Source organism: Arthrobacter sp. SPT-J7 (genome assembly GCF_059089965.1).
Window position 1 is genome coordinate 1 of the sequence record NZ_JBNHFF010000006.1, and the last position, 57,149, is coordinate 57,149.

Below are 57,149 nucleotides of genomic sequence, written 5' to 3' on the forward strand. Positions count from 1 at the left end.
AATACTTCCTCTGCCTCCGGGACGGATTCTCGCTTGAAGACGACACGGTCGTTGCAACTCCCAAAGTCGGGTGTTGCAACGACCGCTAGAACCCAAGAAGGTGCCCGGCCGCCGTCGTGCTGTCGCCACTCAGTCCGCTACCGGAACGGCCCGGTCGTTGGCGTAGCTCACGCCCAGTTGGGCGCGCACGCCGTCGAAGAGCCGCATGGTGTCCACGGTATCGGCCCAGGGCATGGTGGGGCTCTGCTGCAGGCCGGCCTGGATGCAGCGGGTGACCTCCCGCAGTTCAAAAACGTAGCCGTGGCCGACCGTTGGGAAGGTCTCCACCCGCGCCTCGCCCAAGTGCGGCTCGATGGTCAGCTCGGTGGGGTGGTGCAGCGGCGCATTGCTCTTCAGCCAGCCGCCGGTGCAGGCCACCGTGGCCGTGCGCGGCGAGGCGGCCTGCAGCGAACAGGCCAGCTGCGCCTGCGCGCCCGAGCCGTAGCTAAGCGTCATGGCGTTCTGCGCGTCCACGCCGTCGTCGTTCACGTAGCCGGTGGCGGACACTGTCTGCGGGAAGCCCAGCGTTCCCAGCGCCCAGGTCAGCGGGTAGACGCCCAAATCCAGCAGCGCGCCGCCGCCGGCGGCGGGGTTCCAGAGCCTGGCCGCCGGGTCGTAGACGGCAGGGAAGCCAAGGTCCGCCTGCACCCAGCGGACCTCGCCGAGCTCGCCGGAAGCCAGGATCTCCCACACCCGGTTGATGACGGGCAGGAAACGCGTCCAGACCGCTTCCATCAGGAACAGTCCGCGGCTGGCGGCCAGTTGCGTCAGCTCCAATGCTTCCCGCGCATTGATGGTCAGCGACTTCTCACACAGCACGTGCTTGCCGGCTTCCAGGGCACGCCGGGCGATCCCGTAATGCTGTCCATGCGGCGTGGCCACGTAGACCACGTCCACGTCCGGGTCCGCGAAGAGCTGGTCGTAGCCGGCACCGGCATCGCCGTCGAAATAAGCAGTGGCGAAGCCGAAGCGCCGCTGGAAGGCCACGGCGTTGGCCTGGTTCCGCGAGCTGACCGCCTGCAGCACGGCATCGGCCAGCCGGGCGAGGTCTTCGCTGACCAGGGTGGCGATGGCCCCGGTGGACACCACGCCCCAGCGCAGCGGCTGCCCGGTGGCTTCGAGCGGCCCGGGCGAGCCGGGCGCGAGACAGGGCGGCGTGGCGATGCGGGGCGGTTGTGTCATGGCTCCATCTTGGCCGCCCACCGGATCGGGGTCCATGGGGACGATCAGCCTTTGTCCCATTGCTCGCGCGGAAGCTGCGCCCTACCGGTGCAGACCTATCGATGATACAAAGTAAGCAGGCTCAGTAATTCACCAACAAGAAGGAGCCCTCACCATGGATACAGGCATGATTATCGGAATCGTGATCGCTGTTGTTGTCATCCTCATCATCGTCGGACTCATCGTCTTCTTCGCTCGGAAGAAGAGCACGCAGCGGAAGCTCCAAGAGCAGGAAGAGCACCGCCGGCAGGCGGCGGAGATACGGCAAAGCGCGAAGGCGTCGTCGGTGGAGGCGCGGGAGCGCGAGGCAGACGCGATGCAAGCTCAGGCCGACGCCCAGCGTGCGGACGCCGAGGCGGAGCGCGCCAAAATCGAAGCCGAGCGCCTGCGCCTGGACGCCGAGCAGCGGCAGCAGGACGCGCACGGGATCCGCCGCGAGAGCGAGGACCAGCTGCGTAAGGCCGATGACTTGGACCCGGACATCAACACCAAGGACCGCGATTCCAGGTCAGACCGCCACTACGACGGTGATGCCCCGCGGGGCGGCGCCGACACCGACCGTCGGGTCGACACTGATACGACTCGTGGCATCGACCCGAGCGGGGACAAAGTCCGCGAGGGTGATACCACCGCAGCACAAGGCGATCAGGCCGGCCGGCACATCGACGACGCCCGGTATAACGATGATCCCCGCCGTGGCGAAGCTGGCAGCCACAGCATCTAAGCGGACGCTGGCTGTTCCGCCGCCGTCGGCCGGTTCGTTTTGCTGAGCATCGGCAGGATACTCAGCAGACAGCCGGCGGCGGCTGCCAGGATCAGCAGCCGGTAATCCACAAACCCGATCAGTGCGGCCGCGCCGAGGGCCGCCATCACCTGCGGCAGGTTCAACAACAAGTTGGCTGCTGCACCGGTCCGGCCCTGCAAATGGGCCGGACTTTCGGTTTGCCGCAGGGTCACGTAGGCGATGATCGCCCACATCACTCCGCAGCCCACGAGGACCACTGCCGCCAGGAACAGTGCCACGGAATTGCTGGCGAGCAGCGGGATCGCCGCGCCCAGCAGGACCAGTCCGAGGACCAGGGTGCGCTGCAGACCCAGCACACGGATCACACTCGCGGCGGTCAGCCCGCCGAGCACCGAGAACATGCCTTGCGCGCTGGAAAAGACCGCCAGCGACTCCGGCGGCAGGCCAACTCCATGCTCGATCGACGCGAAGAGCGTGACGTTGAGCATGCCGGTGGCCGCTACCGCAATCATCAGGGTTATCGTCGCTGGCCGCAGCTGCCGGTGCCGCCACAGGAAACGGAACCCGGCCAGCGAGCTGGACCAGAAGGTTTCCCCCTCCGCCGCTTCAGGCTCGGCTTCGTGCACCCGCACGGTCAGCATTACGGCGGCCGCAGCCAGGAAGCACACACAGGTGGCGGCAATGACGGGTGCCATGCCCCACAGCGCGAATACACCGGCGCCCGCCAGCGGGGCAACGATGCGCAGGCCTTGGTCGACGGTGCTGAGCAGACCATTGGCCGGAGCCAGCAGGCGGTCCGGCATCAGGTCGCGCAGCAGGCCGCCCTGCGCCGCGGCGGTCAGGTAGGAGGAGGCGGCATAGGCCGCCATGACCGCGTAGACCAACCAGAGCTGGTCGCCGTCCTGCACCAGCAGCAATGCCAGCACCACAACGGCGGCCACGACGTTGTTCAGCACCATCAACCGCCTGCGGCTGAACCGGTCGGCGAGCTGTCCGATCAGGGGAGCGAACAGGCCGGGCGCACCGAAGGCGGCGAAGACCAGCCCCGCCGCCGCATCGGAACCGGTGAGTGTTTTAGTCCAAATGGCAGCGGTCAGGAACAAGGCCGAATCGCCGACGTTGGTCAAGAGCCAGGCCAGCGCCAGTCGGCGGAAGGGCGCGACCGCGAGGGCCTGCCGGTTGCTGCCGACGTCCGCCGTGCGCCGACTGCCGGCGCTGCTCACGGCAGCCCGGGGTCGATGTTGAGCACGCTGAACAGATGGGTCTTTTGGGCACCGTTCGGCCGCAGTGATGGATTCTCGACCCGCCCCTCAAAGCGCCGACTGAGCTCGAGCAGGTCGTCGCGGAATTGCCTGATCTCCTCGGGCGTGGCATAGAACTGCGTGGAGCTGATGATCGACAGATCGAGCTCGTCCGCCGGCAGGTCCGGTGCCCGGCCGGTCCAGTCCCTGAGCCGTTGGAACTGGCGCTCCAGCTCCAGGCCCGCCAGCGCTACCACCGCATGCCGGGAGCCGGGCAGGCTGTGGTCGATGGTCTGGGCGCGGCTGTGCGAGATGGGTTTCCACGGCTTGTCCCGCCCGACCTGTTCGCCCGGCTCGATGTAGCCGTGTTTGGCCAGGATGCGCAGATGATAGGAACAGCTGGCCACGGATTCTCCGGTGGCTGCGGCGCACTCGGTGGCGGTGGCTTGGCCGGCAGCATCGAGGACATCGAGCAGTTCCAGCCGCAGGGGATGGGTCAGGGCGCGGATGCGGACCGGGTCGCTGACCACCTGCTCTCCGGGCGCCCCCCGGTGACCGTGCGTCGGCGCCACCTGCCGGGCACCGCCGTCGTGATTGTTACCGGTTTCCATGATGCTAAAGATATCTTTAGCAAGAATCCTTTAGCAAGCACTTGACCCTACGACGACGACGGCGCCCGCTCCCGAAGGGGAGCAGGCGCCGCGGTGGGGCGTGCGGTCAGCCTTTGACCGAGCCGCTCATCAGGCCGCCGACGAAGTACTTGCCCAGAATGATGTAGACCAGCAGTGTGGGCAGCGAGGCGATCAGCGCCCCGGCCATCGAGGCGGCATAGTCGGTCAGCTGTCCGCCGGCCAGGAAGCTCAGCGCGATGGTGACCGGGCCGTTGGAACCGGAGGAGAAGAACGCCGCGAACAGGTAGTCGTTCCACGCCGAGGTGAACTGCCAGATCAGCACCACCACGAAGCCCGGAGCGGAGATCGGCAGGATCACCGAGGCGTAGGTGCGCAGCAGTCCCGCACCGTCCATCCGCGCGGCTTCGATCAGCTCGCTCGGAACGGACTCGTAGTAGTTGCGGAAGATCAACGTGCAGATGGGCAGGCCGTAGACGATGTGCAGCACCAGCAGCGATGGGATGCCGTTGGGCACCCCGAGGCCTTGCATCAACTGGGTCAGCGGGATCATCACGGCCTGGTACGGAATGAACATGCCGAACAGGATCAGCGTGAAGACGACGTTGGCGTACGGGAAGCGCCAGCGTGACAGCACAAAGCCGTTCATCGAGCCGAGGAAAGCGGAGATGATCGACGCCGGAATCACCATGGCGAAGGTGCGGCCAAGCGCCGGGGCCAGGGTGTCCCAGGCCTTGGCCCAGCCGGCGGTTTCCCACGTGGTGGGCAAGAGCCAGGCGGTGGAGGGATCGGCGTCGGACGGGCCCTTGAAGCTGGTGATGAACAGGACGTAGGCCGGAATCAGCACCACGAACACAAACAACAGCAGGATGGCGTATTTGAGCGTGCGGTTCATTCGCTGCCGGCCGGTGCGCGGCGCCGGCGGACGGGGCTTGGCTACTTCGACGGGCGGCGGGACGGTTGCGGTGGTCATCAGCGTTTCTCCTGCCGCGAGGTGTACACGAGGTACGGGATAACCACCAGCGCCACAAGTACCAACATGATGGTGCCGATGGCTGCCGAGTCGGCGTAGTCGCTGCCGATGTACTTGACCCACATCATGGTGGCCGGCACCTGGATGTCATACGTGTTGGCATCGGGCACGATGGCCCGGATCAGGTCGAACAACTTCAACGACATGTGGCCGATGATGATCACGGCCGAGAGCATCACCGGGCTCAGCTGCGGGAAGATCACGTGCCGGTAGAGCTTCCATTCGCTGCAGCCGTCGATCCGCGCCGCTTCGCGCAGTTCTTCCGGGATGCCGCGGAAGCCGGCCAGGAACAGGGCCATCACGTAGCCGGAGAGCTGCCAGATGGCCGGCACGGCGATGGCGGCAATACCCCAGTTGGGATCCGACCACCAGCTGTTCTGCAGGAAACCCAGCCCCACGCCGTCCAGCAGCCGGTTCAGGCCGGTGGTGCGCTCACCGCCGGACTGGTCGGTCTGCAGGCTGGAGAGCAGCCAGCGCCACACCACGCCGGAGGCGATGAAGGAGACGGCCATCGGGAAGAGGTAGACCGAACGGAAAACCCCCTCGCCGAAGGAGGGCCGTTCCAAAATCCAGGCCCAGAGGAAACCGAAGATCAGCGTGCCGGCCAGGAACACCACGGTGAGCAGCAGCAGGTTGCGCAGCGCGTGCTGGAAATCCGGGTCCCCGAACAGCCTGAAGTAGTTCTCCATGCCGACGAAGTCCGAAGACGGCCGGGCGGTGTGCTGGTTGGTCATTGAGATGCGGACGTTTTCCGCGATCAGTGCATAGACAAAGACGGCCAGCAGGACGAGGGTGGGGGAGATCAGGGCCAGTGCCGGGCCCCAGGTCTTGACTTTCTTGAACATGGAATTCTCCTTGTGCCGCCGGCACCGGGTGGGACGTGGAAGGGCGGGCGCGGTGGTTCTGCCGCGCCCGCCCGTCCGGGGGTGTCCTGGTTACTGCTGGAACTTCTCGGCGATGGACGCCGCGGAAGCCTGCAGCGCGGCCACATCCTGCGGGCCGCCGAACTTGCTCACCGCGGTGCTCAATTCGTTCAGCCAGGCAACAGGGACAGCGGCACCGTGGGCCAGCGAGGACACGATCGTGTCGTTTGAGAAGTCCTCGATAGCGCTCTTCTGGTACTCGCCGAACTTGTCCGCCGGCACGTCCGTGCGGGCGGGGATGGAGCCCTTCGCCGCGTTGAACGCCTGCTGGCCGTCCACGCTGGAGATGGTGGTCAGCCACGCCTTGGAACCGTCGGGGTTCTGGGCGCCCTTGGGCAGCGTGAACGAATCGGCCAGGAAGTCGAAGACACCGTCGGTCCCGGGGGTCGGGAAGTAGACGTAGTCCTCGCCGGGCTTCTTGCCGTCCTGGGAGAACTTGGCTTCGGCCCAGTCGCCCATCACGTTGTAGGCGGCTGCGCCGTCCTCCACCAGCTGCGTTGCCGGACCCCAGTCGCTGAGGGTGTCGCGGTCGGAGTTGGTGTAGCTGAGCGCCTTCTTGTAGTTCTCGATGGCTTTGGTGACGTCGGCGCCGGCCCAATCGGTGGTGCCGTCCCAGAGTCCGTTGTAGCCTTCGGCGCCGAGGGTGGCGAGCAGGATGTTCTCGAACAGCTGTACCTGCGTCCAGGTCCCGGCCACGGCCAGCGGGGTGGCCCCGGATTCCTTGATTTTGTCCATGTCCTTGAACCAGGCGTCCAGGTCGGCCGCCGGCTTGTCCGGATCCAATCCGGCCTTCTTCAGCACGTCGACGTTGGCCCACACCACGTTGGCGCGGTGGATGTTGGACGGGACGGAGTAGATCTTGCCGTCAACGGTGAGGCGGTCCAGCAAGTCCTTCGGGAAGGCCTCGTTCAGCTTCGCTTCCTCATAGAAAGAGCTCAGGTCTTCGAGCTGGTCGGCGGCGATGTAGTCCTGCAGCTCGGCGCCGGCGTGGGCCTGGAACGAGTCCGGCGGATTGCCCGACTTCAGGTTGGCGGCCAGGACGCTCTTGGCCTGGCTGCCGGCGCCGCCGGCGACGGCAAGGTTGTCGAACTTCAGGTTCGGGTACTGCTCGGAGAAGATGTCCACCAGCGCATCCAGCCCGACCTTCTCGGAACCGTCCGCCCACCAGGTGAAAACTCCCACCGAACCCGACGCTTCTGAGGGGTTGGCATCCTCAACCGCGCTTCCACCGCCGCAGGCCGACAGGAGCAAACCTGCAGCCGCAACGCTGGCGAGCATAGACATGCGTCGCATAACGCCTCCATCAATCAACAGTCTGTGGCCACGGGGTCTGCGCGACCCGCACACGGATGTGTGGCTTGAAGGAAGTTAACTAGGTCACACGGCTTGTCGTCAAGAGTTGAACGCAAAGCGTTGCCCAACCGTCAGGTGCGGGTGGCTCTAGACGAAGGGCAGCTCGGCCTGTTGGAGCACCAGCGTCGCGGCTCCCAAGGCCTCTGCGCGGCTGCCCAGAGTGGACATCGTCAGATCCGTTGATTCGCCGACGACCGGTACCACATGGCGCAGCAACCCGCGTCGCACCGGTTCCAACAGGATGCTGCCAAGGCCCGTGAGTGGCCCGCCGACCACGATGAATTCCGGGTTCAGCAGGTTGCAGACGTTGGCCAGTGCCCGCCCCACTGCAAGTCCTGCGTCGTCGATGACCCGGAGCGCGGCCGGGTCGCCCTCCAGGGCGATTCGGACAATATCTTCGGTGCCGATCGGGGCCCCGCGGCCGTGGCTGAGCAAATCGATCATGGTGGACGTGGATGCGACGGTCTCCAGACAGCCGCGGTTGCCGCAGCGGCAGATGACTCCGTGCTCGGCGACGGTGGCGTGGCCGATTTCGCCGGTGACTCCGATATGGCCGTAATACAGGTCGCCGTTGAGCACCAGGCCTGCGCCGATGCCCGATCCGATCTTCAGAAACACCAGGTTCTGGGCGTGCTGGTAGGGGCCCCAGCTGACTTGCGCGAGTGCGCCGAGATTCGCGTCGTTGTCCACGAACACGTCGGCACCGAACCGTTCCTGCAGCCGGGCCAGCAGGTTGATGCCCACCCATTCGGGCAGGATGGCACCGTGGATCACGGTGCCGGTCCGGCGGTCGATGGGCCCGGGAATTCCGGCGCCGACGCCGAGCACCGCCCCGGGGGATACCGATTGTTCGTCCAGGAGCCGCTGTACCAGCCGGGCGGCGGCGTCGATGCCTTGCTCGGCGTCGTGGCCGAGGGGCAATTCCACGGCGTCGGCGGCGAGCACCCGGTGGTCCAGGCTCACCAGCACCACCTGCACGTGCCGCCGGCCGAAATCCACTCCGACGGCGACGGCGCCGCGGCCGTCGATCCGGACCGAGAGTGCGCGGCGGCCTGAACTGGTGGTCGGTGCGGTACTGACCAGTCCGTCTTCGGCCATCGCCTTGACGATGTTGGACACGGTGGCGGTGGATAGTCCGGTCTGCCGGGACAGCTCGGCCTGCGTCAACGGGCCGCGGGCCATCAGCGCCTGCAGGATCCGTTGGCTGTTCCGCCGGCGCAAGGCGCCCTGGGAGCCGGGCCGGTGCTGCAAGGCGGACGGAACGGAGCGCGACGAGGCCTCGAGAGCGGTCGGCGGATCGGCTGGCATAGACAAAAGCGTGCGCTAGCGGCGAGTTGTAGTCAAGAAGTTAACGCAAGATCGTTCGGAATGCGACGCCGGGCGGGCAGCAGCATCAGCAGCAGCGCTCTATGGACGGGTCTGCACACACCGACGAGCCATTGGACTCGCAGCATGTGCAGCAGCCCACGCCCGAGCCGGCGAACCCACGGCGACGGCCCGCGCGAAGCGGCTACTGCTCGGTGGCGTCGTCGATCGCGTCGCGGTGCAGGGCAGCGAGCTCCACATAATGGGCGGCGTTGTCGAGGACGGATTGGTACTCTTCCTCGGTCAGCTCGCGGCGGACCTTGGCAGGGACGCCGGCGACGAGGGAGCGCGGCGGAATCTGCGTACCCTCCAGCACGACGGCGCCGGCTGCCACCAGCGAACCTTCGCCCACCACAGCACCGTTCATGATGGTGGCGCTCATGCCGATCAGGCAGTTGTCCTCCACGGTGCAGCCGTGGACTACGGCCGCGTGGCCGACGCTGACGCCGGCGCCGATCGTGCAGGGGAAGCCGGGGTCGGCGTGCAGGACCACGTTGTCCTGCAGGTTGGTGCGTTCGCCGACCCGGATTGGTGCCGTGTCGCCGCGGACGCTCACGCCGTAGAACGCGCTGGAGTCGGCGGCCAGGGCCACGTCCCCGCTGAGCGTGGCCGTGGGGGCAACAAAGGCGGACAGGTCGACGGCCGGCAGCATGCCGGCGATAGTGATGATGTGGGCCATTGCACCAGCCTAGCCAGTCAGCGGCCCTCCAGCGGGTTCGTGACGGAGGTGGCGTCCGGCATCTCGTGCGGTTAGGGCTTGGTCACGATAAAGAACTGGTAGTGCCTGCCGGTCCCCGGCCGGTCCCAGGTGGTGAAGCCGGAGATCAGTCCGTGCTCACCGAAGAGCTGGCGCACGGTTTCGTCGCGGCGGCGGCTGTAGAAGCGGTTCGGCTCGAGGTCGTCGTTGGCAACGATGACCTCCTCGTCGTCGCCGGACCAGAGCCCGACCGCCAGCGGGGCGCCCTCGGCCAGGACGCGCATCGTCTCGGCCAGCACATCCGGGAGGTCCTGATTGGGAATGTGCAGCAGCGTGCTCATGGTCCAGCCGGCCGAAAACGTGCCGCTGGCGAATGGCAACTCGCGCGCCGAGCAGACCACTGCGTCCAGACTCTTGGCCCGGGCAATCCGGACGTTTTCCTCGGACAGGTCGATGCCGGTGTAGTGGATGCCCGCGGCCTTGAACGCCAGCCCGTCCGCGCCCGTGCCGCAGCCGATCTCCAGCACGCTGTGCCGGTGCGCCGCGACCAGTGACGCGATGAACGCCTGCCTGGCCTCATCCCTCTGCGGATCCCGGGCGCGCCGGTCGCGGGCAGGGGCTTGGCGGTCATAGAACGCCTTCAGCTCCGGTTCATGGTTGCCCATCCGTCGAGAGTACGCCTCGGGCGAGCTGCGGCACAGAGCCAGGCGCCGCCGTCGTGATCAGCGGTTGTCGCCACACCGGCCGGCGGCCACATCGACCGGTCGCCCTGACGACCGCGGCGGCCTTGCCACCCAGCCGCCGCTGCCAACCGGCGGCAGGGCCCGACCGCCCGGGGAACGGCTAGTTGAAGATGACCGTGCGGTTTCCGTCCAGCAGCACGCGGTGTTCGGCATGCCACTGCACCGCGCGGGCCAGCGCCCGGGCTTCGACGTCGCGGCCCAGCGCCACGAACTGCTCGGCGGTATGGGAGTGGCGGACCGGGATGACTTCCTGGTCGATGATCGGCCCTTCGTCCAGGTCCGCGGTGACATAGTGCGCAGTGGCGCCGATGAGCTTCACGCCGCGGGCATGGGCCTGGTGGTACGGCCTGGCGCCCTTGAAACTGGGCAGGAAGGAGTGGTGGATGTTGATCGCCTTGCCGGCCAGCTCGGTGCAGAGTTCGTTGCTGAGCACCTGCATGTAGCGGGCCAGGACCACCAGTTCCACATCGTGCTCGGCGGCCAGGTCCATCAGCGCCTGCTCGGCCTGCGGCTTGGTGTCCGGCGTGACCGGGATGTGGTGGAAGGGGATGCCATAGAACGCGGCGAGGTCGGCCAGATCCGTGTGGTTGGAGACGATGGCGGGGATCTCGATCGGCAGGGTGCCGGAGCGCTGCAGGAAGAGCAGGTGATTCAGGCAGTGACCTGACTTCGACGCCATCAGCAGCGTACGCATCTTGACGCCCTCGCGGCGCAGCTTCCAGGTCATGCCGAACTCCTGCGCCACCGGCTGCAACTGGTCGTGGAGCTCTGTGTAGGACTGGTCGGTGGCCACCGCCACCCGCATGAAGAAGCGTCCCGACTGCGGGCTCTCATACTGCTGTGATTCGGTGATGTTTCCTCCGGCCTGCACCAGGGCGCCGGCAACGGCATGCACGATGCCGGGGCGGTCCGGGCAGGAAAGCGTGAGGGTGTAGGCGGTGGGAGCGGCGGCGTCAGTCACGAGTCCTAGGGTACCGGCTGGCGTTCGGCTTCCGCCGCAAGGTGCTTGGTGGCGGCGACGGCGGCGGCGCGGCCGGCCCGGGTGGCACCCACCGTGGACGCGGACGCTCCGTATCCGACCAGGAAAAGGCGCGGCTCCTTCACCACGGAAACGCCGTCCTCGGCCATCATGATCCCGCCGCCGGGTTCGCGCAGCCGCAGCGGCACCAGATGGTCCAGCGACGGGCGGAAACCGGTGGCCCAGAGGATCACGTCGACGTCTTCGGTGGAGCCGTCGGCGAACTCGATGCCGTGTTCGCCGATGCGGGCCAGCTTGCCCCGCGAGACGAGGACGCCGGCGTCAATGCCCCGTTGGTACGTCTCGGTCAGTGGCAGGCCGGTGGCGGCAACCACGCTGAGCGTGGGCAGTCCGGCGCGGGTGCGCTCGCTGACCCGGCGTTCCACGTCAACGCCCCACTCTTTGTCGAACGGGGTGGCCGTGAAGTCCGGTGCGCGGCGGGTGGACCAGAGGGTGTCGGCCCCGGCGGCATCCAGCTGCAGCAGGAACTGCAGCGCGGAGGTGCCGCCGCCGACCACCAGCACCCGCTGCCCGCGGAACTCGTCGGCCGACCAGAAATTTCGGGTGTGCAATTGGCGGCCGCGGAAGGTTTCCTGCCCGGGGTAGTGCGGCCAGTACGGCTTGTCCCAGGTTCCGGTGCCGCTGATCACCGTGCGTGCCAGCCACTCGCCGCCGGTGTCGCTGCGCACCCGCAGCACGGCACTGTCGTCGTCAATTGAGGTGACGCGGACGGGGCGGTGCACGGGCAGCTTAAACTGCTGCTCATAGGCACCGTAGTAACGGCGGACGACGGCGGAGGACGGCTCCTGCGGGTCCGGAACCCCCAGCGGCAGGCCGGGGAGATCGTGCAACCCGTGCGCGGCGTCGAAGGTCAACGAGGGCCACCGGTGGCGCCAGGCGCCGCCCGGGCCGTCATTGGCATCGAGCACCACAAAGTCGCGTTCCGGAACCAGCCCGCGGCGGGCCAATTGGTAGGCCGCGCTCAGCCCGGCCTGGCCTGCGCCGATCACCACGGTCTGCAGCTGATGAGTGCTGCCTGCTGCCAGGTCCGCCACGATGCTCCCTCTGATTGTTGACGCTTCAACTTCTATGGGCTGTAACGGCGGCGGGTGCCGGGGTATTCCGGGCCGGGGTGGCCGGGGTGGCCGGGGTGGGCCGCGCGGTGCGGGTAGGCCGGGCGGGTGGCGGCAAACCAGGCAGGACGGGCCGTGGCTTAGGCCCTAGCGGGATATCTCCGGCGCCGGCCGGATAGCGCTGAGCCGTTTCCTGCGAGCCTCGATGGCGCTAGGGTGGCAGCAGCGATGATGGAAGGCCTTGCCATGACGCGTCTGGAACGTCACAACCCACTGCGCCGCAGCCCCGGCCGGGTCCTGCTGGCCGCCGCACTGATCATTGGCTTGGCCGGCTGCACCGGCAGCGCCGGTTCCAGCCCCACCGCAACCGGCGGGACCACGCAAACGCAGGGCGGCGCGGGCGGCCAAACCGGGGGAGCGCAGCCGGCCGGTGGTATTCCGAACATCGTGGAGAGCGTGCAGCCGTCGGTGGTCACAATTTTCACCAAGGGTGGCTTGGGCAGCGGAGTGGTCTATTCCAAAGACGGCTTGATCCTGACCAACGAGCATGTGGTCGGCGACAGCACCAAGGTGGAGGTGGCTTTCGCCGACGGACAGCGCACCGCCGGGAAGGTGTTGGCGACGGACGCGGTGTCCGATCTGGCCCTGGTGCGGACCGGACGCGACGGGCTTCCCGCCGTCGCGTTTGCCCCGGCGCTGCCGAGGATCGGCGAACTCGCTGTGGTGATCGGTTCGCCGCTGGGCTTCGAGAATACTGCGACCGCCGGCATCATCTCCGGCCTGCACCGCTCCATTCCCGGCTCGTCCTCCTCCAGTCTGGCGCTAGTGGACTTGATCCAGACCGACGCCGCGATCAGCCCCGGCAACTCGGGCGGCGCCGTCGTCAATGGTCGTGGCCAAGTGGTGGGCATCAGCGAGGCGTATATCCCCCCGGAAGCAGGCGCGGTGTCGCTGGGCTTCGCCATTCCCGCCGCAACCGCTCAGGAAGTCGCCGGGGAACTGCTCAAAAACGGCGTCGCCAAGCACGCTTTCATGGGGCTTGCCCCGGCCACCATCACGCCCGAGATTGCGCAGCAGTTGGGGATGCCGCAGGCCGGCGGCGTCGTGGCCCTGAACGTGACCAACGGCGGTCCGGCCGACAAGGCGGGAATCCGGCCAGGAGATGTGCTGGTAAGCGTGGATGGAGAGGAACTGGCTACGGCGGAGGACCTGCTGGCTGTCCTTCGGAAGCACGATCCGGGCGATGTGGTCACGGTGGAAGTGCGCCGTGGCAGCGACACCACACCAGTGAAGGTCACGCTTTCGGACCGGCCAGCGGGGTGACCGGCTGTTAGGATTGGCTCGCCGCGACTGGCGTTAGGTGGGACACCACCAGGAAGCGGCAGCAGGGACGGGGATCCTCGATCGCCGCTCCTGCAGATGTAGACCACGGATCGCACGCCTGGGACGTAAGGTCGCCTATGGGCCTGACTGTGTCCGGGGCTGGTAACGCGTCATGCGTGCGGTACCTGCACCCGGTAATCTGGCCTGTAGCAGTGAGATAAGCCCACCACCCAGGAGATTCTCCCCGTGACTTCCACGCCCTCTGTGACCGATCTGCCGTTGTCCCAGATTGACCCTGAAATCGCCGCTGTGATCGACGCCGAACTCAGCCGCCAGCGCGACACCCTTGAAATGATCGCCTCCGAGAACTTCGCGCCGCGTTCGGTGCTCGAAGTCCAGGGATCGGTCCTGACCAACAAGTACGCCGAGGGTTACCCGGGACGCCGTTATTACGGCGGGTGTGAGCACGTGGACGTCGCGGAGAACCTGGCGATCGAGCGGGCCAAGTCGCTCTTCGGCGCGGAGTTCGCCAACGTCCAGCCGCACGCCGGCGCCCAGGCCAACGCCGCTGCCCTCTCCGCCCTGATCCAGCCGGGCGACAAGATGATGGGTCTGTCGCTGGCCCACGGCGGACACCTGACCCACGGCATGAAGCTGAACTTCTCCGGCAAGCTCTACCAAGTGGCCGCCTACGAAGTCGACCCGCAGACCTTCCGGGTGGACATGGACAAGGTCCGCGAGCAGGCGCTGGCCGAGCGCCCGAACGTGATCGTGGCCGGCTGGTCCGCCTACCCGCGGCAGTTGGACTTCGAAGCCTTCCGCTCCATCGCCGACGAGGTCGGAGCCTACTTCTGGACCGATATGGCGCACTTCGCCGGGCTGGTCGCGGCCGGTCTGCATCCGAACCCGGTGCCGCACTCGGACCTCGTGACCTCCACTGTCCACAAGACCCTGGCCGGTCCGCGCTCCGGCGTCATCCTGGGCAAGGAAGCCTTTGCCAAGAAGGTCAACTCCGCAGTGTTCCCGGGCCAGCAGGGCGGCCCGCTGATGCACGTAATTGCGGCCAAGGCCGTGGCCTTCAAGATTGCCGCCGGCGAGGAATTCAAGCTGCGCCAGGAACGCGTGCTGGAAGGCGCTCGTCTTCTGGCCGAGCGCCTGACCGCGCCGGATGTGGCCGAGGCCGGCGTCTCGGTGCTGACCGGCGGCACCGACGTGCACCTGGTTCTGGTGGACCTGCGCAACTCCGACTTGGACGGCAAGCAGGCCGAAGACCTGCTGCACGAGGCCGGCATCACGGTCAACCGCAACGCCGTGCCGTTCGACCCGCGCCCGCCGATGGTGACCTCCGGCCTGCGGATCGGTACCCCGGCGCTGGCCACCCGAGGCTTCGGCTCCACCGAATTCACCGAGGTGGCCGACATCATCGCCACCGCGCTGAAGGGCGGGGCCGATGTTGCCGCGCTGCGCGCCCGCGTGAAGAAACTGGCCGACGACTTCCCGCTTTACCCCGGCCACGAGGAGTGGTGATATGAATCTGTACTCAACCCCGCCGACGGCGCGTGTCCTGGATGGCAAGGCCACCGCGGCACAGATCAAAAGCGAACTCACCGAGCGGGTCTCGGCGCTCAAGGCCAAAGGCATCGTGCCCGGCCTGGGCACCGTGCTGGTCGGCGAGGACCCGGGTAGCAAATGGTATGTGGGCGGCAAGCACAAGGACTGCGCCGAGGTGGGCATCGAGTCCATCCGCCGCGACCTGCCGGACACCATCTCACAGGAGGAACTGGAAGCAGTCCTCGATGAACTGAACGCGGATCCGGCCTGCACCGGCTACATCGTGCAGCTGCCGCTGCCCAAGCACATCGGTACCAACCGCATCCTGGAGAAGATCGATCCGGCCAAGGACGCCGACGGGCTGCACCCGATGAACCTGGGCCGGTTGGTGCTCAACGTGGGCGAGCCGCTGGACTCGCCGCTGCCTTGCACCCCGCACGGCTGCGTGGAGTTGCTGCTCCGCCACGACATCGAACTGGCCGGCAAGCGCGTGCTGGTGGTGGGCCGCGGCGTCACCGTGGGCCGTCCGCTGGGGCTGCTGCTGACCCGCAAAACGATCAACGCCACAGTGGTCCTGGCCCACACCGGAACTGTGGACCTGGCCGCGGAACTGCGGGAGGCCGACGTCGTCATTGCCGCCGCAGGGATGCCGCACATGATCAAGGCAGTCGACCTCAAGCCCGGTGCCGTGGTGCTGGACGTGGGGGTGAGCCGGGTCGAGGACGAAGACGGCAAGGCCCGGGTGACCGGCGACGTGGAGCCCGAGGCCCGCAACGTGACCAGCTGGCTCTCGCCCAACCCCGGCGGTGTCGGCCCGATGACCCGGGCCATGCTGCTGGCCAACGTGGTGGAAGCCGCCGAGCGCCAGGCCCGCTAAGGTCCGGCCGCAAGGCTAGGTAAGGCGGCGAGCGCCAGGCCCGCTAAGGTCCGGCCGCAAGGCTAGGTAAGGCGGCGTCCCAGTCCGGGACGCCGCCTTCTGTCGATTCCGGGCACCGTACCGGATCGTCCGCCTTCCTTGGTGACAATCGACCGGCGAATAGTTGCAGCGACACGCCGACGCTCGCTGCAACTATTCTCCACTCGAAGCGCGCCAGGTGTTCTGCGTCTTCGACGATGCAGCCGGCCGGCCGTAGCCTGTGGATAACTTCGGCACAGAATTACTCCCGCCGCACATAATGTCAGCATGAGCCGGGCGGGACGATCAGGAGTTGAAGGACGCCTTCCGCGAGCGAGGCCGCTCCCGCCACACCTGCAGGACTCCGCCTTCACAGTGCAGGACGGCCTGGCATCAGGACTCAGCAAGGGGCAGTTGCGCCACCGGCGCCTCATCCGAATCAGCCGGGGCATCTGTGCCGTCCAGCCAACCGAACTCGATCTTGCAAGCCATGTCCGGCCCTTCACCCGTGTCACCGATTCCAGTGCGGCTTCGCATGACACAGCGGCACGTTTGTGGGACTTTCCTGAGCCGGCCGCACACCGCTTCGATCGGCGCATTCATATTTCCCGTCCAGCCGGCGCCGCCCGGATGCAGCGGCCCGGGGTGGTGGGTCACCGATCCGGGCTCTTGCCGGATGAAGTCGCTTATGTCGATGGGCTCTGCGTCACGACGCGGACGCGCACGTGGCTGGACTTGGCCGAAAACCTGGAGGTGGATGATCTGGTGGTGATAGCGGACCACCTCCTCCGGATTCCACGGCCGGAGTTTGAAGGGCGGGCTGAGCCGTACGCTCAGCGGGAAGAGCTTCAGGCCATGCTGCGGCGCCACCCCGGGAAACGTGGACTGCGGAAGGCCCGTGCGTCGTTGGCCTTGGCTCGAAGAGGGGCGGATTCCCCGCCGGAGACCAGGCTACGGCTGGCCATGATCCGGGCCGGCTTGCCGGAGCCTGAGGTGAACAAGCCCATCAGGAACGACCACGGCGACATCCTGCACGCGCCGGACCTGTCGCTGCCTGAGTACCGCATCGCGATTGAGTACGAAGGTGAGGGGCACAGCGACTCCGGCCAAATCGCCCGCGACATTGAGCGGGAAGAACGAGCCCGGTCAGCGGACTGGGATGAAGTGCGGATTTCCAAGCGGCACATGGACAACGGTGCCAGACGGGCGGTGGAGAAAATTGCGGCGGCGCTGCGTGAACGCGGATGGAGCCATAACGAAGCCGCCTGATCTGGCCGCCGAGGGCAGGCGCACAAAAGCGGGCGCGCTGAAGCCGCCTGACTTGGCCGATATCAGTGCACCCGAAGCAGGCGCGTTGATGCCGCCTGACGTCGTCGCCGTCATCAGCGCCCCCAAAGCAGGCTGATGACGGCGACGCGGACCAATGCAGACGCGGACCAAAGGGCGGACCAACGGCGACGCCGACCAAAGAGCCGACCAACGAGCGGGTGCCCTGCCGGAATAGCTTCCGGCAGGGCACCCGCCTCAATGCTTGACTAGCAGCGCTGGGTCAGCGCAGCCCGTCTGGTCAGACGCCCACCTTGACGGCGTCGTCGGTGGAGACGCCGCGGCGCTTGTCGAAGACGGTCGCGCCGACTTCCTGCTCGGCCTGGTTGTTGATCGACAGGTCGATGCCCGGGCGGTCGCGCAGGATCAGCACGGCGATGATGGAGATGATCGTCATGCCGAACAGGTACATGGAGACCGAGGCGCTGGAGCCGGTGGAGTTGATCAGTGCCTGGGCGATAGTCGGAGCGAACGCGCCGCCGAGGATGGCGCCCAGGGCATAGGCGATCGAGACGCCGGAGTAGCGCACCGAGGCCGGGAAGATCTCGCTATACCAGGCAGCCTGCGGGCCGTAGCTGAGGCCGAGGCCAACGCTGAACATGGCCAGCGCCAGGTACAACATGCCGAGCGAGCCGGTGTCGATCAACATGAACAGCGGGAAGACGGTCAGCAGTTGCGCGCTGAACCCGATCAGGTAGGTGCGCTTGCGGCCGATCTTGTCCGAGAGGATGCCGGCGATGGCGGTAAAGATGAACCACATGGCGGAGGCGAACGTGATGGCCAGCAGCACGTCGGTGCGCTCCATGCCTACTGCCTCACTGGTGGCGTAGCTGGGGATGAACCCGCCGGTGGCCATGTAGCCTGCGGCGTTGTTGCCGGCGAAGACGAGGGCAGCCAGGATGACCAGCAGCCAGTGCTTGCGGAACAGCTCGACGACGGGAACCTTGCGCTGCTGCTTCTTCTCCGCGATCTCCTTGAACACCGGGGACTCGTCCACGGAGCGGCGGACCAGGTAGCCGACCAGGATCAGCACGATGCTGATCAGGAACGGAATGCGCCAGCCCCATTCCAGGAAGGCGTCGCCGGGAGCGATGACGCCGGTCATCAGCGTCATCACGCCCGAAGCCAGCAGCATGCCCAAGGGAACGCCCAGCTGCGGGAAGGAGCCTGCGCGGCCGCGGCGGTCGCGCGGAGCATGCTCGACGGCCATGAGGACTGCGCCACCCCATTCGCCGCCGGCTGAGATGCCCTGCAGGATGCGCAGCAAGAGCAGCAGCACAGGTGCCAGGACGCCAACGGTCTCATAGGTAGGCAGCACGCCGATCAGGGTGGTGGCGGCGCCCATCATCATCAAGGTGATCACCAGCATGGCGCGGCGGCCCAGCTTGTCGCCGTAGTGGCCGGCGAGGAAGGCGCCCAGCGGCCTGAACAGGAAGCTGATGCCGACGGACGCGAAGGCCAGCAGAAGGCCAATGGACTCACCGGCCGGTTCGAAGAACAGGTGCGCGAAGACCAGTCCGGCTGCGGTGGCGTAGATGAAGAAGTCGTACCACTCGATGGTGGTGCCGATGATCGTGGCAAACGCGACGCGACGCTGGTTCGCGGTCGTTGAGTGCCCTGATACTGCAGTGCTCATGGTTTCCTTCAAGAACGGTCACGTCGAGGAGCTCGGCGTGGTGATAATGGTGCGAAGGCTGACAGGAACGACGACGCCGGTGGCTCGCCGCCGACCGTTTCCGCGGTTGGGAAGCGATCGTGAACGGTTCGTTACGCCGTCGTCGACGGGATCCTCCATCTGTGACGAGCGCAACTATTGAACTTATCACTCATTGTGACACGCCTTACTTCTATTGGTAAACTTCAGAAAACCGATAAACATCTTTGACTGGACTGAAGAACCATGGCGGACTTCACGCTGCGGCAACTGGAGCTTTTCGCCGCGCTTCCCGATCACCCGACGCTGAGTTCGGCGGCAGCGAGCCTGCGCATCTCGGAATCTGCGCTGTCCCAGGCCATCACGGCGCTGGAGCGGGCCGCCGGTGAACAGCTTTGCGTCCGGCGCAAGGCGCTGGGTTTGCAGTTGACCCCGTCCGGGCAGTTCTTTGCCCAGCGTGCCCGCCAGCTGCTGCGCGATGCCGACGCGCTCATCAACGACCTGACCGGTGCCGCCGGGGAGCTCAAGGGGCCGGTGCGGCTGGGCTGCTTTGCGAGTTTCGCCAGTACGGTGCTGCCCTCGGTGCTCGACCAGCTGCCGGAACAGTACCCGGGGATCAACGTGGACGTCACTGTTGGTTCCCATGACGAGCTGCTCCCCGCACTGGATGCCGGCCAGCTGGATCTGGCCATGGTGTACGACATGGAGCTCCCGGCCGGTTATCACCAGCGCACGATTTACCAGACCGAGCTGCAGGCGGTGCTGCACCCTGAACACCCGCTGGCTGCCCAGCCCACGGTGGACCTGGCGGATCTGGCCGACGAGCCGCTGATCATGTACGAATCGAGCCCCAGCACCGCAAATACCTACCGGGTGTTCGCTGATCGGGGGCTTCGTCCGCGCATCGTGTCGTCCATGCCGCAAGTGGTGCTGGTGCAGGCGCTGGTCGGCCGCGGACTGGGCTACGCGCTGCTGATGTCACGGCCGGAAGCCCCGGCCGTGACTGTCGAAGGAAGGAGTGTGGCGGTCCGCCCGCTGTCCCCTCCGGTATCCCAGACCACGATGTGCGCCATTTGGCCCGACACCATGGTTCTCAGCCCGCGGGCGGAGGCGGTGCTGGGCCATGCGGTGCGGGCGCTTAGCGGAAGCGCCGCCAGGTAAAGCACTCGTGCATGGCGCTGCGGCCACGATGAGCGGGGCGCTCCCGATTTGGCCTAGACCGTGGCGGGTTGTTGTTTGGAGTAGGCCTTAAGGTCGAAGTCGGGGTCGGCGGCTTGTTCGGGGGTGAGGGTGCGGCCGGCGGCGAGCAGGCGGCGGGCGGCCATGTGGTCGGCGGGCTGGTTCACGGACTCGACGGCGGCCAGGGTGCCGTTGCGGAAGCAGAACACGGAGAACTTCTCTTCCGCGGGGTTGCCGCGGATCACGGTCTGGTCGCCGGGGGCGGAGAGGCCGGCGATCTGCAGGCGCAGTGGTCCCTGGTTGGACCAGAACCAGGGCAGGTCGTTGTAGTCGCCGGGTTCCTCGGTGCCGAGGATTGACTTGGCGGCGTGCCGGGCCTGGTCGGTGGCGTTTTGCACGGATTCGAGCCGGGTGCGGGTCCCGGTGTGGGCGTTCGGGAAGGACGCGCAGTCGCCGAGGGCGTAGATGTTCGGGTCGGAGGTGCGCAGGTTGGAGTCGACCACGATGCCGTTTTCCACCTCCAGTCCGGCGGCTTGGGCGAGTTCGGTGCGCGGGGTGACGCCGACGCCGACCAGCACCAGGTCCGCCGGGTAGCGTTCCCCGGTGGTGGAGACCGCGGCGGTGACCTGCCCGTCGTCGCCGTCGAAGGAAGCGATGCCTTCGCCCAGGCGCAGGGTTACGCCGAGGCGTTGGTGGGCGTCGGCGAAGAACGCGCTCATCACCGGGGTCAGCGCCCGTCCCATGGGCCGGTCGGCGTATTCGAGGACGGTGACGTCCAGGCCGCGGGCGCGGGCGGCGGCGGCGAACTCCAGGCCGATGAAGCCGGCACCGATGACGACGACGGAGCGCACCGCGTCGAGGCGGGCGTGCAGCGCCCGGGCGTCGGTGAGGGTGCGCAGCCCGTGGATGCCGGCCAGCCCGGCGCCGGGGACGGTGAGTTCGCGGTTGGCGGAGCCGGTGGCCAGCACCAGCTTCGAATAGGCCAGCGTGCTGCCGTCGTCGAGGGTGACGGTCCTGGCGTCGCGGTCGATCGAGGTGACGTGCACGCCGAGGCGGGCATCGACGTCGTTGGTGGTGAAGAACTTTTCCGGGCGCAAGGGCAGCGGGACCGGGTCCTTGCCGGCGGCGAGGTAGTCCTTGGACAGCGGCGGACGTTGGTAGGGGTGGAAGGTCTCTTCGCCGAGCAGGGTGATGGGGCCGGTGTAGCCTTCCTTGCGCAGCGAGTCCACCAGCTGGATGCCGGCCTGGCCGTTTCCAACAATGACAATGTTCTCGGGAGTCTGCATGATTGCCTGTCCTGGCTCTAGATCTGGTCGTCGGGGACGTCGACTTCGATCTGCTCCAGCCCGTCGCCGACGGTGATCTGGCAGCCGAGCCGGCTGCGGGTCTCGTCCCGGGGGCCGGCGGTGCACTCGAGCATTTCTTCTTCGTCGTCGCCGATCTCGGGCAACCCGTCGAGGTATTCGGGCCGGACGTAGACGTGGCAGGTGGCGCACATCGCCTGGCCGCCGCACTCGCCGACGATCCCGTCGACGCCGTTGGTGACCGCCGCCCGCATCAGTGAGGTGCCGGGGTCGACGTCCAGGACGTCAACGTTGCCGTCGGAGTGGTGGAAACTGATCTTTGCCATGGGGAGCTGTCCTTGCTGTCGGCGTGGAGGTGGGGGAGAGGGTGAAGTGGGGCGGGAGGAACGGTCCAGGGCTTAACCCCAGAGCACCGGCATTTTAGTCATGCCACGGAACACCCAGCCGGCGTCTACCGGCGCGTTGTCCGGGTCCAGACGGAGGTTCGGCAGTTCGCGGAAGACCTGCGGCATGGCGATCTGTGCCACCGAGGCCCGGGCCACCCAGGCACCGGCGCAGAAGTGGTTCCCGCCGCCGAAGGCCAGATGCGGCTTCTTCACCCGGTTGATGTTGAACGACTCCGGATCCTCGAAGACCGCAGGATCGCGGTTGGCAGCGCCCACGACGATGCCCAGCCGGGCGCCGGCCGGCAACTGGACGCCTTCCAGTACGGTGTCGTGCTTCACCTCCCGCGGATACATGCCGATAGGTGCCACCCAGCGCACGGATTCTTCGAACGCCCGGGCGTACAGCGTCTCGTCGGCCAGCACCTGGGCCAGCTGATCCGGATTGGACAGCAACGCCCACACGGTGGTGCCCAGGACATCGCGCGGTTCGTTCAGCCCTCCGCCGATGGTCATCTTCATGTTTGCCCGGATGGCTTCGAGCGGGATCGGCATCGACGTCATTCCGGAGAGCAGGCTGGCATCAGGGTTCTTGCGCAGGTAGGGCAGGATCTCGTCGATCGCGTCGTCGACCTCGTTGTAGGACTGTTCCGACTTGGCCCAGACCTCGGGATCGTCGGCGTAGTTGCCGGTGCCGTCGATCATGGTCTGCGACCAACGCTGCATGTCCTCCTGGGTGGCGTTGTGAAAGCCCATGATCAGCCGCAGGTTCTCCGCGGCGTAGGGAGCGGCGTAGTCCCAGACGAAGTCGGCGCCCGGACCCGCTGCCTTCAGCTGCGTCATGTACTTGTCGCTGTTGGCCTGGAAAATGGCGTTCCAGTGTTCCTTGATCGCCTTGGGCCGCAGCACGTTGCCGTAGGACTTCCGGTCCACTTCATGTTCCGGGTCGTCCTTGCGCAGCATCGAGTGGCCCATGGCCCGCTTCATCAGCGAGTTGGTTTCGTCGGCGGAAAAGCGCTCCTGGTCCTGTTCGATCACATGGCAGGCCTGGTAGCTGGTGACCATGTACCGGTTGACGGCGGGCACCCAGTGCACGGGGGACTCCGCGCGCAGCTTCTGGTAGATGGGGTAAGGGTTCCGGTAGAGATCCGGGATGGTGACCCAGTCCGCGGTGGGAACCGGGTGGGCTTCGGTAGCGGCGGCGGTCATGCTCGGTCTCCTGGTGTGTGGCGGCCGGGACCTGCTGTCCCGGGTGCTGTCGGCTGCATCACGTCGTGGTGCGTGAGGTGTGTCTCGTCTGAGTGTGACAGCAGGCATATCCGCCGGTAAAGTTCATATTTTGTAGAAATATCCCCCGAAAAAGTTTGGTAACGCGGCGCAGCAGGAGGCTTGCATGGTCCGGTACACCTTGCGGCAACTGGCGTACTTCGTTGCGGTGGCCGACGCCGGCACCATTGCCGCCGCTGCGGACGAACTGCACGTCTCGCAGACCGCGGTGGCTGCCGCCGTGAAGGAGCTTGAGCGGATTTTCGGAACGCAGTTGACAGTCCGCCGCAAGGCGCACGGCGTCAGCCTGACCCCGGCGGGCCGGCAGTTGCACGCGCGGGCGGCGGCGTTCCTGCGCGAAGCCGAGGAACTCGAGCTCAGCACCAGCAGCGGCGGGGGAGAGCTGGCGGGTCCGCTGGTGGTGGGCTGCTACCTGACCTTGGCGCCGACCGTGCTGCCCGGGCTGCTGGAATTCTTCGCCGCCGAGCACCCGAAAGTGCAGCTGGATTTCGTTGAAGGTACCCAGGATGCGGTCCAGGACAAGCTGGTGGCCGGTGAACTGGATTTGGCCATCGTGTATGACATGGACCTGCGGCCCGGGCTGGAGTCGGTGCAGTTGGATACCATGCAGGCTTATGCGCTGTTGCCCGCGGGCCACCGGTTGGCCGGCCGGGAAGCAGTGGCACTGGCGGAGCTGGCGGAGGAGCCGATGATTTTGCTGGATGCCCCGCCCAGCAGCCACCACACCATGTCCGTGTTCCGCGACGCTTCGGTGGTGCCCAAGATCCGGTACCGCACCACGGACTTCGAACTGACCCGTTCGCTGGTGGGGCGCGGCATCGGCTACTCCGTGCTGGTGCAGCGCCCGGCCGGTGACGCCACCTACGAGGGCCGACCCTTCACCGCCTTGCCGATCGAGCCAGCGGTCCGCCCGGTTAGCGTGAAGATCGTCTGGCCTGAAGGAATCAGGCTGACCGACCGGGCTGCTGAGATGGTCAGGGTTGCGGTTGAGGCTCGTGCGCCTCGTCATGGTGGATCCGGTCGCTGAGTTCACCCAGCGGCTGTCCGCTGCCGCCCCACTGCCGGGCAATGATCTCGGCCGCGATGGACACCGCGGTTTCCTCCGGGGTGCGTGCCCCAAGGTCCAGCCCGACCGGGCTGTGCAGGCGGGACAGTTCCTCATCGGAGAGGCCTGCTTCGCGCAGCCGCTGCAGCCGGTCGTCATGGGTGCGCCGTGAACCCATCGCCCCCACATAGGCGGTCTTGCTCCCGCGCAGGGCCACCTCCAGCAGCGGGACGTCGAACTTCGGGTCATGGGTCAGCACACAAATAACCGTCCGCTCATCCAGCAGGTCCTGCTGCAGTTGCTCGGTCAGGTACTGGTGCGGCCACTGCACCACCACCTCGTCCGCCTCCGGAAAGCGTGCGCGGGTGGCGAAGACCGGCCGGGCATCGCAGACCGTGACCTGGTAGCCCAGGAAGGTCCCCATCCGGGCCAGGGCTGCAGCGAAGTCGATGGCGCCGAAGACCAGCATCCGGGGCCGCGGCGCGAAGCTGCCGAAAAAGATCCGCATCCCCTCGCCGCGCCGGTGCCCGTCGGGCCCGTAGGTCAGCGTCGAGTTCCGGCCGGCAGCCAGCAGCCCCAGGGTGTCGTCCGCCACGGCGTGGTTAACGCGTTCGGTTCCCAGATCGCCGTCGAAGCCGTCCGGGCGGACCACCAAGTGCCGTCCCAGCCAGACGGGATCCGGGTGCTCAATCACCGTGGCAATGCCCACCGGACGGGACGCGGCGATACCGGCGGCGACCTGGTCGAGTCCCGGGAAGGTCCTGCGGGAGAGCGGCTCCACGAAGACGTCGAGGATCCCGCCGCATGTCAGTCCCACCGAGAACGCCTCGTCGTCGCTGATGCCGTAGCGCACCAGCGCGGGCTGGCCGCTCGCAGCCACCTCGGTGGCCAGTTCGTACACCGCGCCCTCCACGCAGCCGCCGGAGACCGAGCCGATGGCTTCGCCGCCGGCGGTGACCGCCATGGATGCGCCGGGCGGACGGGGTGCGGACTTGAAGGTGCGGACCACCGTGGCCAAACCTGCCGTTTCTCCTGCGTCCCAGCCGGGCAGCAGCGCTGCCAAAACGTCCCGCACGGTTATACGCCTCCGGCCCGCAGTAAAGCCACGGCCTGCCGGCGGCCGGACCGGCGCCCGGCCAGGTGCGCCAACGCCGCCGCGGCGAGCACCAGGCACAGCACTTTGCCCGGACTGCGCAGTTGGTCGGCGAGCACGTGCCTGGCTACAGCGATCCCGTCCAGGCTGCTGCCCTCTCCTGCCGGCCGCGCAGCAGGGGTGGGGGAGGAGGACGACGGCGGCGCGGCCGGCTTCGTCTCGGGCGCTGGCTCGGGCATTGCCTGGGCAGCGGACGACGGCGGCGCCGAGGGCGAAGAGGCGGCGGATGAAGGTGCGGTGGAAGCCGGTGCGGTGGACGCCGGTGCGGCGGAAGCCGGGGCGGCTGGAGCGGGCGCCTGGCCGGCATCGGTGCCTGGCGCCTCGCCGGCACCCGTGCCTTCCACCGTGGCCTCCTGGGCGGAGATCATCTCCTGCAGGTTCTTGGTGAACACGGCCAGCATCTGGTCTGTGACGCTGCCGATCACGCTCTTGCCCATAGCCGCCGCCTTGCCGGACAGGGTCAGGTCGGCGTTGACGCTGCCCTCGGTGGCGGCTCCGGATTCGGACAGTTGCATGGTTACCGTCGCCTCTGCGGCGCCCTGTCCCCGTGTTTCGCGCGCTTTCCCCTGCAGCGTTGCCCGCCGGGCGGTGGCGTCGCGCTCCACCACATGCAACGTGCCCCTGTACTGCATGGTCACCGGCCCCAGCTTCACCTTCATGGCGACCTGGTACTCGTCCTCGGAGGTCTTTTCCAGAATCTGTGCTCCCGGAATGCACCCGGCCACGCGTTCGAATTCCATCAGGGTTTCCCAAACCGTCCCGATCGGTGCGGTGACGGAGAACGTGCGTTCAAGCTGCATTACCGTGTCCTTTGCCTGGTGAACTGGTTGGTGGTCCGCGGGCCGGAACCCTGATTGCGGTCGGAGCGGATGGCCGCGGCCACTTCCGACAAGGCGGTGTAGTTGTGGCCGCTGACGAACGCATCGCAGTACGGCAGGGCGGCCGCCATCCCGCCCGCCAGCGGTTGGTAATCTACCGCCACCTTACGGGGATTGATCCAGATGATTCGATACGCCAGCCGCCGCAGCCGCTCCATCTGCGCGGCCACTTCGGCGGGATCGTCCTGCGCCCAGCCGTCCGAAATAACCACCACCACGGCGCCGCGGGCCATGCCCTGGCGGCCGTAGTCATCGATGAACCGGTGCAGGCTTTCGGCAAGACGCGTGCCGCCGGCCCAGTCCCGCACCTCCGCGGCGGCACGGGTCAGCGCCGTGTCCGGGTCGCGGACGGCCAGTTGCCGGGTGAGCCGGGTTAACCGGGTGGAAAAGACGAAGGCTTCCGCCCGGGCACCTGCCGCAGCGCCCTGCAGCAGCGCGAGGAAGACCCGCGTGTAGGACTCCATGGAACCGGAGACATCGCACAGCAGGACCAGCCGGCGGGGCTTGGGCCGCCGTTGCGCAAAGACCAGGCGGGTGGCATCGGGACCGTTGCGGCGGGCGGTCCGGGCGGTGCGGCGGATATCCAGCCGGGAGCTGCTGCGGGCCGACCGGTGGGTCCGCCGGCTGTCCCGGACCGGAGTGGAGAGCACGATCCGGCGGACCAAATGCCGCATGATGGCGGTTTCGTCCTCGGTCAGGTCCGCAAACGACGTTTGGTGCAGCCGCTCCTGGCGTGAGGACATCAGCAGCACCGATTCGCGCGGCGGCCCCCCGCCGGTGCCGGATCCATCCCGGCCCGGGAACAGGCCGGGCGGCAGGGCCGCCTCCGGTGCCGGGCGGTGGTCGGACGGGCTGCCGGCGCCGGTCGGCCTTTCCGTGGCGCCTTGGCCAGACCACGGCGGGTGGTTCGGATCGCCGCGGTGTTCAGCCGGATCCGGCATGGCGGAGCCGCCGAAGACCGCAGCAAACACGGCGTCGAAAACCGGCAGCTGCTCATGGTCGGAGACCAGCACCACGCGACAGGCCCAGTACAGCGTGGTCCGGTCGGCCGGCGGCAGCAGACGCAGTGCTTCGGCCAGCCGGCCCGCGCGGTCCGGTGAGGTGGTCACTCCGGCGCGGCGCAGCGCCGTCGTTATGCCGGCACAAAATGCCGCGGTGTCCGCGGGTGGCGCGGCGCCGTCGATGCCGCGCTCAGTCATGGCTGCCGACCAACCACGCGCTGCCGCGGGCGGCGATGAGCTCAAGGTCATCCCTGTTCTTGAGCACCGATCCCCAGGTCCGTTCAGCGCTCGCCGCGTCCAGCCGGTCCGCCCCCAGCAGGCTGAGCGCGGACACCCAGTCGATGGCCTCGGCGATGCCAGGCGGCTTGACCATGTCCAATGTGCGCAGCCGGGCGACGGCGGCCGCCGCCTGCAGTGCGATGGATTCGGTGCTGGACGGAACCCGGCGCCGCACGATCTCGGCGATCCTCTCCGGTGCCGGGTAGTCGATCCAGTGGTAGAGGCAGCGGCGGGTGAGCGCGTCGTGCAGGTCGCGGGTCCGGTTGGAGGTCAGGACGATGATCGGCGGATGCACGGCACGGATGGTTCCCAGCTCGGGGACACTCACGGCCGCTTCGGCGAGCAGTTCGAAGGTGAAGGCTTCGAACTCGGCGTCCGCGCGGTCGATCTCGTCCAACAGCAGCACGGCCGGCCGCGGGCCCGGGTGCTCGATGGCCTGCAGCAGGGGGCGGCGCAGCAGGTATTTCTCGGCGAAGAGATCCGTTTCGGCCAGTTCGCTGTGCTGCACTTCCGCCAGCCGGATGCCCAGCAACTGGCGTTGGTGGTTCCACTCGTACAACGCTTCGCCGGCGTCGATGCCCTCGTAACACTGCAGCCGATACAGGGGAGTGTCCAGCACCTGGGCCAGCGCCTTCGCGGCTTCGGTCTTGCCCACTCCGGCTTCGCCTTCCAGCAGGATCGGCTGCGGGAGCCGCAGGGCCAGAAACAGCGCGGTGGCCAGGCCCGTGTCGGCGAGGTAGTCCACCGCGTCCAGCGACGCGATCAGCGAGTCCACGTCAGGAATGCGGTTCCGGACCTCCGCCTGGTTGCCGTCCTGCGCGTCGGCGCGCGCCGGCGAGGTCACGGCGTGCTCCGCAGGACGGCGAGGACCTGCCGGTAATCGTCCTCGGTGTCCACGTCCAGCGGGATCGGTCCCGGAATCGCGACCTCGACGACGGCGTGTTGCGCCAGCAGCTTCCACACCGCCTTGTCGCCGTGCAGCTGGGCCAGCAGCGGGAACAGCGAGCGGTGGAACGCGAACGGATGGCCCACGCCGTCGTCGTAATGGCACACCGCCAGCGGGGCGTCGCCCCGCGCGGCGAGCAGCGTGTGCACCGTGGCCGGCGTTACGCCGGGCTGGTCGCCGAGCAACAGCACCACGGCTTCGGTCTGCGGGTGCAGCGCGGGTATGGCCGCCGCAATCGAGGACGAGCAGCCGTCGGCGTACGCCGGGTTGTCCACCACATCGCAGCCGCTGGTGTCCACGGACCGTCGCACCGCATCGCCGGCTCCGCCCAGGGTCAGGACGATCTGGTCGAACCCGGATGCGCGGGCGGTGCCGAGTACGGCGTCGAGCAGCACGCCGTCACCGTAGGGCAGCAGCTGCTTGGGCCGGCCGAGCCTGCGGGATCCTCCGGCAGCGAGCACCAGGGCGGCGATCCGATGTTCAGGAGACGACGGCATAGTGCTCCGGATCCTTGAGGAAGGCAGCCCGGCAGCCGGCGGAGCAGAAGTAAACCGTTGTGCCGGAGTGTTCCACATGCGGGGTGGTGTGGATGGCCGGAACGGTCATGCCGCAGACCGGGTCCAGCGCGGTGGCCGGCTCAGCCGAGCCTGCCTCGGCGGCCGCTTTCACGCCGTCTGCTGCGGCCGCCGCTTCGACACCGGACGCTGCGGCTGCTGGTCGGCCCCCGTCCGCTGCGGCCTCCGGACGGGCCGCGCCTGCGGCCGCCGGCGGGGCGGCCGCGGCAGAGCGTTCGGAGACCAGCTCCGCCAAGATGGCCAGCGCCGTTTCCTCCGGCGTGCGGGCGCCGAGCGGCAATCCGGCCGGGCAATGCACCCGGGACCACAGCTCCTCGTCGACGTCCAGCGAGGCGAGAACCTCGCTGCCGCGGCGTTCGCTGGCCACCAGCGCCACGTAGGGGACGGAGGCCTGCAGCGCCGCGGTGAGGGCCGCTTCCTCCTCCCGGCCGTGCGAGGCGACGATGAGCGCGGCATCGTCTGGCCGGGGATCCGCCGCGCTGCCGTGCATCAGTTCCGGTTCGAAGCCCAGCACCGAACCCAGGGCGGCCAGCGCCTGCGCTATCGGGCCAGCGCCGACCACCACGACCCGTGGCGGCGGCAGGTGCGGCTGCAGGAAGATCTCCAGCGAGCCGCCGCTGAGGCACGGATTCGCCACGGTGACCGCACCGTCCTCGTGGTTGCGGACCGGCTCGCCCGGCGTCACCCGCAGCAGCAGCGGCTCGCCGGAGGCCAAGGTCCGCAGCCCGTAGTCGCGCACCGACGCTTCCACGCAGTTCCCGCCCACGAACCCTTCGATGGCACCGTCGGCCAAAACCAGCGCGGTGTCGCCGGCACGGGCGCTGGTCGGATGCTGGGCGCGGACCACGGTGGCACGGACATAAGGTTCCCGCCGCCTGGTCAGTTCATCGGCCCTGGCGGCCAGGGCCATCTCGCGCAGCGGCATGTCACACCGGTGGCCTCGGCCGGCCTTGCATGGCCTCCCAGACACGCGCGGGGGTGCACGGCATGTCCATGTGTGTGACCCCGAACGGCGCCAGTGCGTCAACCACGGCGTTGACGATGGCCGGCGGGGACCCCACCGTGGCGGATTCGCCGATGCCCTTCGCGCCAATGGGATGGTGCGGCGACGGCGTGACCGTGAATCCGGTCTCCCAATCCGGCACCTCCATCGCCGTCGGGATCAGGTAGTCCATAAAGGAGCCGCCCAGGCAGTTGCCGTCCTCGTCGAATTCGAGGATCTCCATCAGCGCCATCCCGACGCCGTCGGTCAGGCCGCCGTGGATCTGGCCTTCGATGATCATCGGATTGATCCGGGTGCCGCAGTCATCCACCGCGATGAACCGGCGGACTTTCACGCGGCCGGTGCCGGGGTCGACGTCGACCACGCAGATGTAGGCGCCGAACGGGAAGGTCAGGTTGGGTGGATCGTAGGTGACCACTGCGTCGAGGTTGCCGTCGATTCCTTCGGGCAACGCGACGGTGCCGTGGGCACCCAAGGCGATTTCCGCCATCGTCTTGCCGGCGGTGGGGTCGCCCTTGACGAACCAGCGGCCTTTCTCCCATTCAAGGTCTTCGGGACGGGTTTCAAGCATCGCGGCCGCGATGAACTTCGCCTTGTCCCGGACCTTGCGGGCCACCAGCGCCACCGCCCCGCCGCTCACCGGCGTGGAGCGGCTGCCGTAGGTGCCCAGGCCGAACGGCGTCTGGTCGGTGTCGCCGTGCACCACGTCGATGTCCTCCGGCGGAATGCCCAGCTCCTCAGCCACGATCTGCGCGAAGGTGGTCTCGTGGCCTTGCCCCTGCGATTGCACCGACAGCCGGACGACGGCCTTGCCGGTGGGGTGGACCCGCAGTTCGGCGCCGTCGGCCATGCCCAGACCCACGATGTCGAAATGCTTGCGCGGGCCGGCGCCGACGGTCTCGGTGAAGAAGGAGACGCCGATGCCCATCAACTCGCCGCGCTCGCGCTTCTCGGCCTGCTCGCGGCGCAGGTCCTCGTAGCCGGCTATTTTCATGGACAGCCGCATGGCTGGTTCGTAATTTCCCGAGTCGTACTCCCAACCGGTCTTGTTGGCGTAGGGGAACTGCTCGGGCCGGATGAAGTTCTTCAGCCGCAGTTCGGCCGGATCCATCTCCAGCTTGCGTGCCAGCACGTCCACCATGCGTTCCACCAGGTAAACGGCCTCGGTGACCCGGAAGGAACAGGCATAGGCGACGCCGCCCGGCGCCTTGTTGGTGTACACGCCGGTGACCTTGCAGTGTGCCGCCTGCAGGTCGTAGCTGCCGGTGAAGATACTGAAGAAGCCGGCCGGGGTTTTGGTGGGCTGCGCGGTGGCGTTGAACGCACCGTGGTCGGCCAGCACAGTGGTCCGCAGGGCCAGGATCTTGCCGTCCTTGGTGGCGGCGATTTCCCCGTGCATCAGGTAGTCCCGCGCGAAGGAGGTGGACATCAGGTTTTCCGAGCGGTCCTCCACCCACTTGACCGGTTTGCCGGTGACAATGGACCCGACGACGGCGAGGACGTAGCCCGGATAGATGCCCACCTTGTTGCCGAACCCGCCGCCGATGTCCGGGGACACCACGCGGATCTTGTGCTCGGGAATGCCGGCCACCATCGCATACAGGGTGCGGTGGGCATGCGGGGCCTGCGTGGTCTCATAGAGGGTCAGCGCGCCGTCGATGGGATCGAAATCCGCTACCGCACCGCAGGTTTCCATCGGGGCAGGATGAACCCTCGGGTAGACCATGTCTTGGGCGACGACGACGTCGGCCGTGGCGAACGCTGCCTCGGTTTCGTCGGCGTCGCCAATCTCCCAATCGAAGATGTGGTTGTCGGTGCGGCCGTCGAGGTCGTCGCGGATGACGGGTGCATCGGCGTCGAGCGCTTTGCGCGCGTCGATGACCGGCGGCAGGATGTCATATTCGACATCGATCAGTTCCAGCGCGTCACGGGCGGCGTAGCGGTCCTCGGCGACGACGAACGCGACCTCCTGGCCCTGGAACCGGACCTTGTCCGTCACCAGCACGGCCTGCACGTCCGCGGATAGTGTCGGCGCCCAGGCAAGATTCAAGGCTTCCAGGTCCTTGCCGGTGATGACTGCCTTGACCTTCGGGTGGGCCAGCGCCTCGGACGTGTCCATCGAGACCAGCCTGGCATGCGCCACGGGGGCGCGCAGGATCGCGCCATGCAGCATGCCCGGCAGCACAATGTCGTCAACGTAGTGACCCTTGCCGCGGACGAACCGGGGGTCTTCCTTGCGCTGGATCCGCCCGAATCCGATCGGCCGGTCCTTGTCGTCGGCGGCCGGATTGCCCGGCCGGGTGCGGTCTCCCGGGCCCGGCGCCGCCAGCCGCTCCTGGATGGTGGTCATGCCGTCACCCCTTCAGTTTCATTGGATTGGGCAGCGTCCACCGGGGCGACCTTGCCGCCGGGGTGGTTTGCTGCCCATTGGATTGAGCGGACGATGGTGGCGTAGCCGGTGCAGCGGCAGATCTGGCCGGAGATCGCCTGACGGATTTCGCTATCGCCAGGATGCGGGTTCTTATCCAGCAGGGCGCGTGCGGTGAGCATCATGCCGGGGGTGCAAAAGCCGCACTGCAGCCCGTGCTCCTCCATGAATCCTTGCTGGACAGGATCCAGGGTGCCGTTGCTGGCCAGTCCTTCGACCGTCCGGATCTCGTGCCCGTCCGCCATGGCCGCCAGCACCGTGCAGGACTTCACCGGTTGGCCGTCCATCAGCACCACGCAGGTGCCGCAGTTGCTGGTGTCGCAGCCCCAATGGGTTCCGGTCAGGCCCAGTTCCTCGCGGATGAAATGGACCAGCAGCACGCGCGGTTCGATATCGCGGGTGACTTCGTTGCCATTGACGCTCATGCTGATCTGCATGGTTCAGCCTTCCTGTTCTTCGGACGCGCGTGCGAAGGCACGGCGGAGCACGCGGCGGGTCAGTTCGTCGGCCAAATGCCGCTTGTAGTCGATCCCGCCGCGCTGGTCGGAGACCGGCTCGCACGCGGCGGCGGCCATCCGGCCTGCCTCCGCGAAGAGGTCCTCGTCCGGACGCCGGCCGTGCAACAGGTCGCCGATCCCGGCCACTGTGCCGTCCAGACCCACCGCGGTGAGCCCCACCGAAGACTCGTCGATGGTGCCGTCCGCCGCCAGCGAGACGGCGGCCCCCGCTGCTGCGGTAGCCCAGTCGCCAACCCGGCGTTCCACCTTTTCGTAGGCGCTGCTTGACCTGGCGAGGATGGGGAACCGGAGCTCGGCCAAGAGTTCGTTTTGCCCGACGGCGGTCTCGTACGGGCCGCGGTGGAACTCATCCATGGAGATGACGCGCTCGCCGGCGGCGCCCCGGATCACCGCCTCGGCGCGCAGCACATCGCAGACCGTGGAGAGATCTTCGGCCGGGTCCGCCTGGCAGAGCGAGCCGCCGATCGTGCCGCGGTTGCGCACCACCGGATCGGCGATGAATTGCTCGGCATCGGTCACGATCGGGAACAAGCGAGCGACCTCGGCCGACTCGAGGAGTGTGGTGTGGCGGGTCAGTGCGCCGACCCTGAACACGTCCCCGTCGCGCACCATAAAGTCGAGCTCGGCGAGGCCGTTGATGTCGATCAGCCACTCCGGCCGCGCCAGCCGCAGCTTCATCATCGGCAGCAGGCTGTGCCCGCCGGCCACCAGCCGGGACTCCGGCCCATGGCGTTCCAGCAGGGCAATCGCATCGTCCACGTCGCTGGCCCGGACATAGTCGAACGGAGCAGGAATCTGCATGGTCTACCCCTCAAGCACACGTCACCCTCACCACTGAGGGCCCCCCCTGAGGCACATGTTGCTCCTGGCTCCAAGGGGTGTCAAGATCCTCATAAGCGAAAGGTTATGACCGGCGATGTCCATGACTTTCAACCAGCTCAAGGCCTTTGCCTTGGTGGCACAACTGGGTTCGCTGCGTGCCGCCGCCGAGGAGCTGGAGGTCAGCGAGCCGGCAGTCTCGGCCGCGTTGGCCGCGCTCCGCCAGGATTTGGGCGATCCGCTGTTCGTCCGGTCGGGCGGCGGCATTGCCCTGACGCCCGGCGGGCGCGCGCTGGCCGCATACGCGCAGGAAATCGTGGGACTGGCCGAGCACGCGCGCCGCGAGGTGGCCCACGCCGAAGACGCGTCCGGCAGCCTGAGGGTGCTGGCCACCGCGGATTTTGCCGAACATGCCGCCGGCCGGCTGGTGGATTACTACACTAAGCGGGTGTCTGGCGCCACGGTGGACGTGGTGGTGGAGCCGGCCGCGGACATCGCCGCCCTGCTGGCCAACCACGCCTACGACATAGCCCTGGGAGCCCGGCCGCAGCCTCCGCAGCACCCTGCGCTGGAGGTGGTCCCGTTCCTGCGCTACCAGCGGGTGCTGGTGGCGTCGCCCGTCCACCCGTTGGCCCGGCTGGAGGGTGAAGTCCTGGCCGGGCAGTTGCTGGGTTACCGCTGGTTCACCGGTCCCGCCGGCCTGGATGGTCTCAAGATGCAAGGTTGGCCAGGGCCGCTGCCCGGCCCGGCGGAGACGATCGAGATGTCCAGCGAAACCAGCGCCCTGGCCGCCGTCCGGTCGGGCGAAGGCATCATGTTGGCGCTCGAACACATTGTCCGGCCAGAACTGGCCGGCGACTTGCTGGTGCGGTTGCCCGCCGCGGGCACCCCGGTGCCCGGGCTGTGGTGGGCCAGCACTCTGGACCATGGCCGGGCAACGGCTGCTGCCCGGACGTTGCAGCGTCTGGCCGGTACGGCTTCGGCGACCGCGGCCATGGTGGCGCCGGGCGGGCCGCGCGGGCTGGCGCGCCGCGGCTCCAAAGTCCACGTCGCCCTGTGGAGTTGACCAGAATGACCCTGATTGGCTTCCTCAATCAGTGATGTGATCTAGGCTATAGCAGTGCCTCAAACATCTCTTTCACACCGGCTGCCGCAGCAGGCGCCCGCCGCCGTCATCACCGCCCGGAATGTGGTGAAGACGTACGGCGACTTCAACGCCGTCGACGGCATTTCATTCGACGTCCAGGCTGGTGAGTCCTTCGGCCTGCTCGGCCCGAACGGTGCGGGCAAATCCACCACCATGCGGATGATCGGCGGCGTCTCGCAGCGCACCTCGGGCGAACTGAGCATCATGGGCCTCGATCCGGACCAGCACGGACCCGAAGTGCGGGCGCATCTGGGCGTGGTCCCGCAGCAGGACAACCTGGATGAGGAACTGAAGGTCCGCGACAACCTGATTGTCTACGGCCGCTACTTCGGGCTGCCCTATTCCTACCTGCGGCCCAAGGCCGACGAGCTGCTGGAATTCGCGCAGCTGACGGACAAGGCCAAGGCGAAGGTCGATGCCCTCTCCGGCGGCATGAAGCGGCGCCTGACCATTGCCCGCTCGCTGATGAACGATCCGAAGGTGCTGCTGCTCGACGAGCCCACCACCGGCCTCGATCCGCAGGCACGCCACATCCTGTGGGATCGACTCTTCCGGCTCAAGGAAGCGGGGGTCACGCTGATCCTGACCACCCACTACATGGATGAGGCGGAGCAGCTCTGTGACCGCCTGATCGTGGTCGACAAGGGCAAAATCATGGCGGAAGGTTCGCCGGCTGCCCTGATCCGCGAGCATTCCACCCGCGAGGTCCTCGAGCTTCGGTTCGGTTCCGAGCGGAATACCACCGTGGCGCCGGAACTGGGAGGCATCGGGGAGCGGCTTGAAACGCTGCCCGACCGCGTCCTCATTTATGCCGACGACGGCGAGGCGGCGCTCGAGCAGGTGTCGAACCGCGGGCTTCGCCCGATCACGTCGCTGGTGCGGCGCTCCAGCCTGGAGGATGTTTTCCTCCGGCTCACCGGCAGGAGCCTCATTGACTGAGCAACAGCCTTCGCAGGTGCCCGGCGGGCACGAGGCGGAAGCCGCCTCACCGGCCTCGGCCGAGCCCGCTGCCGGCCGCGGGACGCCGGCGCCCGAACCGGATGCCGCCCCGTCGGCCGAACCGGATGCCGCCGCGGCGGCAGGTTCGGTGGAAGCTCGTGTCCCGGCCCAGCTGACGCTGCGCGAGGTCGACGCGCTCACCCGGCCGGTGACCGGTTTGCGCTCGCCGCTTTCACCGCTGCAGTCGGCAGAACGGGCCCGCAACTTCGGGTCGTTCTACTTCATGGAGCACTGGCTGCGGCAACTGCGCGGCTACGGCTGGACGGTGCTGATGACCGCCGTCGGCACGCCGCTGGTCTATCTCTTCGCAATGGGTGTGGGGCTGGCCACGCTGGTGGACGCCAACACCAGCGTGTCGCTGGACGCCGGCAACGGCCAGGCAGTGCCGTACCTGGTGTTCGTGGCTCCGGCGCTGCTGGCCACCGCGGCGATCATGGTGGCCAGCGAAGAGAACACCTACTCGGTCATGTCCGGCTTCAAATGGCGCAAGACCTACTACGGCCCCAACGCCTCCCCGCTGCAGAGCCAGCAGTTGGTCAACGGTCACTCGATGGGTGTGCTGGCCCGTCTGCTGCTGACCACCGGGCTCTACTTTCTGTGCCTGGTCCTGTTCGGCGCGGTGGTTGAACCGACCGGATGGGTGATGATCTTTACCGCGGCGCTGGCCGGGATGTCCTTCGGACTGCCGCTGATGGCGTACTCGGCCAGCATTGAAGAGGACCGCGGCCAGTTCGCGCTGGTGCAGCGGTTTATCGTGATGCCGCTGTTCCTGTTCTCCGGCACCTTCTTCCCGCTGGAAGCCATGCCGCTGCTGGTCCGCTGGATCGGCTGGATTTCCCCGCTGTGGCACTCCACCGAACTCGGCCGGGTGCTCAGCTACGGCTATGTGGAGCCCGTCTGGCTGACCGTGCTGCACGTGGCCTACCTGGCCGTCCTCTGCGTGGTGGGCTGGATCTTCGCGCGCCGCGTCTACATCAGGAGGCTGGGCAAATGAGCCAGCACATTGCGTCGCAGCAGCTGCGGCTGGAATCGTCCCGCCGTCCGCTCGGCTCGCTCTATGCCGGCAACGTTCGCGCGGTTTTCTCCCGCGGGGTGAAGGCCACCTGGGGCACCAACTGGGCGATCATGATCAGTGGTTTTGTCGAGCCGGTCCTGTATCTGGTGGCCATGGGCATTGGCCTGGGCTCGCTGATCGGCACCGTCACCGGCCCCGGCGGGACGGAAATCGGCTACGCGAACTACATCGCCCCGGCGCTGCTGGCTGTCTCTGCCATGAACGGTGCGGTGTACGACTCCACCTGGAACGTCTTCTTCAAGCTGCATTTCGCCAAGCTCTATGAAGGGATGCTGTACACCTCCCTGGGGCCGCTGGACGTGGCGCTGGGCGAGATCCTGCTGGCGCTGTTGCGCGGTGCGCTTTACGCCACAGGATTCACCGCGGTGATGGGCGCCATGGGCTTGATCACGTCCCCCTGGGCGTTGTTGATGATTCCGGCCGCCGTGGTGGTGGCTTTCGGCTTCGCGTCGTTCGGCATGGCGATCACCAGCTATATGAAGACCTTCCAGCAAATGGACTGGATTAACTTCATCATGCTGCCGATGTTCCTGTTCTCCGCGACGTTCTATCCGCTCAGCGTTTACCCGGAGCCGATCCAGTGGCTGATCCAGGCCCTGCCGCTCTGGCACGGAGTGGAAATGCTGCGCCAGCTCAGCGCCGGCGTCTTTACCGGCGCCATTCTGGTCCATCTGCTGTACTTCCTGGTCATGATCGTGCTTGGGCTGATCCTGAGCACGGGCCGGCTGCGCAAGCTCTTCCTGAATTGAGCCGGACGCCGCAGCGGGTGCCGCATCCGCACGTGGAAGGCGGCGCGTCAAGCTGTGGGCGGAGTCGGCGCACGCAGGCCCGTGGATTTGAGAGAATAGGCCCATGCGATCTCTTGGTCCCGATTCTTCCTCTGTTTCGTCCGCCGCCCGGCAGATGCCGCTCAAAGCCGGCAACATCAGCCTGGCCGTGCTGGTGCTGGTCTTCCTGGTGGCAGTCATCTTCGCCGCCAACGAAAACGACGTCATCGGCTGGATCGTGGTCGCGGTCTCGCTGGCCTGGCTGGTCCTGGCCACGTTCGTGGTTTTCAGCGTCCGGGGCGCCACGCGCAAGGCCAAGGAAAAGCTGGCCAGCGTGCAGGCCGACTACGCCGGGCGGGTGAACCCTGCTCCCGGTGGGGGAACCGCGGTCATCGATGAACAGATCTCGCGGGCCAACGCTGTACGGGACGAAAAACTGGACCACAGCTTCAAGATCATCCAGGTCCAGGCCAAGGTGATCCGCGACTACCGCGGCAAAGACGAAGGCATGGTGGACCGCGCCCTGGAAACGGTGGAGATCACCGCCCACAACGGCCGCGGCATGATCCACAAGGAAGACGACGGCGGCACCGTCACCGGCACGGTTGTCAGCTGAACTGAAGGGTTGGGTAAGGTAGTCGGGTGACTTTGGCAACCGTTTCCACCGCACCGACCATCTCCCGCGACGCAGCGGCCGGACTGATTCCGGCGGGCAAGACGCTGCGGATCGCCAGCGTCAACGTCAACGGCATCCGCGCTGCCTACAAGCGCGGCATGGGCGACTGGCTGGCCTCCCGGGACGTGGACATTCTGTGCCTGCAGGAGGTGCGGGCGCCCGACGCCGTCGTGCATGAGTTGCTGGGCAGCGACTGGCATATCCTGCATGCCGAAGCGGAGGCGAAGGGCCGCGCGGGCGTCGCCATCGCCTCCCGTGTTGCGCCGACCGCCACCCGGAGCCACATCGGCGACGAATACTTCCTGTCCTCGGGCCGCTGGGTGGAGGCCGACTTCGCCGTCGAGGGTATCGACGGCGAAAAGACCCTGACCGTGGTCAGCGCCTACGTCCATTCCGGCGAGGTGGACACCCCCAAGCAGGTGGACAAGTACCGATTCCTGGACACCATGTGCCACCGGCTCCCGCAGCTGAAGGCCGAGCGGGACTACGCCCTGGTGGTGGGTGACCTGAACGTGGGACACACCGAGCTGGACATCAAGAACTGGAAAGGCAACGTCAAGCGGGCCGGATTCCTGCCCGAGGAACGGGCCTACTTCGACCGGTTCTTCGGTGAAGAGATCGGCTGGCGCGACGTGCACCGCTCGCTGGTCGGCCCGGTCAGCGGTCCCTATACCTGGTGGTCCTGGCGCGGCCAGGCCTTCGACAACGATTCAGGCTGGCGGATCGACTACCAGGTAGCCACTCCTTCGTTGGCCAACCTGGCAACCGCGGCCGTGGTTGACCGTGCCGCCAGCTACGACGCCCGCTTCTCCGACCATGCACCGCTGGTCGTTGACTACCAGTTTTAGAAAGCATCCAGATGAGCACAGGAACCACAGAACCGACCCACACCGCCATGGCGGACAACGGGCAGGCGATGCCGCCGCAGGCCGCGCGCCCCAGACTGCTCTCCGGTATGCAGCCATCGGCTGACTCACTGCACCTGGGCAACTACCTGGGTGCACTGATCAACTGGGTGAGGCTGCAGGACGAGTACGAAACCTTCTTCTTCATCCCGGACCTGCACGCCATCACCGTGGACTACGATCCCAAGGATCTGGCCCAGCGCACCCGGGTTACCTGCGCGCAGTACATCGCCGGCGGTATCGACATTGAGCGCACGGCGCTGTTCGTCCAGTCGCATGTTCCCGAGCACGCCGAGCTGGCCTGGGTGCTCAACTGTGTGACCGGTTTCGGCGAGGCGTCCCGGATGACGCAATTCAAGGACAAGACCCAGAAGAACGGTACCGACGCCGCCACCGTGGGCCTGTTCGCCTACCCGGTGCTGATGGCGGCGGACATCCTGCTCTACCGCCCCTACGGCGTGCCGGTGGGGGAGGACCAGCGCCAGCACTTGGAATTGGCGCGAAACCTGGCCCAGCGGTTCAACCACCGATTCGGTGAGACTTTCGTGGTGCCGGAAGCGGTCATCCCCAAGGAGGGCGCGAAGATCTACGATCTGCAGCACCCCACCGCGAAGATGTCCAAATCCGCGGAATCGCCCGCCGGCCTGATCAACATCCTGGACAACCCCAAGCAGGCGGCCAAGAAGATCAAGTCGGCGGTCACCGACGACGGCACCGAAATCCGCTTCGACCGCGAAGCCAAGCCGGGCATCTCCAACCTGCTCACCATCTACTCCACCCTCACCGGCAAGAGCATCGCCCAGCTGGAGCAGGAGTACCAAGGCAAAATGTACGGGCACCTGAAGGTGGATCTGGCCGATGTTGTCGTCGAGACGCTTGCTCCGGTGCAGGCCCGGGCCCAGGAACTGTTGGACGACCCGGCCGAACTCGACCGGCTGCTGGCCCGCGGGGCACAGAAAGCCCGTTCAATTGCGTCGGCTACACTCGCTGATGTGTACAGCAAGGTAGGTTTTCTTCCCGCCGGAGGCGCGCGCTAGCCATGAGCCAGCAGGACCAGGACAGCATTGCCCGTGTGGAGCACGACGGCGGTACTGACCCGGGTGCCCGGCCTGCGGTCGGAAGCGTCGGAGTGGTGATCGGGATCCCCGAGCCCATGGCCAGCGAGCTGCGAGGCTGGCGTGCGTCCTTCGGCGACCCCATGGCCGCCGTAATACCGCCGCACATCACGCTGATCACCACCACCCCGGTGCACGATTGGGACGAGGCGACCGAGCACGTCCGCTCGGTTGCCCGCAGGCAGGCTCCCTTCACCTTGGGCATGTGTGGAACGGGCAGCTTCCGACCGGTCTCGCCCGTGGTCTACCTGGGCATCCGGGACGGTTTCGACGACTGCGTTGAGCTGCACCGGAAGCTGCAGTCCGGGCCGCTGGAACACGACCTCGAGTTCGACTTCCACCCGCATGTGACCGTGGCCCACGATGTCAGCGAAGCCAGCATGGATTCGGCCGAGTGCAAGCTCGCCGACTATGACGCCTCCTTCCGCGTTAGTAGCATGGGCCTCTACGAGCACGATCCGACGGGTGTGTGGAATCTACGGGAAGAGTTGACCTTTGGTGCCGAATCCGCAGGAGAAGGCTGAGGGAAGGCCGGATCCGCTGCAACGGCAGCAAATGGTCCTCGCCGCGCTCAGGCTGCGGCGGGACGCGGGCCGTGCCAAGCGCGAAGACGGCCGATGGAAGGGCCTGCTGGCCAGCTCCCAGTACCGGCTGGCGCAGCTCAACTGCTGGCGCCTGATGCGGGTCTTCAATCTCTACGGACTGCGGCATGGGCCACTGTTGGCCGCCGGCTGCGCCTACAACTTGTTCTTTTCCGTGGCCGCGATGCTGGTTGCGGGGTTTTCCATCCTCGGCCTGGTGGTCTCCGGCAATCGTGAACTGCAACTGGCCATCATTCGGGTGCTGGACCAGACCACTCCGGGGTTGATCAATACCACCGGGGAGCCCGGTGGAGGCCTGGTCTCACCCGCGCAGCTGTTCTCGCAGGGCAGGGCATTCAGCTTGAGCTTGATCATTTCCACGGCGGTGATGATCTGGACCTCGCTGGGGTGGATCGCCGGGCTGCGGAAGGGAATGCGCGGCATCTTCGACCTGCCGCCGCTGAAGACGAACATCGTCCTGGTCAAGCTCAAGGACATGGGAACGCTGCTGATCTTGGCCGTGGCCTTGATCGTGACGACGGCCATCGCCGCCATCGCCAATACGGCCCTGGACCTGATCCTGGACTGGCTTCAATTCGACGGCGGTGCCGTAGTGCCGCTGACACGCATCGCCGGCATTGTGATCATGCTGCTGCTGGACATGGCGGTGGCAGTGGTCCTGTTCCGCGTCGCATCAGGCATCCGGATGCCGCGCCTCATCATGTTGCAGTGCGCGTTAATCGCCGGCGCTGGTAGCACCGTGCTCAGGTACTTCTCCTCGACCCTCTTGGGGCATGTCGGCAACAACCCGCTGCTGGCCTCTTCCGCCGTCATCCTTGGCCTGTTCGTGTGGTTCTACCTGCTCAGCCAGGTCTACATGGTAGCCACGGCCTGGGGCGCCATCGGTAAGGCGGACGCGGTGGCCAGGCATGCTCTGGCAGGCGGCCGGGGCAGCCGCTCGTTGCGGCGGCGGGCGTGGGGCCTTCGCCGGCGGAAGCCGCAGAAAGGGGCCCGGCGGAACGACGGCGCCGCAGCCGCCTGACTGCGTCCGTACCCCAGATGCGGCGGCCCGCTGGCACCGGACGCGCACGAACGCAGCGGTGGGGGAGGCTGTCGGTGCGCAGCCAACTGGCCGGAGCCTTGAACGACGCAGCCTTAAACGACGGTGGCGCCGACTCCTTGACGGAATCGACGCCACCGCGCGGCAGTCCCTGGGAAATCCCGAGCGGACTGCTGTACGACGCTAGACGGAGCGGCTCAGAACGGCCTGCTTGACCTCGGCGATGGCCTTGGTCACCTGGATGCCGCGGGGGCATGCCTCGGTGCAGTTGAAGGTGGTGCGGCAGCGCCACACGCCTTCCTTGTCGTTGAGGATCTCCAGCCGCATGTCACCGGCGTCATCCCGCGAGTCGAAGATGAAACGGTGTGCGTTGACGATCGCGGCCGGACCGAAGTACTGGCCGTCGGTCCAGAAAACCGGGCACGAGGAGGTGCAGGCAGCGCAGAGGATGCACTTGGTGGTGTCGTCGAACCGCTCGCGGTCCTCCGCGGACTGCAGCCGCTCGCGGGTGGGCTCGTGGCCGTTGTTGATCAGGAAGGGCATGATCTCGCGGTAGGACTGGAAGAACGGCTCCATGTCCACGATCAGGTCCTTCTCCACCGGCAGGCCCTTGATTGGTTCCACCGTGATCGGCTTGGAGGTGTCCAGGTCCTTCAGCAGGGTCTTGCAGGCCAGGCGGTTGCGGCCGTTGATGCGCATCGCATCGGAACCGCAGACGCCGTGCGCGCAGGACCGGCGGAAGGAAACCGAGCCGTCATGCTCCCACTTGACCGTATGCAGGGCATCCAGCACACGGTCCGTGCCGTACATGGTGAGCTTGAATTCGTCCCACCGGGCTTCCTCGGAAATCTCGGGATCGTAGCGGCGAACCTTCAGCGTGATGTCGAAGCTGGGGATTTCGCCGCCGCCGCCGACACCCGGAGCGAGTTCAACCTTGGATGCAGGTTCCACAGTCTCAGCGGTCATTAGTACTTCCTCACCATCGGTTCGTAGCGCGTGAATACCACGGGTTTGGTATCCATGCGGATGCCAGCCGTCACGTCAGTCACGGCATTAACATCCAGGTAGCACATCGAGTGCTTCATGAAGTTCTCGTCGTCACGCTCCGGGTAGTCCTCGCGGAAGTGTCCGCCGCGGGACTCGGTGCGGTGCAGCGCTGCCACGGTCATCACCTGGGCCATGTCGAGCAAGAAGCCGAGCTCCACGGCCTCGAGCAGGTCCAAGTTGAAGCGCTTGCCCTTGTCCTGGACGCTGATGTTCTTGTAGCGCTCGCGCAGCGATGCGATGACGTTCAGCGCCTCGGTCAGGGACTGCTCGTCGCGGAACACCTGCACGTTGGCGTCCATGATGTCCTGCAGTTCCTTGCGGAGCTGGGCGACGCGTTCGGTGCCGGTGCCGCCGCGTACCGTCTCGAGCAGTTCCATGGTGTACGCCTCCGGGTTTTCCGGAAGCTCGACGAAGTCCGCGGTCTTGGCGTACTCGGCGGCATTGATGCCGGAACGCTTGCCGAAGACGTTGATGTCCAGCAGCGAGTTGGTGCCCAGGCGGTTGGAGCCGTGCACGGAGACACAAGCTACCTCGCCGGCGGCGTACAGGCCCGGAACGACGGTGTCGTTGTCCTGCAGGACCTCACCCTTGATGTTGGTGGGGATGCCGCCCATCGCGTAGTGCGCGGTGGGGAATACCGGCACCGGCTCGGTGTAGGGCTCGACGCCGAGGTAGGTGCGGGCAAACTCGGTGATGTCCGGCAGCTTGGCGTCGATGTGCGCCGGCTCCAGGTGGGTCAGGTCCAGCAGCACGTAGTCCTTGTTCGGACCGCAGCCGCGCCCTTCGCGAACCTCGAGGGCCATGGAGCGGGCCACAATGTCACGCGGCGCCAGGTCCTTGATGGTGGGGGCGTAGCGCTCCATGAAGCGTTCGCCGTCGGCGTTGCGGAGGATTCCACCTTCGCCGCGGGCGGCCTCGGAGAGCAGGATGCCCAAGCCGGCCAGGCCGGTCGGGTGGAACTGGACGAACTCCATGTCCTCCAGCGGCAGGCCGCGGCGGAAGGCAATGCCCATGCCGTCGCCGGTCAGGGTGTGCGCGTTGGACGTGGTCTTGAAGACCTTGCCCACGCCGCCCGAGGCGAAAATGACGGACTTTGCCTGGAAGACGTGGAGTTCGCCGGAGGCCAGGTCGTAGCTGACGACGCCGGCGACGCGCTTCTGCATGTAGGGAGTGCCGTCTTCGCGGAGGGCCTCTTCCTCCACCAGCAGCAGGTCCAGCACGTAGTACTCGTTGTAGAACTCCACGTTGTGCTTGACGCAGTTTTGGTACAGGGTCTGCAAGATCATGTGGCCGGTGCGGTCCGCGGCGTAGCAGGCGCGGCGCACAGGAGCCTTGCCGTGGTCGCGGGTGTGCCCGCCGAAGCGGCGCTGGTCGATCTTGCCTTCCGGCGTGCGGTTGAACGGCAGGCCCATTTTTTCCAGGTCCAGCACGGCGTCGATGGCTTCCTTGGCCATGACCTCCGCGGCGTCCTGGTCCACCAGGTAGTCGCCGCCCTTGATGGTGTCAAAGGTGTGCCACTCCCAGTTGTCCTCTTCGACGTTGGCCAGTGCGGCGCACATGCCGCCCTGGGCAGCGCCGGTGTGGGAGCGTGTGGGGTACAGCTTGGTCAGTACTGCCGTGTGCGCGCGTTGGCCGGATTCGATGGCCGCGCGCATACCGGCGCCACCTGCGCCGACGATGACGACGTCGTACTTATGGACCTGCATACTGGATGCTCTTTCTGTTGAACTGAAGTATTTCGCCGCTTCATGCCCGCGGCGAGGCAGCGGGACCGCGTTCTATGCGGCCCCGGTTACGGTGCCGGGCAGAACGACGGCAGCAGCTCGGCGCTGGCGTTGGCGGGGCACGGATCAAAGGTGAAAATCACCAGGGTGCCGAGCACGATGATGACGGCGGAGGCCACATACAGGACCATCTTGAACCAGAAGCGGGTGCTGTCCTTTTCCGCGTAGTCCTCAATGATGGTGCGGACGCCATTGGTGCCGTGCAGCATGGCCAGCCACAGCATGGCCAGGTCCCAGACCTGCCAGAACGGATCGGCCCACTTGCCGGCCACGAAACCGAAGTTGATGGCGTGGACGCCTTCGCCCAACATCAGGTTGACGAACAAGTGGCCGAAAACGAGGACCACCAGGATGAGGCCGGAGAGCCGCATAAACAGCCAGGCGTACATCTCGAAGTTGCCCTTGCGCCCCTTGTTGCGCATGTACTCGGGGGCAATGCGGGCGCTGCGGGGGGCCTGGATTTCAGTGTTGACCGACATGACTTAGTGACCCCCGGTGAAAGCGAGCGTGAGGTGGCGAATGAGGAACGGAATCATGACGACGACCCAGAGGCCGACGACGCCCCACAGAAGCTTGGCCTGGTTCTTCGGGCCCTTCTTCCAGAAGTCGATGAGGATGACCCGCAGCCCGTTGAAGGCGTGGAAGACGATGGCTGCTACGAGACCAGCTTCCAAGATGGCCATGATGGGGTTCTTGTACGTGGCCATGACAGCGTCATAGGCGCCGGGCGACACCCGGACCAATGCGGTGTCGAGCACGTGTACCAAGAGAAAGAAAAAGATGGAGACGCCCGTGATGCGGTGTCCTACCCAAGACCACATGCCTTCACGGCCGCGGTATAAGGTCCCTGCTGGTGTCTTCGACACTGAATTACCCTCCCTGCGTCGCAGAGGCGCAGCGTGGCTTCCACGCAAGAGTTGACGCCGGTGCGAGAGCACTCTGTAGCTCAACACTAATCTAGGCTTCGCTGAGGGCTTATTCAATTTAGGAACCCGCCGGTGTGACCTTTTTAACAGCAATCGGGGAAATAGGGGCCGCCTCCCCGGATCCCGCGGAAATCCGGCTGTTTACGCAACTGAACCATGCCCTAATTAGGGTGTTCTGGCCTGCCTGCCGCGGATCCACCGCCCGCGCCGCCCGAAAATCAGCCCAGGGATGGAGGCATTGACCTTTTCGTGGGATTACCGTGGAGAGGTGAACATTCAATTAGCAGGCCGGGACGCGGATGCCGTGCTGGATCGTTTCTATGCGGTAATCCCGGCTGGCGGTACCGGGACGCGGCTGTGGCCGCTGTCGCGGGCGGCGGCGCCGAAGTTCCTGCATGATCTGACTGGTTCCGGGTCCACACTGATCCGCGCGACCTACGCGCGCTTGGAGCCGTTGTGCCAGGGGCGGACGCTGGTGGTCACCGGCAAGGTGCACCGACAGGCAGTCTGCGACCAGTTGCCGGAACTGGAGGACACCAACCTGGTGCTGGAGCCGGAACCGAAGGACTCGGCAGCCGCGATCGGCCTGGCCGCGGCGATCCTGCACCGCCGCGATCCGCGGATCATCATGGGCTCGTTCGCCGCCGACCAAGTGATCGCCCCGGTGGAAGAATTCCAGCAGGCGGTGCGCGAGGCAGTGCATACCGCGGCCGAAGGCTACATCGTCACGATCGGGATCACCCCGACCCACCCTGCCACCGGGTTCGGCTACATCCGCTCCGCCGGCGCACTGCAGGTGCCCGGGGCGCCGAACGCGCATGCGGTGGCCGAGTTCGTGGAGAAGCCCGACGAACAGGTGGCGCGCGAATACCTGGCGACCGGCGAGTATTCGTGGAACGCGGGAATGTTCGTGGCCCCCGTCGACGTGCTGCTCAAGCACCTGGAGACCAACGAACCTGAACTCTATGCCGGGCTGAGCGAGATCGCCGAGGCCTGGGACACACCGCAGCGCGGCGCGGTGATGCGCCGGGTCTGGCCCGGCCTGCCCAAGACAGCCATCGACTACGCGGTGGCCGAACCTGCGGCGGCCGCCGGCGACGTGGCGATGATCCCGGGATCCTTCTCGTGGGACGACGTGGGTGACTTCGCCGCCATCGGCCGGCTGAACACCGCCAGCGAAACATCCGGGCTGACGGTGCTCGGCGACGGGGCGAGGGTCTTCGCGGAGTCCGCCACCGGCGTCGTGGTTTCCGATACCAAGCGGGTCATTGCGCTGATCGGCATCGAGGACGTCGTCGTGGTCGATACCCCGGACGCGCTGCTGGTCACCACCAAGGAACACGCGCAGAAGGTGAAGTCAGCCGTGGAACACCTCAGGGCCAGCGGCGACACCGACGTCCTGTAGCGGAACCGGAACGGGGCAGCCGTCAAGAGTTACGCGGAAACGCCAGCATCCGGTGCAGGCCCTCAGTGGGCAGGCGCGCAAGTCGCTAGAGTGCTTGTGTGCAGAAGATTTCAGAAACTCCGACGGCCAATCTCAATATCGGCGTCTGGGCATCGCCACTGCTCGATGAACTGAGGCACTTCCGACGGGACCTGCACCAGTATCCTGAGCTGTCGCACAAGGAATTCCTCACCACGAAGAAGCTCGCGGCGCGATTGACGGCCGCAGGGCTGGAACCGCAACTGTTGGACGGCACCGGGCTCTTCGTCGATGTTGGCGAAGGTCCGCTCGCCATCGGCCTGCGCGCGGACATCGACGCGCTGCCGGTCCTGGAAGAAACCGGCCTGGAGTACGCCTCGGTCCACACCGGCATCAGCCATGCCTGCGGACACGACATCCACACCACGGTGATGCTCGGGGTAGCGCTGGTCCTGCGCAAACTCGACCTGGAAGGCGAACTGCCGGCCCGCGTCCGGGTCATCTTCCAACCGGCCGAGGAAACCATGCCCGGCGGGGCCTTGGCCGTCATTGAGCAGGGTGTCTTGAATGGCCTGCCACGGATCTTGGCGCTGCACTGTGACCCGCGGATCGACGTCGGATTGGTCGGCACCCGGATTGGCGCCATCACCTCCGCCTCCGACACCATCCGGATCCAGCTTAACGGACGCGGCGGGCATACCTCGCGCCCCCACTTGACCGAGGACCTGGTGTTTGCGCTGGCCGAGATCGCCGTCAGTGTTCCGGCGGTCATCAACCGGCGGATCGACGTCCGCAGTGCAGTCTCCTTGGTCTGGGGGCAGATCCAGGCCGGAGCAGCCCCTAACGCTATTCCGGCTGTGGGCTACATGGCCGGAACCATGCGCTGCCTCGACGGCGAAGCATGGCATGCCGCCGGGGAACTGGTGGACGAAGTGGTGAACCAGGTGGCGGCACCCTTCGGCGTGGACGTGAAGTTGGAGCACACCCGCGGCGTCCCTCCGGTCATCAATACCGAGCGGGAGACCACGCTGATCGAAGCCGCGGCCCGGAGCGAGCTTGGCGAGGACGCCGTGACCTTGACGCCGCAGTCGATGGGCGGGGAGGACTTCGCCTGGATGACGCAGGAAGTGCCCGGGGCCATGATGCGGCTCGGGACCCGGACACCGGGGGGCGAAACCTTTGATCTGCATCGCGGCGACTACATTCCGGACGAGCACGCCATCGGCGTCGGCGTCCGGGTCATGGCCAAGGCGGCAACCTTGGCTGCACGCCGCCATCGGGACGTCGCCGCGGGAGCTACCCAAAAGTAACAACTTTTCAACGATCGCGGCGTGCCCGTCCTGATCTCATCGCCCCAGGCCGGTAAGCCCACTACTGTAAGCTCATCAACTGTGCACCTGCAGGCCAGGTGCTGTGTCACGCGGAGTACAAGGCAGGCGCCGCACATCTTGTGGAGCGACCATTGAACTGTAGGCGTGGGCAGACGTTCTTACATGGAGGATAATTGAAGACTTCACTGCGCAAGATCAAGCGCGGCACCGGCCTCTCCGCCGCAGTGCTTGGCGCATCCGCCCTGGTCCTGACCGGCTGCGGCGCTCCGCCGGCCGAGCAGGGCGGCAGCGGCAGTCCGGCGGCGGAAGCCACTGACTACCTGGGCTGCATCGTCTCCGACTCCGGCGGGTTCGACGACCGCTCCTTTAACCAGTCCAGCTACGAAGGCCTGAAGATGGCCGAAAAGGACCTGGGCATCAAGATCAAGGAAGCCGAATCCCAGGCCGAAACCGACTTCGGCCCGAACGTCGACGCCATGGTCCAGGCCGACTGCAACATGATCCTCACGGTCGGCTTCCTGCTGGGCGACGTCACCAAGGAAGCAGCGGCAGACAATCCCGACACCCATTTCGCGATCGTCGACTATAACGACCCCGAGTTCAGCGACAACGTCAAGCCGATCGTCTACGACACCGCGCAGGCAGCCTTCCTGGCCGGCTACACGGCAGCAGCAACCAGCGAAACCGGCAAGGTAGCAACCTACGGCGGTATGAACATCCCCACCGTCACCATCTTCATGGACGGCTTCGCCGACGGAGTGGACTACTACAACAAGCAGAAGGACGCCAACGTAGAACTGCTGGGCTGGGACAAGAAGTCCCAGAACGGTACCTTCGTAGGCAACTTCGAGGATCAGGGCAAGGGCAAGACCAACACCCTGAACTTCATCAACGAAGGCGCCGACATCATCATGCCGGTGGCAGGGCCGGTTGGCCTCGGCACCCTGGACGCCGTGATCGAGGCCAACAAGGACGGCAAGGACGCCAAGGTCGTCTGGGTCGACTCGGACGGCTACGAGACCGCCGGCAAGGCAGAGGAATTCATCCTCACCTCCGTGATGAAGCTGATGGGCAACGCCGTCGAGGACGTCATCAAGACCGATACCGAGGGCAAGTTCGACAGCGCCCCGTACATCGGTACCTTGGAGAACGGAGGCGTGGCCCTGGCCCCGTTCCACGACCTGGACGCTGCCGTTTCCAACGACACCAAGTCGGAACTGGAGACCATCAAGAAGTCGATCATCTCCGGCGACATCAAGGTCGAATCCAAGGCCAGCCCGCAGCAGTAAGCATGAAGCGGACCGCCGTTCTCCGCACCGGTCATCGGTGCCGAGGGCGGCGGTCCGTGCTGTCAGCGGCCGAATCGGTTTAGGCTAGGCACAGTTAAGGCGCCGCCCGAAACCATGCCGGATGAGGACCGTCGTACCTACGGACAAAGAACAGGTGGGTTGGGGTTTGAAGCTCGAGCTCAAAGGAATCACCAAACGATTCGGTTCCCTGGTCGCCAACGACCACATTGACCTTGTGGTCCAGCCGGGACAGGTGCACAGCCTGCTCGGCGAAAACGGGGCCGGGAAGTCGACACTGATGAACGTCCTCTACGGGCTCTACGAGCCGACCGAAGGGCAGATCCTGGTGGACGACCAGCCGGTGACCTTCGACGGCCCGGGCGACGCCATGGCGGCCGGCATCGGCATGGTGCACCAGCACTTCATGCTGGTCCCGGTCTTCACCGTCGCGGAAAACGTGGCGCTGGGCAACGAAGCCTCGAAGGCCGGCGGCATGCTGAACCTTGATGAAACCCGGGCCCGGATCAGGAAAATTTCGGACCAGTACGGTTTCCAAGTGGACCCGGACGCCGTGATCGAGGACCTGCCGGTCGGCGTGCAGCAGCGCGTGGAAATCATCAAGGCCTTGGTCCGCGAAGCGGAAGTGCTGATCCTGGATGAGCCCACCGCTGTGCTCACGCCCAAGGAAACCGACGAACTGCTGGGCATCATGGGCCAGCTCAAAGCCGACGGCAAGGCAATCGTCTTCATTTCGCACAAGCTGCGCGAGGTCAAGGCCGTTTCTGACATCATCACGGTGATCCGCCGCGGCAAGGTGGTCGGCGATGCCCCGCCGTCGGCCTCCACCACGGAATTGGCGGAAATGATGGTGGGCCGGGCGGTCAGCCTGACGCTGAACAAGGAACCGGCGCAGCCTGGCGAGGAAACGTTCACCATCTCCGACCTCACGGTGCGTTCGGCGACCGGCCAGCGCGTGGTGGACGGCATCAGCTTCGGGATTGCCCGCGGTGAGATCATGGCGGTGGCCGGCGTGCAGGGCAACGGACAGACCGAACTGACCGAGGCCATCCTGGGCTTGCAGGACCATGTGTCCGGCTCCATCCGGCTTGAGGGCCGCGAACTCGTCGGCAGGAGCGTCAAGGACATCATCGAGGCCGGCGTCGGCTTCGTGCCGGAGGACCGCAGCGTCGAAGGCCTGGTCGGGACCTTCTCCGTGGCTGAAAACCTCATTCTCAACCGCTACGACCAGCCGCCCTTTGCACGCGGCCTGGGCATGAAGCCTGCCCTGATTGCCCAGAACGCCGAGCAATACATCGCGGAGTTCGACGTGCGGACGCAGTCGGCGGAAACCGCAGCGGGCACGCTGTCCGGCGGAAACCAGCAAAAGGTGGTGATGGCCCGGGAACTGTCCAGGCCGCTGAAGCTCTTCATCGCCTCGCAGCCGACCCGAGGCGTCGACGTCGGCTCGATCGAGTTCCTGCACAAGCGGATCGTGGCCGAGCGCGACGTCGGCACGCCGGTGCTGATCGTGTCCACCGAGCTGGACGAAGTGCTGGAGCTGGCCGACCGGATCGCCGTTCTCTATCAAGGGCGGCTGATGGGCATCGTTCCGGCCGGCACCTCGCGCGGCGAGCTGGGCCTGATGATGGCCGGGATGAACGCTGAAGAAGCCCAGGCACAGCAGGCGCAGGCCGGAGCAGAGCAGACAGACGCCGAAGGAGGCGAGGAATGAGCACCGACGAGTCCGGCGAGCAGGCCGGGAAGCGGTCAGGACGCGGCAAGTCCGCAGTCGACGGCGACGAGCAGCGGCTTGTGGCAGCAGCCGAGCTTGGCGATGGCACCCAGGCGCCGCCAGCCGTTCCTCCCACGGGGGAGAGCCTCCAGCCGGGGCTGCGTGAACAGCAGACCGTAATCCAGCGGATCGTTACGGGCAATGCTCTGGTATCGGTCCTCGCTGTCGTCCTGGCGCTGATCGTCGGCGGTGTCCTGATCGCCTTCACCAATGAAGAAGTGGCCCGGACATCCAGCTACTTCTTTTCCAGGCCGCAGGACATGCTGATCGCGGCCTGGACAGCTTCATCCGAGGCCTACATTGCCCTCTTCCAAGGGTCGGTCTTCAATGCTGAGGGCTCCACCTTTACCCGGATGATCTACCCGCTGACCCAGACGCTGACTGTGGCAGCCCCGCTGATCTGCGCCGGCTTGGGCGTGGCGTTGGCCTTCCGCGCCGGGCTGTTCAACATCGGCGCCCAGGGCCAGATCATCATCGGCGCCACCCTGGCCGCCTGGGTCGGCTTCAGCTGGCACCTGCCGGTGGGGCTGCATCTGCTGCTGGTCATCCTGGCCGGCATCGTGGGTGGCGCACTCTGGGGCGGCCTGGTTGGATTGTTGAAAGCCAAGACCGGCGCCCATGAGGTGATCGTGTCGATCATGCTCAACTATGTGGCCATCAACCTGGTGCTGTATTTGCTGACCATTCCGGCATTCCAGCGGCCGGGCTCCACCAATCCGATCAGCCCCAAGCTGGATGAGACGGCCATGTACCCGCCGCTCTTCGGTGACGCCTTCCGGCTGCACTGGGGCTTCATTGTTGCCGTCCTCGCCACTGCCTTTGCCTGGTGGCTGCTCTACCGCTCGACCATCGGCTTCGAGTTGCGGGCCGTGGGGTCCAATCCGCATGCCGCCCGCACGGCCGGCATCAGCGTGACCAAGGGCTACGTCCTCGTGATGGTGATTGCCGGTGCACTTGCCGGATTGGCCGGCACCGCCCAGGTCGCGGGCACCGAACAGGTGTTGACGGCCGGTGTGGCGGCCAGTTTCGGTTTTGATGCCATCACGGTGGCATTGTTGGGGCGTTCGACGCCGTGGGGAACGTTTGCGGCCGGTGTGCTGTTCGGTGCCTTCCGCGCCGGCGGCGTCACCATGCAGACCAATACCGGCACCGCGATCGACATCGTGCTGGTGGTCCAGTCCCTCATTGTCCTCTTCATCGCCGCTCCGCCGCTGGTCCGGGCCATCTTCCGGCTGCCTGAGCCGGGCAAGTTGACGGCGAAACCCCGCAAGACCGCAAGCACCGGAGGTGCAGCATGAGCACGGCTACTGTCACCGAACCGCTCCAGGGCTCAGCGCCCACGGACATTGTGCGGAATTGGAAGACCCCGGTCATCCTGGCCGTGCTCTCCGTGATGGGCCTCCTGGTCTTCGCCATCGGCGCGCCGGACAACTCCGTCACCTTCCGGCTGTCGGCTTCCAATGATGCAGTGGTGTTGCCCGATGTCGTGCTGTCGGCGGTTGTCACCGGCTGGGTCACCGCCATCCTGATGCTCGCCGCCGCCATCTGGTCCTTCCGACTGGTCCAGTCGGGCCGGAAGGTCCCCGGTTGGCTGGTGGCCGTGTTTGCCGTCCTTTTCATTATCGGTTTCCTGACCTGGGTGGTGGGCAGCGCCCGCACACCGAGCGTGGCCCTTTACGGGCTGCTGGCCGGATCCTTCACCTTGGCCGTGCCGCTGATCTTCGGGTCTCTCTCCGGCGTGCTCTGCGAACGATCCGGAGTAGTCAACATCGCCATCGAAGGGCAGTTGCTCTTCGGTGCGTTCTCCGCGGCGGTTGCCGGATCGCTCTCCGGCAACGCCTTCGTCGGACTGGCTGCAGCGGCTATCGGCGGGGTCTTGGTCTCGGCGGTACTGGCGGTGTTCAGCATCAAGTACATCGTCAACCAGGTGATTGTCGGCGTGGTGCTCAACGTACTGGTTTCCGGCCTGACCGGATTCCTGTTCTCCACCGTACTTGCCGCCGATCCGGCCAGATGGAACTCACCGCCGCGCCTGCCGATTATCAGCATTCCGGTGCTGTCCGAGATTCCGGTCATCGGCCCCATTCTGTTTGAGCAGTCAGTGGTCGGCTATCTGATGTACATCGCGTTGGCCGTCATCTACGTGGGCCTGTTCCACACCAAATGGGGCCTGCGCACCCGTGCCGTCGGCGAGCACCCCAAGGCCGCGGACACGCTGGGCGTGAAGGTGAACCGGATGCGGTTTATGAACGTCTTGCTGGCCGGCGTCGTCGCCGGTTTCGGCGGTGCCTTCTTCACCCTGGTCCTGGTTTCCAGCTTCGGCCGGGACATGACCGCCGGGCAGGGCTACATTGCGCTGGCGGCGCTGATCTTCGGCCGCTGGAACCCGCTCTATGCGTTCTTCGCCGCCCTGTTGTTCGGGTTTGCCACCAACCTGCAGTATGTGCTCAGTGCCCTCGGCTCCACGGTGCCGAACCAGTTTCTGGCGATGCTGCCCTACGTGGTGACCATCTTCGCTGTCGCCGGCTTGGTGGGCCGTGCCCGACCGCCGGCCGCCAGCGGTGTGCCGTACATCAAGGGTTGATTGATGGAACCGACGACGACTCAACCCGTTGACTGGGAGGCGCTCCGGCGGGCCGCAGCGGATGCGATGCAGAAAGCCTACGTGCCGTATTCGGGGTTCCCGGTGGGCGCGGCGGCGCTGACCGACGACGGGCGAATGGTCTCCGGCTGCAACGTGGAAAACGCCTCCTATGGGCTGACCTTGTGCGCCGAATGTTCGCTGGTTAGCCAGCTGAACATGACCGGCGGCGGGAAACTGGCTGCCTTCAGCTGCGTGGACCGGGACGGCAATCCGTTGATGCCGTGCGGCCGGTGCCGGCAGCTGCTGTACGAGTTTCGGGCGCCGGGCATGCTGCTGATGACGCCTGCCGGCGTCAAGACGATGGACCAGGTGCTGCCGGACGCCTTCGGCCCGCAGCATCTGGCCTGATAAGCCGGAACGGACCAAGTGAGGAACAGGATATGACCGAGACATTCGACGCCGTGGACATCATCCGGGCCAAGCGGGACAAGGGCAGACTGAGTCCCGAGCAGATCGCCTGGACCATCGATGCCTACACCCGCGGGGCCATCGCCGACGAGCAAATGTCCGCACTGAACATGGCCATCCTGCTCAATGGCATGGACCGGGAGGAAATCTCTCATTGGACGACGGCGATGATCGCCTCCGGCGAGCGGATGGACTTCGCCTCACTCGGCAAACCGACCGCGGATAAGCACTCCACCGGGGGAGTGGGGGACAAGATCACCCTCCCGCTGGCACCGTTGGTGGCGGTCTTCGGCGTCGCCGTGCCGCAGCTGTCCGGACGCGGGCTGGGCCACACCGGCGGCACCCTGGACAAGCTCGAATCGATCCCGGGATGGCGGGCGCTGCTCACCAACGACGAGATGATGAGGCAGCTGGCCGAGGTCGGCGCGGTGATCTGCGCGGCCGGCTCCGGCCTCGCGCCCGCGGACAAGAAGCTCTATGCGCTGCGGGATGTGACCGGCACGGTCGAGGCGATCCCGCTGATTGCCTCCTCGATTATGAGCAAGAAGATCGCCGAAGGCACCGGCTCGCTGGTGCTGGATGTGAAGGTCGGCAGCGGCGCCTTCATGAAGGATGAGCGCAACGCCCGCGAACTGGCCGAAACCATGGTGGCCCTGGGCAAGGACGCCGGCGTGAACACCGTGGCCCTGCTCACCGACATGAGCACCCCGCTGGGACTTACCGCAGGCAACGCCATTGAAGTCGAAGAATCGGTGGAAGTGCTCGCCGGTGGTGGCCCGGAGGACGTGGTGGAACTCACGGTGAAGCTGGCCGAAGAGATGCTGCAGGCGGCCGGCGTTGCCGACGCCGACCCGGCGGCAGCGCTGAAGGACGGCCGTGCCATGGATGTCTGGAAGTCGATGATCCGCGCGCAGGGCGGAGACCCCGATGCCGCATTGCCGGCGGCCCGGGAATCCGAAGTTGTCTACGCGCCGGCGGACGGCGTGCTGGTCCAGCTGGACGCCCTGTCGGTGGGAGTGGCGGCCTGGCGGCTGGGGGCTGGACGGGCCCGCAAGGAGGACGCAGTCCAGGCCGGTGCCGGCGTGCGGCTGCACGCCAAGCCCGGTGCCACCGTCCGCGCCGGCGAACCGCTCATGACGCTGCTCACGGACACCCCCGACCGATTCGACCGGGCCAAGGACGCGCTGCGCGACGCCGTCGTTATTGCTCCGGAAGGAGGCCGGCCGGACCGCCGGCTGATCATTGACCGGATCGCTTAGACCGCGGCAGCGTCACAAACCCCTGAGACGCTCGGGGACCAGGTCGGGGCCAAAGCCCCAGCTATAAACAACTGGGGACAGGCTTTTATAGATTCGCTGGATAAACCTCTTCCCGGCCCTATCGCGCCCGGCTACGATGATGTGTGCGGCCGGAGCCAGGGGGAGGGCTCCGGCGCACTACTACAGGGTCTGCGGCACGACCGTTGGGGGCCCGGTCAGGGATACACCCGATAGCGGCACCAAATGCGGCATGGCATCGTTGGACTAGACATCCAGCGGACAGGAACACCTCGTGCAGACTTTTATGGACGCGCTCAGCGTCTTCATTATCGACGCAGCAGCACAATGGTGGATCTACCCACTGCTCTTGGCGCTCTGCCTGATCGACGGCATTTTTCCGCCGGTCCCCAGTGAGTCGGTCGTCGTCGCGCTGGCCGCCATCGCCGTGTCGGCCGGAGCGCCCAACGCCTGGCTGGTGGTTGCGGTTGCGGCGGTGGGCGCCATCGCCGGCGACAACATCGCGTATCTGATCGGCCGCAGCATCGGCGCGGACCGTTTCCGCTGGATGCAGCGGCCCCGGGTTGCTGCTGCCTTCGCCTGGGCACGCCGGGAACTGGACCGGCGCGGCGCCCTGCTGATCCTGGGGGCCCGTTACATTCCGGTGGGCCGCGTCGCGGTCAACATGACTGCCGGCGCCACCGGCTACAACCACCGCAAGTTCGTCCTGTTCTCCTTGGTGGCCGGCTTCTCGTGGGCTTTGTACTCAGTAGGCATCGGGGCGTTGGCCGGCCAATGGTTCCATGACCACACCCTGCTGGCCGCGGGCCTGGCCATCGTACTGGCGCTGCTGCTGGGCCTGGTGATGGACCACGGTATGAAGCTGCTCAGCCGCCGCCACGCCGCGCGAACGGGTGTCGCCGTTCCGGTCGCGGACAGCCGTTCCGCGTCGGCAGGAGCCGGGCAGCAGGCCGCCTCTGGCAGCGGTACAGCAGGGAGTTCCGGGGCCTCAGCCCAGGGCCGGCGCCATCCAGGCGACCAACCGCCGGAAACCGGTTCGAGGACGGTGCGCTTCGAGCCGCATGCGCCCCTGGCGGTGTCCTCGCGCAACCGCTCCACGGCCGCACTGGACGAATAACACTGGACGAATGAACCGGCGGCAGCAGCCGTACCGGTTCAGGCAGGCCACGTGCTCGCGTAAGGTGGTGCGTGTGACTGAGCCTGATTACGACACCGCAGCCGACATGGACATCGACATCCGCAGCCTGCCGAAGGTATCGCTGCACGACCATCTGGA

At 66.6% G+C, this 57,149-nt stretch carries 54 protein-coding genes (1 of these 54 running past the window's edge); 26 read left to right on the top strand and 28 right to left on the bottom strand.

All coding sequences use genetic code 11. The features are described from left to right. Nucleotides 1-129: 129 nt before the first annotated feature. Complete coding sequence (locus tag AC5RWX_RS11360) at nt 130-1,221, bottom strand: Gfo/Idh/MocA family protein (protein ID WP_494097453.1); 1,092 nt, start codon at nt 1,219-1,221, stop codon at nt 130-132. A gap of 154 nt (nt 1,222-1,375) precedes the next feature. Here AC5RWX_RS11360 and AC5RWX_RS11365 point away from each other — a divergent pair, with 154 nt between their 5' ends. Beyond that, on the top strand, nt 1,376-1,984 hold the full coding sequence (locus tag AC5RWX_RS11365) for a hypothetical protein (RefSeq protein WP_494097454.1): 609 nt from the start codon (nt 1,376-1,378) through the stop codon (nt 1,982-1,984). On the opposite strand, the gene AC5RWX_RS11370 is transcribed toward AC5RWX_RS11365, so the two are convergent. From AC5RWX_RS11370 to AC5RWX_RS11415, 10 genes are all read right to left on the bottom strand, one after another. Further along, nucleotides 1,981-3,228: an MFS transporter gene (locus tag AC5RWX_RS11370; RefSeq protein WP_494097455.1), complete on the bottom strand. Its 1,248-nt coding sequence runs from the start codon at nt 3,226-3,228 to the stop codon at nt 1,981-1,983. The genes AC5RWX_RS11365 and AC5RWX_RS11370 overlap by 4 nt on opposite strands. After that, on the bottom strand, nt 3,225-3,857 hold the full coding sequence (locus tag AC5RWX_RS11375; protein ID WP_494097456.1) for a winged helix-turn-helix domain-containing protein: 633 nt from the start codon (nt 3,855-3,857) through the stop codon (nt 3,225-3,227). Before AC5RWX_RS11375 ends, AC5RWX_RS11370 begins: the two co-directional genes overlap by 4 nt. A gap of 106 nt (nt 3,858-3,963) precedes the next feature. Continuing rightward, a complete protein-coding gene (locus AC5RWX_RS11380; protein WP_493941826.1) occupies nt 3,964-4,848 on the bottom strand; it encodes a carbohydrate ABC transporter permease in 885 nt (294 codons plus the stop codon). Further along, nucleotides 4,848-5,753, bottom strand: a complete 906-nt coding sequence (locus AC5RWX_RS11385; protein ID WP_493941827.1) for a carbohydrate ABC transporter permease — start codon at nt 5,751-5,753, stop codon at nt 4,848-4,850. The genes AC5RWX_RS11380 and AC5RWX_RS11385 overlap by 1 nt, the downstream gene beginning before the upstream one ends. A gap of 90 nt (nt 5,754-5,843) precedes the next feature. Then, nucleotides 5,844-7,124 carry an ABC transporter substrate-binding protein gene (locus tag AC5RWX_RS11390; RefSeq protein WP_493941828.1) on the bottom strand — a complete coding sequence of 427 codons (1,281 nt, stop codon included), beginning with the start codon at nt 7,122-7,124 and terminating at the stop codon, nt 5,844-5,846. Nucleotides 7,125-7,271: 147 nt separating this feature from the next. Next, nucleotides 7,272-8,492, bottom strand: a complete 1,221-nt coding sequence (locus AC5RWX_RS11395; RefSeq protein ID WP_493944421.1) for an ROK family transcriptional regulator — start codon at nt 8,490-8,492, stop codon at nt 7,272-7,274. 202 nt (nt 8,493-8,694) lie between these two features. Beyond that, a complete protein-coding gene (locus AC5RWX_RS11400; RefSeq protein ID WP_493944420.1) occupies nt 8,695-9,228 on the bottom strand; it encodes a gamma carbonic anhydrase family protein in 534 nt (177 codons plus the stop codon). A gap of 71 nt (nt 9,229-9,299) precedes the next feature. Next, the gene (locus AC5RWX_RS11405) at nt 9,300-9,911 is read right to left on the bottom strand and encodes a class I SAM-dependent methyltransferase (RefSeq protein ID WP_493944419.1); all 612 of its coding nucleotides are present in this window, start codon (nt 9,909-9,911) and stop codon (nt 9,300-9,302) included. Between the two features lie 178 nt (nt 9,912-10,089). Continuing rightward, nucleotides 10,090-10,950, bottom strand: a complete 861-nt coding sequence (gene purU / locus AC5RWX_RS11410) for a formyltetrahydrofolate deformylase (protein WP_493941832.1) — start codon at nt 10,948-10,950, stop codon at nt 10,090-10,092. Between the two features lie 5 nt (nt 10,951-10,955). Next, entirely contained in the window at nt 10,956-12,062 is a 1,107-nt protein-coding gene (locus tag AC5RWX_RS11415; protein ID WP_493944418.1) for an FAD-dependent oxidoreductase, read from the bottom strand. Between the two features lie 264 nt (nt 12,063-12,326). Between AC5RWX_RS11415 and AC5RWX_RS11420 the strand changes: the two genes are divergently transcribed. From AC5RWX_RS11420 to AC5RWX_RS11435, 4 genes are all read left to right on the top strand, one after another. Then, on the top strand, nt 12,327-13,403 hold the full coding sequence (locus AC5RWX_RS11420) for a S1C family serine protease (RefSeq protein ID WP_493944417.1): 1,077 nt from the start codon (nt 12,327-12,329) through the stop codon (nt 13,401-13,403). Nucleotides 13,404-13,649: 246 nt separating this feature from the next. Then, entirely contained in the window at nt 13,650-14,930 is a 1,281-nt protein-coding gene (gene glyA / locus AC5RWX_RS11425; RefSeq protein WP_493944416.1) for a serine hydroxymethyltransferase, read from the top strand. A gap of 1 nt (nt 14,931) precedes the next feature. After that, the gene (locus tag AC5RWX_RS11430) at nt 14,932-15,831 is read left to right on the top strand and encodes a bifunctional methylenetetrahydrofolate dehydrogenase/methenyltetrahydrofolate cyclohydrolase (RefSeq protein ID WP_494097457.1); all 900 of its coding nucleotides are present in this window, start codon (nt 14,932-14,934) and stop codon (nt 15,829-15,831) included. A gap of 753 nt (nt 15,832-16,584) precedes the next feature. Further along, a complete protein-coding gene (locus AC5RWX_RS11435) occupies nt 16,585-17,118 on the top strand; it encodes a putative endonuclease domain-containing protein (RefSeq protein WP_494097458.1) in 534 nt (177 codons plus the stop codon). A 298-nt stretch (nt 17,119-17,416) separates the two neighbouring features. On the opposite strand, the gene AC5RWX_RS11440 is transcribed toward AC5RWX_RS11435, so the two are convergent. After that, nucleotides 17,417-18,811: an MFS transporter gene (locus AC5RWX_RS11440; RefSeq protein ID WP_493942376.1), complete on the bottom strand. Its 1,395-nt coding sequence runs from the start codon at nt 18,809-18,811 to the stop codon at nt 17,417-17,419. Between the two features lie 264 nt (nt 18,812-19,075). On the opposite strand from AC5RWX_RS11440, the gene AC5RWX_RS11445 reads away from it, so the two are divergent. After that, nucleotides 19,076-19,990: a LysR family transcriptional regulator gene (locus AC5RWX_RS11445; protein WP_494063573.1), complete on the top strand. Its 915-nt coding sequence runs from the start codon at nt 19,076-19,078 to the stop codon at nt 19,988-19,990. A 53-nt stretch (nt 19,991-20,043) separates the two neighbouring features. On the opposite strand, the gene AC5RWX_RS11450 is transcribed toward AC5RWX_RS11445, so the two are convergent. From AC5RWX_RS11450 to AC5RWX_RS11460, 3 genes are all read right to left on the bottom strand, one after another. Next, complete coding sequence (locus AC5RWX_RS11450; protein WP_494063574.1) at nt 20,044-21,294, bottom strand: NAD(P)/FAD-dependent oxidoreductase; 1,251 nt, start codon at nt 21,292-21,294, stop codon at nt 20,044-20,046. A gap of 17 nt (nt 21,295-21,311) precedes the next feature. Then, on the bottom strand, nt 21,312-21,638 hold the full coding sequence (locus tag AC5RWX_RS11455) for a 2Fe-2S iron-sulfur cluster-binding protein (protein ID WP_493944412.1): 327 nt from the start codon (nt 21,636-21,638) through the stop codon (nt 21,312-21,314). A 72-nt stretch (nt 21,639-21,710) separates the two neighbouring features. Continuing rightward, a complete protein-coding gene (locus AC5RWX_RS11460; protein ID WP_494063575.1) occupies nt 21,711-22,904 on the bottom strand; it encodes a cytochrome P450 in 1,194 nt (397 codons plus the stop codon). Nucleotides 22,905-23,088: 184 nt separating this feature from the next. On the opposite strand from AC5RWX_RS11460, the gene AC5RWX_RS11465 reads away from it, so the two are divergent. After that, the gene (locus AC5RWX_RS11465; RefSeq protein ID WP_493940198.1) at nt 23,089-24,009 is read left to right on the top strand and encodes a LysR substrate-binding domain-containing protein; all 921 of its coding nucleotides are present in this window, start codon (nt 23,089-23,091) and stop codon (nt 24,007-24,009) included. On the opposite strand, the gene AC5RWX_RS11470 is transcribed toward AC5RWX_RS11465, so the two are convergent. From AC5RWX_RS11470 to AC5RWX_RS11510, 9 genes are read right to left on the bottom strand one after another with little or no spacing between them, the layout of a single operon-like run. Further along, nucleotides 23,957-25,102 (bottom strand): XdhC family protein, encoded by a 1,146-nt coding sequence (locus AC5RWX_RS11470; protein ID WP_494063576.1) that lies wholly within the window; start codon nt 25,100-25,102, stop codon nt 23,957-23,959. The two genes, AC5RWX_RS11465 and AC5RWX_RS11470, sit on opposite strands and share 53 nt — an antisense overlap. A 2-nt stretch (nt 25,103-25,104) precedes the next feature. Then, entirely contained in the window at nt 25,105-25,980 is an 876-nt protein-coding gene (locus AC5RWX_RS11475) for an SRPBCC family protein (protein WP_494063577.1), read from the bottom strand. After that, on the bottom strand, nt 25,980-27,257 hold the full coding sequence (locus tag AC5RWX_RS11480; protein WP_494063578.1) for a vWA domain-containing protein: 1,278 nt from the start codon (nt 27,255-27,257) through the stop codon (nt 25,980-25,982). Before AC5RWX_RS11480 ends, AC5RWX_RS11475 begins: the two co-directional genes overlap by 1 nt. Then, complete coding sequence (locus AC5RWX_RS11485; protein WP_494063579.1) at nt 27,250-28,182, bottom strand: AAA family ATPase; 933 nt, start codon at nt 28,180-28,182, stop codon at nt 27,250-27,252. The genes AC5RWX_RS11480 and AC5RWX_RS11485 overlap by 8 nt, the downstream gene beginning before the upstream one ends. Continuing rightward, the gene (locus AC5RWX_RS11490; RefSeq protein WP_494063580.1) at nt 28,179-28,781 is read right to left on the bottom strand and encodes a nucleotidyltransferase family protein; all 603 of its coding nucleotides are present in this window, start codon (nt 28,779-28,781) and stop codon (nt 28,179-28,181) included. The genes AC5RWX_RS11485 and AC5RWX_RS11490 overlap by 4 nt, the downstream gene beginning before the upstream one ends. Further along, on the bottom strand, nt 28,765-29,784 hold the full coding sequence (locus tag AC5RWX_RS11495; protein ID WP_494063581.1) for an XdhC family protein: 1,020 nt from the start codon (nt 29,782-29,784) through the stop codon (nt 28,765-28,767). The genes AC5RWX_RS11490 and AC5RWX_RS11495 overlap by 17 nt, the downstream gene beginning before the upstream one ends. Before the next feature lies 1 nt (nt 29,785). Beyond that, the gene (locus AC5RWX_RS11500) at nt 29,786-32,212 is read right to left on the bottom strand and encodes an aerobic carbon-monoxide dehydrogenase large subunit (protein ID WP_494063582.1); all 2,427 of its coding nucleotides are present in this window, start codon (nt 32,210-32,212) and stop codon (nt 29,786-29,788) included. Continuing rightward, complete coding sequence (locus AC5RWX_RS11505; RefSeq protein ID WP_493940206.1) at nt 32,209-32,727, bottom strand: (2Fe-2S)-binding protein; 519 nt, start codon at nt 32,725-32,727, stop codon at nt 32,209-32,211. The genes AC5RWX_RS11500 and AC5RWX_RS11505 overlap by 4 nt, the downstream gene beginning before the upstream one ends. Nucleotides 32,728-32,730: 3 nt before the next feature. Further along, nucleotides 32,731-33,609 carry an FAD binding domain-containing protein gene (locus AC5RWX_RS11510; protein WP_494097459.1) on the bottom strand — a complete coding sequence of 293 codons (879 nt, stop codon included), beginning with the start codon at nt 33,607-33,609 and terminating at the stop codon, nt 32,731-32,733. A gap of 115 nt (nt 33,610-33,724) precedes the next feature. Between AC5RWX_RS11510 and AC5RWX_RS11515 the strand changes: the two genes are divergently transcribed. The 9 genes from AC5RWX_RS11515 (at nt 33,725) to AC5RWX_RS11555 (ending at nt 41,934) form a co-directional block, all read left to right on the top strand. Next, entirely contained in the window at nt 33,725-34,693 is a 969-nt protein-coding gene (locus tag AC5RWX_RS11515; protein ID WP_493944400.1) for a LysR family transcriptional regulator, read from the top strand. 54 nt (nt 34,694-34,747) lie between these two features. Further along, nucleotides 34,748-35,713, top strand: a complete 966-nt coding sequence (locus AC5RWX_RS11520; protein ID WP_493944399.1) for an ABC transporter ATP-binding protein — start codon at nt 34,748-34,750, stop codon at nt 35,711-35,713. A gap of 172 nt (nt 35,714-35,885) precedes the next feature. After that, nucleotides 35,886-36,767 carry an ABC transporter permease gene (locus tag AC5RWX_RS11525; RefSeq protein WP_494097500.1) on the top strand — a complete coding sequence of 294 codons (882 nt, stop codon included), beginning with the start codon at nt 35,886-35,888 and terminating at the stop codon, nt 36,765-36,767. Next, complete coding sequence (locus AC5RWX_RS11530; protein ID WP_494063584.1) at nt 36,764-37,597, top strand: ABC transporter permease; 834 nt, start codon at nt 36,764-36,766, stop codon at nt 37,595-37,597. Before AC5RWX_RS11525 ends, AC5RWX_RS11530 begins: the two co-directional genes overlap by 4 nt. 103 nt (nt 37,598-37,700) lie before the next feature. Continuing rightward, complete coding sequence (locus tag AC5RWX_RS11535; RefSeq protein ID WP_493940212.1) at nt 37,701-38,231, top strand: hypothetical protein; 531 nt, start codon at nt 37,701-37,703, stop codon at nt 38,229-38,231. An 83-nt stretch (nt 38,232-38,314) separates the two neighbouring features. Next, the gene (locus AC5RWX_RS11540) at nt 38,315-39,139 is read left to right on the top strand and encodes an exodeoxyribonuclease III (protein ID WP_494063598.1); all 825 of its coding nucleotides are present in this window, start codon (nt 38,315-38,317) and stop codon (nt 39,137-39,139) included. Between the two features lie 11 nt (nt 39,140-39,150). Continuing rightward, nucleotides 39,151-40,233, top strand: coding sequence for a tryptophan--tRNA ligase (gene trpS, locus AC5RWX_RS11545; RefSeq protein ID WP_493944397.1), 1,083 nt, complete (start codon nt 39,151-39,153; stop codon nt 40,231-40,233). 2 nt (nt 40,234-40,235) lie between these two features. Beyond that, entirely contained in the window at nt 40,236-40,835 is a 600-nt protein-coding gene (locus AC5RWX_RS11550; RefSeq protein WP_493940213.1) for a 2'-5' RNA ligase family protein, read from the top strand. Next, entirely contained in the window at nt 40,810-41,934 is a 1,125-nt protein-coding gene (locus AC5RWX_RS11555) for a YihY/virulence factor BrkB family protein (RefSeq protein ID WP_493940271.1), read from the top strand. Before AC5RWX_RS11550 ends, AC5RWX_RS11555 begins: the two co-directional genes overlap by 26 nt. Nucleotides 41,935-42,135: 201 nt before the next feature. Here AC5RWX_RS11555 and AC5RWX_RS11560 read toward each other — a convergent pair whose 3' ends face one another. From AC5RWX_RS11560 to sdhC, 4 genes are all read right to left on the bottom strand, one after another. Next, a complete protein-coding gene (locus AC5RWX_RS11560) occupies nt 42,136-42,918 on the bottom strand; it encodes a succinate dehydrogenase iron-sulfur subunit (protein WP_493940214.1) in 783 nt (260 codons plus the stop codon). Then, entirely contained in the window at nt 42,918-44,705 is a 1,788-nt protein-coding gene (gene sdhA, locus AC5RWX_RS11565; RefSeq protein WP_493940215.1) for a succinate dehydrogenase flavoprotein subunit, read from the bottom strand. Before sdhA ends, AC5RWX_RS11560 begins: the two co-directional genes overlap by 1 nt. A gap of 86 nt (nt 44,706-44,791) precedes the next feature. After that, the gene (locus AC5RWX_RS11570) at nt 44,792-45,262 is read right to left on the bottom strand and encodes a succinate dehydrogenase hydrophobic membrane anchor subunit (protein WP_493940216.1); all 471 of its coding nucleotides are present in this window, start codon (nt 45,260-45,262) and stop codon (nt 44,792-44,794) included. A 3-nt stretch (nt 45,263-45,265) separates the two neighbouring features. Next, entirely contained in the window at nt 45,266-45,649 is a 384-nt protein-coding gene (sdhC, locus tag AC5RWX_RS11575) for a succinate dehydrogenase, cytochrome b556 subunit (RefSeq protein WP_493940217.1), read from the bottom strand. A gap of 328 nt (nt 45,650-45,977) precedes the next feature. Between sdhC and AC5RWX_RS11580 the strand changes: the two genes are divergently transcribed. From AC5RWX_RS11580 to AC5RWX_RS11625, 10 genes are all read left to right on the top strand, one after another. Further along, complete coding sequence (locus tag AC5RWX_RS11580) at nt 45,978-47,114, top strand: mannose-1-phosphate guanylyltransferase (RefSeq protein WP_494063585.1); 1,137 nt, start codon at nt 45,978-45,980, stop codon at nt 47,112-47,114. A 98-nt stretch (nt 47,115-47,212) separates the two neighbouring features. Further along, nucleotides 47,213-48,442 carry an amidohydrolase gene (locus tag AC5RWX_RS11585; protein ID WP_493940219.1) on the top strand — a complete coding sequence of 410 codons (1,230 nt, stop codon included), beginning with the start codon at nt 47,213-47,215 and terminating at the stop codon, nt 48,440-48,442. 194 nt (nt 48,443-48,636) lie between these two features. Further along, on the top strand, nt 48,637-49,752 hold the full coding sequence (locus AC5RWX_RS11590) for a BMP family lipoprotein (RefSeq protein WP_494063586.1): 1,116 nt from the start codon (nt 48,637-48,639) through the stop codon (nt 49,750-49,752). A 166-nt stretch (nt 49,753-49,918) separates the two neighbouring features. Then, nucleotides 49,919-51,484 carry an ABC transporter ATP-binding protein gene (locus AC5RWX_RS11595; RefSeq protein WP_494063599.1) on the top strand — a complete coding sequence of 522 codons (1,566 nt, stop codon included), beginning with the start codon at nt 49,919-49,921 and terminating at the stop codon, nt 51,482-51,484. Further along, complete coding sequence (locus AC5RWX_RS11600) at nt 51,481-52,842, top strand: ABC transporter permease (protein ID WP_494063587.1); 1,362 nt, start codon at nt 51,481-51,483, stop codon at nt 52,840-52,842. Before AC5RWX_RS11595 ends, AC5RWX_RS11600 begins: the two co-directional genes overlap by 4 nt. Further along, on the top strand, nt 52,839-54,128 hold the full coding sequence (locus AC5RWX_RS11605; protein WP_493957162.1) for an ABC transporter permease: 1,290 nt from the start codon (nt 52,839-52,841) through the stop codon (nt 54,126-54,128). The genes AC5RWX_RS11600 and AC5RWX_RS11605 overlap by 4 nt, the downstream gene beginning before the upstream one ends. Before the next feature lie 3 nt (nt 54,129-54,131). Beyond that, complete coding sequence (locus AC5RWX_RS11610; RefSeq protein WP_494063588.1) at nt 54,132-54,536, top strand: cytidine deaminase; 405 nt, start codon at nt 54,132-54,134, stop codon at nt 54,534-54,536. A 32-nt stretch (nt 54,537-54,568) separates the two neighbouring features. Next, the gene (locus AC5RWX_RS11615; RefSeq protein ID WP_494063589.1) at nt 54,569-55,855 is read left to right on the top strand and encodes a thymidine phosphorylase; all 1,287 of its coding nucleotides are present in this window, start codon (nt 54,569-54,571) and stop codon (nt 55,853-55,855) included. A gap of 292 nt (nt 55,856-56,147) precedes the next feature. Next, nucleotides 56,148-56,990 carry a DedA family protein gene (locus AC5RWX_RS11620; RefSeq protein ID WP_494063590.1) on the top strand — a complete coding sequence of 281 codons (843 nt, stop codon included), beginning with the start codon at nt 56,148-56,150 and terminating at the stop codon, nt 56,988-56,990. Between the two features lie 73 nt (nt 56,991-57,063). Continuing rightward, nucleotides 57,064-57,149: the 5' portion of an adenosine deaminase gene (locus AC5RWX_RS11625; protein ID WP_494063591.1), read on the top strand. It continues 1,054 nt past the right edge of the window; only the first 86 of its 1,140 coding nucleotides appear in the window; its start codon is at nt 57,064-57,066; the stop codon falls past the right edge of the window.

Excerpts from the sequence above, each read along its gene's own strand:
- AC5RWX_RS11615 (WP_494063589.1), top strand. The coding sequence starts at position 54,569 with ATGACCGAGACATTCGACGCCGTGGACATCATCCGGGCCAAGCGGGAC.
- AC5RWX_RS11500 (WP_494063582.1), bottom strand. The coding sequence starts at position 32,212 with ATGACCACCATCCAGGAGCGGCTGGCGGCGCCGGGCCCGGGAGACCGC.
- AC5RWX_RS11450 (WP_494063574.1), bottom strand. The coding sequence starts at position 21,294 with ATGCAGACTCCCGAGAACATTGTCATTGTTGGAAACGGCCAGGCCGGC.
- AC5RWX_RS11560 (WP_493940214.1), bottom strand. The coding sequence starts at position 42,918 with ATGACCGCTGAGACTGTGGAACCTGCATCCAAGGTTGAACTCGCTCCG.
- AC5RWX_RS11400 (WP_493944420.1), bottom strand. The coding sequence starts at position 9,228 with ATGGCCCACATCATCACTATCGCCGGCATGCTGCCGGCCGTCGACCTG.
- AC5RWX_RS11480 (WP_494063578.1), bottom strand. The coding sequence starts at position 27,257 with ATGACTGAGCGCGGCATCGACGGCGCCGCGCCACCCGCGGACACCGCG.
- sdhA (WP_493940215.1), bottom strand. The coding sequence starts at position 44,705 with ATGCAGGTCCATAAGTACGACGTCGTCATCGTCGGCGCAGGTGGCGCC.
- AC5RWX_RS11515 (WP_493944400.1), top strand. The coding sequence starts at position 33,725 with ATGTCCATGACTTTCAACCAGCTCAAGGCCTTTGCCTTGGTGGCACAA.
- AC5RWX_RS11535 (WP_493940212.1), top strand. The coding sequence starts at position 37,701 with ATGCGATCTCTTGGTCCCGATTCTTCCTCTGTTTCGTCCGCCGCCCGG.
- AC5RWX_RS11490 (WP_494063580.1), bottom strand. The coding sequence starts at position 28,781 with ATGCCGTCGTCTCCTGAACATCGGATCGCCGCCCTGGTGCTCGCTGCC.
- AC5RWX_RS11495 (WP_494063581.1), bottom strand. The coding sequence starts at position 29,784 with ATGCCGCTGCGCGAGATGGCCCTGGCCGCCAGGGCCGATGAACTGACC.
- AC5RWX_RS11395 (WP_493944421.1), bottom strand. The coding sequence starts at position 8,492 with ATGCCAGCCGATCCGCCGACCGCTCTCGAGGCCTCGTCGCGCTCCGTT.
- AC5RWX_RS11360 (WP_494097453.1), bottom strand. The coding sequence starts at position 1,221 with ATGACACAACCGCCCCGCATCGCCACGCCGCCCTGTCTCGCGCCCGGC.
- AC5RWX_RS11530 (WP_494063584.1), top strand. The coding sequence starts at position 36,764 with ATGAGCCAGCACATTGCGTCGCAGCAGCTGCGGCTGGAATCGTCCCGC.
- AC5RWX_RS11420 (WP_493944417.1), top strand. The coding sequence starts at position 12,327 with ATGACGCGTCTGGAACGTCACAACCCACTGCGCCGCAGCCCCGGCCGG.
- AC5RWX_RS11600 (WP_494063587.1), top strand. The coding sequence starts at position 51,481 with ATGAGCACCGACGAGTCCGGCGAGCAGGCCGGGAAGCGGTCAGGACGC.
- AC5RWX_RS11385 (WP_493941827.1), bottom strand. The coding sequence starts at position 5,753 with ATGTTCAAGAAAGTCAAGACCTGGGGCCCGGCACTGGCCCTGATCTCC.
- AC5RWX_RS11455 (WP_493944412.1), bottom strand. The coding sequence starts at position 21,638 with ATGGCAAAGATCAGTTTCCACCACTCCGACGGCAACGTTGACGTCCTG.
- AC5RWX_RS11610 (WP_494063588.1), top strand. The coding sequence starts at position 54,132 with ATGGAACCGACGACGACTCAACCCGTTGACTGGGAGGCGCTCCGGCGG.
- AC5RWX_RS11510 (WP_494097459.1), bottom strand. The coding sequence starts at position 33,609 with ATGCAGATTCCTGCTCCGTTCGACTATGTCCGGGCCAGCGACGTGGAC.
- AC5RWX_RS11605 (WP_493957162.1), top strand. The coding sequence starts at position 52,839 with ATGAGCACGGCTACTGTCACCGAACCGCTCCAGGGCTCAGCGCCCACG.
- AC5RWX_RS11570 (WP_493940216.1), bottom strand. The coding sequence starts at position 45,262 with ATGTCGGTCAACACTGAAATCCAGGCCCCCCGCAGCGCCCGCATTGCC.
- AC5RWX_RS11375 (WP_494097456.1), bottom strand. The coding sequence starts at position 3,857 with ATGGAAACCGGTAACAATCACGACGGCGGTGCCCGGCAGGTGGCGCCG.
- AC5RWX_RS11430 (WP_494097457.1), top strand. The coding sequence starts at position 14,932 with ATGAATCTGTACTCAACCCCGCCGACGGCGCGTGTCCTGGATGGCAAG.
- AC5RWX_RS11365 (WP_494097454.1), top strand. The coding sequence starts at position 1,376 with ATGGATACAGGCATGATTATCGGAATCGTGATCGCTGTTGTTGTCATC.
- AC5RWX_RS11380 (WP_493941826.1), bottom strand. The coding sequence starts at position 4,848 with ATGACCACCGCAACCGTCCCGCCGCCCGTCGAAGTAGCCAAGCCCCGT.
- AC5RWX_RS11390 (WP_493941828.1), bottom strand. The coding sequence starts at position 7,124 with ATGCGACGCATGTCTATGCTCGCCAGCGTTGCGGCTGCAGGTTTGCTC.
- AC5RWX_RS11465 (WP_493940198.1), top strand. The coding sequence starts at position 23,089 with ATGGTCCGGTACACCTTGCGGCAACTGGCGTACTTCGTTGCGGTGGCC.
- AC5RWX_RS11445 (WP_494063573.1), top strand. The coding sequence starts at position 19,076 with ATGGCGGACTTCACGCTGCGGCAACTGGAGCTTTTCGCCGCGCTTCCC.
- AC5RWX_RS11550 (WP_493940213.1), top strand. The coding sequence starts at position 40,236 with ATGAGCCAGCAGGACCAGGACAGCATTGCCCGTGTGGAGCACGACGGC.
- AC5RWX_RS11440 (WP_493942376.1), bottom strand. The coding sequence starts at position 18,811 with ATGAGCACTGCAGTATCAGGGCACTCAACGACCGCGAACCAGCGTCGC.
- AC5RWX_RS11475 (WP_494063577.1), bottom strand. The coding sequence starts at position 25,980 with ATGCAGCTTGAACGCACGTTCTCCGTCACCGCACCGATCGGGACGGTT.
- trpS (WP_493944397.1), top strand. The coding sequence starts at position 39,151 with ATGAGCACAGGAACCACAGAACCGACCCACACCGCCATGGCGGACAAC.
- AC5RWX_RS11460 (WP_494063575.1), bottom strand. The coding sequence starts at position 22,904 with ATGACCGCCGCCGCTACCGAAGCCCACCCGGTTCCCACCGCGGACTGG.
- AC5RWX_RS11505 (WP_493940206.1), bottom strand. The coding sequence starts at position 32,727 with ATGCAGATCAGCATGAGCGTCAATGGCAACGAAGTCACCCGCGATATC.
- AC5RWX_RS11405 (WP_493944419.1), bottom strand. The coding sequence starts at position 9,911 with ATGGGCAACCATGAACCGGAGCTGAAGGCGTTCTATGACCGCCAAGCC.